This window comes from Streptosporangium amethystogenes (assembly GCF_000721075.1).
GTDB classification, from domain to species: Bacteria; Actinomycetota; Actinomycetes; order Streptosporangiales; family Streptosporangiaceae; genus Streptosporangium; species Streptosporangium amethystogenes.
Map to the genome: position 1 here is coordinate 1 of NZ_JOEQ01000047.1, position 43,172 is coordinate 43,172.

The 43,172-nt window shown below is 69.5% G+C and carries 40 protein-coding genes, 2 tRNA genes and 1 pseudogene; 10 read left to right on the forward strand and 33 right to left on the reverse strand.

All coding sequences use genetic code 11. The features are described 5' to 3' along the window. The 5 genes and pseudogenes from IG98_RS53935 to IG98_RS0139400 form a co-directional block, all read left to right on the forward strand. Positions 1-183, forward strand: a pseudogene (locus tag IG98_RS53935) (DNA primase); the annotation flags it as partial. Positions 184-228: 45 nt separating this feature from the next. Then, the gene (locus IG98_RS53940) at positions 229-369 is read left to right on the forward strand and encodes a hypothetical protein (RefSeq protein ID WP_245651908.1); all 141 of its coding nucleotides are present in this window, start codon (positions 229-231) and stop codon (positions 367-369) included. A gap of 469 nt (positions 370-838) precedes the next feature. Beyond that, entirely contained in the window at positions 839-2,221 is a 1,383-nt protein-coding gene (locus IG98_RS0139390; RefSeq protein ID WP_030924711.1) for a selenium-binding protein SBP56-related protein, read from the forward strand. Between the two features lie 10 nt (positions 2,222-2,231). Beyond that, positions 2,232-2,858: a hypothetical protein gene (locus IG98_RS0139395; protein ID WP_030924714.1), complete on the forward strand. Its 627-nt coding sequence runs from the start codon at positions 2,232-2,234 to the stop codon at positions 2,856-2,858. 40 nt (positions 2,859-2,898) lie between these two features. Continuing rightward, positions 2,899-4,158 (forward strand): serpin family protein, encoded by a 1,260-nt coding sequence (locus IG98_RS0139400; RefSeq protein ID WP_084195986.1) that lies wholly within the window; start codon positions 2,899-2,901, stop codon positions 4,156-4,158. Between the two features lie 33 nt (positions 4,159-4,191). Here the strand turns inward: IG98_RS0139400 and IG98_RS0139405 are convergent, their stop codons facing one another. The 3 genes from IG98_RS0139405 to IG98_RS0139415 all read right to left on the reverse strand — a co-directional run bounded on the left by IG98_RS0139405 (position 4,192) and on the right by IG98_RS0139415 (position 6,878). Continuing rightward, positions 4,192-4,983 (reverse strand): SDR family oxidoreductase, encoded by a 792-nt coding sequence (locus IG98_RS0139405; RefSeq protein WP_030924721.1) that lies wholly within the window; start codon positions 4,981-4,983, stop codon positions 4,192-4,194. A gap of 61 nt (positions 4,984-5,044) precedes the next feature. Further along, positions 5,045-5,785 carry an SAM-dependent methyltransferase gene (locus IG98_RS0139410; RefSeq protein ID WP_030924724.1) on the reverse strand — a complete coding sequence of 247 codons (741 nt, stop codon included), beginning with the start codon at positions 5,783-5,785 and terminating at the stop codon, positions 5,045-5,047. Between the two features lie 175 nt (positions 5,786-5,960). Then, a complete protein-coding gene (locus IG98_RS0139415) occupies positions 5,961-6,878 on the reverse strand; it encodes a diacylglycerol/lipid kinase family protein (protein WP_030924726.1) in 918 nt (305 codons plus the stop codon). Positions 6,879-7,044: 166 nt separating this feature from the next. Between IG98_RS0139415 and IG98_RS0139420 the strand changes: the two genes are divergently transcribed. Next, the gene (locus IG98_RS0139420) at positions 7,045-7,542 is read left to right on the forward strand and encodes a hypothetical protein (RefSeq protein WP_030924730.1); all 498 of its coding nucleotides are present in this window, start codon (positions 7,045-7,047) and stop codon (positions 7,540-7,542) included. Between the two features lie 323 nt (positions 7,543-7,865). Here the strand turns inward: IG98_RS0139420 and IG98_RS0139425 are convergent. The 6 genes from IG98_RS0139425 to IG98_RS0139450 form a co-directional block, all read right to left on the reverse strand. Then, positions 7,866-7,938: transfer RNA gene (locus tag IG98_RS0139425), tRNA-Ala, on the reverse strand. Between the two features lie 19 nt (positions 7,939-7,957). Further along, positions 7,958-9,388: an MFS transporter gene (locus IG98_RS0139430; RefSeq protein WP_030924733.1), complete on the reverse strand. Its 1,431-nt coding sequence runs from the start codon at positions 9,386-9,388 to the stop codon at positions 7,958-7,960. A gap of 310 nt (positions 9,389-9,698) precedes the next feature. Next, positions 9,699-10,928 carry a CynX/NimT family MFS transporter gene (locus tag IG98_RS0139435; protein WP_030924735.1) on the reverse strand — a complete coding sequence of 410 codons (1,230 nt, stop codon included), beginning with the start codon at positions 10,926-10,928 and terminating at the stop codon, positions 9,699-9,701. Between the two features lie 318 nt (positions 10,929-11,246). After that, positions 11,247-11,894 (reverse strand): SRPBCC family protein, encoded by a 648-nt coding sequence (locus IG98_RS0139440; protein ID WP_030924738.1) that lies wholly within the window; start codon positions 11,892-11,894, stop codon positions 11,247-11,249. 66 nt (positions 11,895-11,960) lie between these two features. Beyond that, positions 11,961-12,341: a hypothetical protein gene (locus tag IG98_RS0139445; protein ID WP_030924741.1), complete on the reverse strand. Its 381-nt coding sequence runs from the start codon at positions 12,339-12,341 to the stop codon at positions 11,961-11,963. Further along, positions 12,338-12,700 (reverse strand): hypothetical protein, encoded by a 363-nt coding sequence (locus IG98_RS0139450; RefSeq protein WP_030924744.1) that lies wholly within the window; start codon positions 12,698-12,700, stop codon positions 12,338-12,340. Before IG98_RS0139450 ends, IG98_RS0139445 begins: the two co-directional genes overlap by 4 nt. A gap of 86 nt (positions 12,701-12,786) precedes the next feature. Here IG98_RS0139450 and IG98_RS0139455 point away from each other — a divergent pair, with 86 nt between their 5' ends. Next, positions 12,787-13,284, forward strand: coding sequence for a 2-thiouracil desulfurase family protein (locus tag IG98_RS0139455; RefSeq protein WP_030924747.1), 498 nt, complete (start codon positions 12,787-12,789; stop codon positions 13,282-13,284). On the opposite strand, the gene IG98_RS0139460 is transcribed toward IG98_RS0139455, so the two are convergent. Continuing rightward, on the reverse strand, positions 13,281-13,931 hold the full coding sequence (locus IG98_RS0139460; RefSeq protein WP_030924751.1) for a hypothetical protein: 651 nt from the start codon (positions 13,929-13,931) through the stop codon (positions 13,281-13,283). The two genes, IG98_RS0139455 and IG98_RS0139460, sit on opposite strands and share 4 nt — an antisense overlap. A gap of 50 nt (positions 13,932-13,981) precedes the next feature. On the opposite strand from IG98_RS0139460, the gene IG98_RS0139465 reads away from it, so the two are divergent. After that, positions 13,982-14,659 (forward strand): response regulator transcription factor, encoded by a 678-nt coding sequence (locus IG98_RS0139465; RefSeq protein WP_030924752.1) that lies wholly within the window; start codon positions 13,982-13,984, stop codon positions 14,657-14,659. Beyond that, entirely contained in the window at positions 14,656-15,996 is a 1,341-nt protein-coding gene (locus tag IG98_RS0139470; protein ID WP_030924754.1) for a sensor histidine kinase, read from the forward strand. Before IG98_RS0139465 ends, IG98_RS0139470 begins: the two co-directional genes overlap by 4 nt. 425 nt (positions 15,997-16,421) lie before the next feature. Here the strand turns inward: IG98_RS0139470 and IG98_RS0139475 are convergent. The 4 genes from IG98_RS0139475 to nadD all read right to left on the reverse strand — a co-directional run bounded on the left by IG98_RS0139475 (position 16,422) and on the right by nadD (position 18,639). Beyond that, positions 16,422-16,494, reverse strand: a tRNA-Ala gene (locus IG98_RS0139475). Positions 16,495-16,618: 124 nt separating this feature from the next. Beyond that, a complete protein-coding gene (locus IG98_RS0139480; protein WP_030924757.1) occupies positions 16,619-17,251 on the reverse strand; it encodes a histidine phosphatase family protein in 633 nt (210 codons plus the stop codon). Further along, entirely contained in the window at positions 17,248-17,655 is a 408-nt protein-coding gene (gene rsfS, locus IG98_RS0139485) for a ribosome silencing factor (RefSeq protein WP_030924760.1), read from the reverse strand. Before rsfS ends, IG98_RS0139480 begins: the two co-directional genes overlap by 4 nt. Before the next feature lie 312 nt (positions 17,656-17,967). Further along, a complete protein-coding gene (gene nadD / locus IG98_RS0139490) occupies positions 17,968-18,639 on the reverse strand; it encodes a nicotinate-nucleotide adenylyltransferase (RefSeq protein ID WP_211264306.1) in 672 nt (223 codons plus the stop codon). A 74-nt stretch (positions 18,640-18,713) separates the two neighbouring features. Between nadD and IG98_RS0139495 the strand changes: the two genes are divergently transcribed. Continuing rightward, positions 18,714-19,739 carry a M48 family metallopeptidase gene (locus IG98_RS0139495; protein WP_030924766.1) on the forward strand — a complete coding sequence of 342 codons (1,026 nt, stop codon included), beginning with the start codon at positions 18,714-18,716 and terminating at the stop codon, positions 19,737-19,739. Between the two features lie 88 nt (positions 19,740-19,827). Here IG98_RS0139495 and IG98_RS0139500 read toward each other — a convergent pair whose 3' ends face one another. The 19 genes from IG98_RS0139500 to IG98_RS0139590 all read right to left on the reverse strand — a co-directional run bounded on the left by IG98_RS0139500 (position 19,828) and on the right by IG98_RS0139590 (position 42,811). Beyond that, the gene (locus tag IG98_RS0139500; RefSeq protein ID WP_030924768.1) at positions 19,828-21,636 is read right to left on the reverse strand and encodes a serine/threonine-protein kinase; all 1,809 of its coding nucleotides are present in this window, start codon (positions 21,634-21,636) and stop codon (positions 19,828-19,830) included. A gap of 221 nt (positions 21,637-21,857) precedes the next feature. Next, positions 21,858-22,049, reverse strand: coding sequence for a hypothetical protein (locus IG98_RS0139505; protein WP_030924770.1), 192 nt, complete (start codon positions 22,047-22,049; stop codon positions 21,858-21,860). Positions 22,050-22,231: 182 nt separating this feature from the next. Further along, positions 22,232-23,515 carry a glutamate-5-semialdehyde dehydrogenase gene (locus IG98_RS0139510; protein WP_030924772.1) on the reverse strand — a complete coding sequence of 428 codons (1,284 nt, stop codon included), beginning with the start codon at positions 23,513-23,515 and terminating at the stop codon, positions 22,232-22,234. Positions 23,516-23,533: 18 nt separating this feature from the next. Then, positions 23,534-24,658: a glutamate 5-kinase gene (gene proB, locus IG98_RS0139515; RefSeq protein WP_030924774.1), complete on the reverse strand. Its 1,125-nt coding sequence runs from the start codon at positions 24,656-24,658 to the stop codon at positions 23,534-23,536. Positions 24,659-24,706: 48 nt separating this feature from the next. Next, the gene (obgE, locus tag IG98_RS0139520) at positions 24,707-26,059 is read right to left on the reverse strand and encodes a GTPase ObgE (RefSeq protein WP_030924777.1); all 1,353 of its coding nucleotides are present in this window, start codon (positions 26,057-26,059) and stop codon (positions 24,707-24,709) included. A 105-nt stretch (positions 26,060-26,164) separates the two neighbouring features. Next, positions 26,165-26,422, reverse strand: coding sequence for a 50S ribosomal protein L27 (rpmA, locus tag IG98_RS0139525; protein ID WP_030924780.1), 258 nt, complete (start codon positions 26,420-26,422; stop codon positions 26,165-26,167). 19 nt (positions 26,423-26,441) lie between these two features. Continuing rightward, entirely contained in the window at positions 26,442-26,744 is a 303-nt protein-coding gene (rplU, locus tag IG98_RS0139530; protein ID WP_030924785.1) for a 50S ribosomal protein L21, read from the reverse strand. Positions 26,745-27,078: 334 nt separating this feature from the next. Continuing rightward, a complete protein-coding gene (locus IG98_RS0139535) occupies positions 27,079-29,814 on the reverse strand; it encodes an Rne/Rng family ribonuclease (RefSeq protein WP_030924788.1) in 2,736 nt (911 codons plus the stop codon). 97 nt (positions 29,815-29,911) lie between these two features. Next, a complete protein-coding gene (locus IG98_RS0139540; protein ID WP_030924790.1) occupies positions 29,912-30,691 on the reverse strand; it encodes a TIGR03936 family radical SAM-associated protein in 780 nt (259 codons plus the stop codon). Between the two features lie 104 nt (positions 30,692-30,795). Further along, a complete protein-coding gene (locus tag IG98_RS0139545) occupies positions 30,796-32,706 on the reverse strand; it encodes a TIGR03960 family B12-binding radical SAM protein (RefSeq protein ID WP_030924792.1) in 1,911 nt (636 codons plus the stop codon). A gap of 55 nt (positions 32,707-32,761) precedes the next feature. Then, positions 32,762-33,925 carry a rod shape-determining protein RodA gene (gene rodA, locus IG98_RS0139550; protein WP_030924795.1) on the reverse strand — a complete coding sequence of 388 codons (1,164 nt, stop codon included), beginning with the start codon at positions 33,923-33,925 and terminating at the stop codon, positions 32,762-32,764. A gap of 79 nt (positions 33,926-34,004) precedes the next feature. Then, positions 34,005-36,068 (reverse strand): penicillin-binding protein 2, encoded by a 2,064-nt coding sequence (gene mrdA, locus IG98_RS0139555; protein ID WP_051753520.1) that lies wholly within the window; start codon positions 36,066-36,068, stop codon positions 34,005-34,007. A gap of 47 nt (positions 36,069-36,115) precedes the next feature. After that, positions 36,116-36,643, reverse strand: a complete 528-nt coding sequence (gene mreD / locus IG98_RS0139560; protein ID WP_030924800.1) for a rod shape-determining protein MreD — start codon at positions 36,641-36,643, stop codon at positions 36,116-36,118. Positions 36,644-36,647: 4 nt separating this feature from the next. Next, the gene (mreC, locus tag IG98_RS0139565) at positions 36,648-37,556 is read right to left on the reverse strand and encodes a rod shape-determining protein MreC (RefSeq protein WP_037972517.1); all 909 of its coding nucleotides are present in this window, start codon (positions 37,554-37,556) and stop codon (positions 36,648-36,650) included. Continuing rightward, complete coding sequence (mreB, locus tag IG98_RS0139570; RefSeq protein WP_030924806.1) at positions 37,556-38,587, reverse strand: rod shape-determining protein; 1,032 nt, start codon at positions 38,585-38,587, stop codon at positions 37,556-37,558. The genes mreC and mreB overlap by 1 nt, the downstream gene beginning before the upstream one ends. 191 nt (positions 38,588-38,778) lie before the next feature. Then, on the reverse strand, positions 38,779-39,189 hold the full coding sequence (gene ndk / locus IG98_RS0139575) for a nucleoside-diphosphate kinase (protein WP_030924808.1): 411 nt from the start codon (positions 39,187-39,189) through the stop codon (positions 38,779-38,781). Between the two features lie 91 nt (positions 39,190-39,280). After that, positions 39,281-41,119 carry a hypothetical protein gene (locus IG98_RS0139580; protein ID WP_030924811.1) on the reverse strand — a complete coding sequence of 613 codons (1,839 nt, stop codon included), beginning with the start codon at positions 41,117-41,119 and terminating at the stop codon, positions 39,281-39,283. A gap of 11 nt (positions 41,120-41,130) precedes the next feature. Beyond that, the gene (locus tag IG98_RS0139585; RefSeq protein ID WP_030924813.1) at positions 41,131-41,469 is read right to left on the reverse strand and encodes a DUF4233 domain-containing protein; all 339 of its coding nucleotides are present in this window, start codon (positions 41,467-41,469) and stop codon (positions 41,131-41,133) included. A 49-nt stretch (positions 41,470-41,518) separates the two neighbouring features. After that, positions 41,519-42,811, reverse strand: a complete 1,293-nt coding sequence (locus IG98_RS0139590) for a bifunctional folylpolyglutamate synthase/dihydrofolate synthase (protein WP_051753521.1) — start codon at positions 42,809-42,811, stop codon at positions 41,519-41,521. Positions 42,812-43,172: the final 361 nt, after the last annotated feature.

The window sequence follows — 43,172 nt, forward strand, 5'->3', positions numbered from 1 at the left end:
AAGGACCTGAAGGACCGGCAGGACCCGCAGGCGCCGACGGCGCCCCCGGACCCGAAGGACCCGCAGGACCGGCAGGACCTGAAGGACCGGCAGGACCCGCAGGCGCCGACGGCGCCCCCGGACCCGAAGGACCCGCAGGACCGGCAGGACCCGCAGGCGCCGACGGCGCCCCCGGACCGGTAGGCGCCGACGGCGCCCCCGGACCGGAAGGACCCGCAGGACCGGCAGGTGCCGACGGCGCACCCGGACCCGAAGGACCCGCAGGACCGCAAGGACCTGAAGGCCCACAAGGACCACCCGGACCTGAAGGCCCGCAAGGACCGGAAGGCCCGCAAGGACCGCCCGGACCGCCCGGACCGGGAACTTTGAGCACCACGACGACCAGGCCACCGGTTATCAGGACGCCGATTATCACTGGCCCGGTCATCTGGACTCCCGTGCATGTCTGCACTCCTACGAAAATCTGCTGAGGTTCTCCAGGGATCTCGTGGAACAGGTCGATTGACACCTCCCGGCCCAGTGGTTCGCTCCGAAGGTCTCTAGGACCAAGAAAGCGGCGTTCGGGAACGGTTGCGCAGGACAGGTGGCCGTCGACTGACAGATAGAACCGACAGACGGAGAGGTACGGGGCGATGATGCCCCGTACCTCTCCGTCTGTCCGCCCCTACCGGAAGTTCTCACGCCCGATGGGTCACCTCCTCTTCCACAGGCCCGCGAATCGACACCGCCGGGCGTCGCAGCCTTCCGCTCCGATTACGCGATACGCCCCTGGACAGCGAGAAGTTTTCCTACAAGATTGGTTGGATATCGGTTCCGGCTACGAGTCCAGGAGTTCGCTGTGCCGCTCATCCAGCCTGACCCCACCTTCTACCCGTCCGCCCGCGAGGCCATGCTGGCCCCTCCGGAGGAGCTCGCCTACGTCGCCCTCCTCGACCCGGCCGGCGGCCGGCCCGATGGGCTCGCCACGATCGACCTCTCGGACGGATCGATCATCGATGTGCACGACATGTCCGTCCCCGGCGACGAGCTCCATCACTTCGGCTGGAACGTGTGCAGCGCGGCCCTGTGCCCGTACGCGCCACACCCGCACGTGGAAAGGCGCTACCTGGTCCTCCCCGGCCTGAGGTCCAGCCGGATCTACATCTTCGACGTCAAGGACGACCCCCGGCATCCCAAGCTCGTCAAGACGATCGAACCGGAGACGGTCTTCAAGAAGACCGGCTACAGCCGCCCGCACACCGTCCACTGCGGCACGGACGCCATCTATGTCAGCGCGCTCGGCAACGTGAACGGCGACGCGCCCGGCGGGGTGTTCACTCTCGACCACGACACCTTTGAGCCGAAGGGCCGCTGGGAGTCCGACCGGGGGTCACAGCGGCTGCACTACGACTTCTGGTGGCACCTCGGGCACGACACGATGATCACCAGTGAGTGGGGGACGCCCAACCAGATCGAGCCGGGCCCCTCGCTGGAGCTGCTGGTCGGCCGGCAGTACGGTCACCGGCTGCACGTCTGGGACCTGGCCAAGCGCAGGCATCTCCAGGAGATCGACCTGGGTGACCAGCATCAGATGGCCCTGGAACTCCGGCCCGCCCATGACCCCACCAAGACCCACGGCTTCGTCAACACGGTGATCAACGTCGAGGACCTGTCGGCCAACATCTTCACGTGGTACCTGGAGGACGACCTCTGGAAGGCCCGCAAGACGATCACAATTCCAGCCGAACCCGCCGACCCCGACCTGCTGCCCGAACCACTCAAGCAGTTCGGCGCGGTACCGCCGCTGGTCAGTGACATCTCGCTGACCCTCGACGACCGGATCCTGCTCGTCTCGGCCTGGGGCACCGGCGAGCTCAAGGCGTACGACGTCTCCGACCCGTTCGCCCCGCGCGAGACCGGATCGATCCGGATCGGCGGGATCGCCCGGCGCGACGCCCACCCTGCCGCTCCGGGCCGGGCGCTGAACGGCGGGCCGCAGATGGTCGAGGCCAGCAGGGACGGGCGGCGGGTCTATTTCACCAACTCGCTCTACCGGTCCTGGGACGACGTCTTCTACCCCGACGGCATCTCCAGTTGGATGGCGAAGGTGGACATCGCCGATGACGGTTCGATCGCGCTCGACCCCGGCTTCTTCGTCGACTTCGCCGCCGACGGCCGCCGTGCGCACCAGATCCGCCTGCAGGGCGGCGACTCCTCCTCCGACTCCTACTGCTTCCCCTAAAGGCCCGCCGATGGATCTGACCTCCCTGCTCGTCCTGGCCGGGTTCGGCGCCTTCCACGGCCTGAACCCGGCCATGGGCTGGCTCTTCGCGGTCGCGCTCGGCCTGCAGGAGCGCTCACGCGACGGAGTCCTCCGAGCGCTGCCACCCATCGTGTTCGGCCACGCGGGCTCGGTGCTGATCACGCTTGGGCTGGTGTCCGCGGCACGGCTCGCCGCCCCGCCGAAAGCGGTCTCGTACGGCGTGGCGGCCGTGGTGTGCGCCTTCGGCCTCTGGCGACTGCTGAAGCGACGCCATCCCCGCTGGGTCGGCATGAAGGTGACGAGGTGGCAACTGGCCGGGTGGTCGTTCCTGATGGCCACCGCGCACGGAGCGGGACTGATGGTGCTCCCGGTCACCCTGCTCGGCGGACACGAAGGCCATGGAGGTCACGGAGGCCATGACGCCGCCGCACTGGCCTCGCAGAGCCTACTGGCGACCGGGGTGCACACGGTGGCCATGCTGGTGACGACCACCGTCCTGGCCCTGGTCGTCTACGAACGGCTGGGGGTGTCGGTGCTCCGCAAGGCGTGGTTCAACCTCGACCTCGCCTGGGCCGTCGCCCTCATCGGGGCGGGCGCCTTCGCCGCGCTCACCTGACGTCACCCGCCACACCGAAGGTGAACCATCGTGCGGCGGCATGCGTGTTAGAAACATGCGCCGACTGTTTCCCGCACTGCTGGCCGTCGCCGTCCTGTCATCGTGCGCCATGGCCGGGCCCAACGTGATCACCGCTGAGGGGGTACAGCGGGAGGTCCCGGAGAACCCTCCGGTCGCGGAGACCGTGCATGGCCTGACGTCCTTCGGACATGCCCTGTTCACCGCGACCGCGATCCCCGGGGCCAACGCCGTCCTGTCGCCTCTGAGCATCGGCTACGCCTTCGGCCTGGCGAGGGCGGGGGCGGTCGCGGACACCGCGACCGAACTCGACAGAGTCTTCGGTTTCCCCTCGGCAGGACCGCATACCTCACTCAACGTGCTCACCAGGCAGATCATCACGACCGAGGACCCACCACCCCATCCTGCCCCGGACGCGGAGCGAGATGCCCGGGATACCCCCGCCCCCGCGGTCGTGGGCATGGCCAACGGGCTGTTCACCCAGGAAGGGCTGAGTGTCAGGGCGGAGTTCCTGCGCACGCTCGCGGCACAGTACGGCGCGGGTGTGCACCAGGTGGACTTCACCCGGGACGGCGCCAAGGTCATCGACGCCTGGGCCGAGGAGCGGACAGCCGGGCGGATCAGGAAGGTGTTCGACAACCTGAGCCCGCAGACCAGGCTGGTCATCGCCAACGCCGTATACCTCAGGGCCGAGTGGACGACACCGTTCGTCGAACCGCCCGAGGAAGGCGCCTCCTTCAGCCGCGCGGACGGCACGGCCGTGCGTACGGCCCTGATGCGCCGCGACGGAGTCCTCCCGTACGCGGCGGGGCCCGGCTGGCAGGCCGTGGAGTTGCGGTACGCCGGCGGTGACCTGGCCATGTGGGTTCTCGTCCCGCGAGCGGGCGGTTCTCCCGGCGATCTGCTCTCCCCCGCCGTGATGGCACGGGTGGCCGCCGGGCTCGGGGAACGGCCGGTGAGGCTCGCCATGCCACGCTGGGACTTCTCCACGAGCCTGGACCTGGCGGAGCCGCTCGGGAAGCTGGGACTGCGGGGAACCGACTACTCGGGCATCACCGACGGCGCCTCTCTTGAGCAGGCCGTCCACCGCGCCAACATCACGGTGAACGAGTGGGGCACCGAGGCCGCCGCCGTCACCGGCCTCGCCTTCCCCGTATCGGCCCCGGCCACGCCCGAGGCCGAAGTCCGCGCCGACCACCCGTTCGCCTTCGCGATCGTCCACCGGCCGACGCTGACCCCGCTGTTCATCGGCCAGGTCGGCGATCCGGCCGCCGGAAGCTGAGCCGAACCGGACGGTCAGGCCGGACGTCGGCCATCACGCCCGCAACGAGTCGACGAAATACGCCATTCCGGTCAGCCAGCGGTCGGGGTCTTCGGCCTTACGTCGGACGAAACCGGCGACCTCGGGGTGCGGGAAGATATGGAACCGCTCGGCGGCGAGGCCCTCGACCACCGCGTCGGCCACGGCCTCGGGGTCGAGGACGGGTCCCGACGCGCCCGCCGCCCTCGCGCTGAGATGGTCCGCGGCGACGCCGCGCTCGAACATGGCGGTGCGCACGCTCTGCGGGCAGAGCACGCTGACCCTGACGCCCCTGGTCGCGTAGTGGATGGACACCCACTCGGCGAAGGAGATCGCCGCCGACTTGGTCACGGCGTAGGGGGCGTCTCCGGGGCAGCTCACCAGCCCGGCCGCCGAACAGGTGTTGAGCAGGTAACCCTCACCGCGCTCGACCATCCCGGGCACGACCGCGCGTGCCGCGTAGACGTGGGCGAGGATGTTCACCGCTATCGTCCGGGTCCAGTCCGGACTCGTGGCGTCGAGCCCGCGGCCGGTGGTGACGCCGGCGTTGGAACAGAACAGGCCGACCGGGCCGAAGGCACTCTCGGCGGTGGTGACCAGGCCGCGCACGTCCTCCTCGACCGACACATCAGCCCGTACCGCGACCGCCCGGTCACCGATCTCCCTGGCCACCGCGGTCGCGCCCGCCGCGTCGATGTCGGCCACGACCACGCCTGCCGCCCCCTCGGCGGCGAACCTGCGGGCCATCGCCCGGCCGATCCCGCTCGAGGCCCCGGTCACCACCACGACCTTGTCCCGCACCCGCATGCAAGCTCCCTCGAACCGACCAGCCGGTCTCTGGGAACCTATTCCTACCCGTCAGTAGCCGTCAACGACGGCGCAGCACGAAGACACCCCAGCCGAGGTGTCGCCTGCCGTACTCGACATGCGAGCGGCGGCAGCGCTCCAGGAAGCCGCGCACTCCCTCGACGTCGGGATCGTCGGGATTGTCACGCAGCCAGTCGCTCAGCGTCCACCACTGGCTCGCCACGTAACGGTCCCAGCTGTCCTGGTCGGCGAGGACCATCTCCAGCACCTCGACCCCCGCCGCCTCGAATCTGTCGAAGGTCCCCGCCAACGAGGTGAAGTCGTCCGGCCCGAAGCCGAACGACTCGTATGCCGCCGCGGGCGGCTCGGAGTTCCAGTACGGCTCGCCGACGAGCAGGATCCCGTCCTCCTTCAGCGGGGGAAGCATCAGCTCGACCGTCCCCTCCAGCCCGTTGCCGATCCAGGTCGCCCCCAGGCAGGACACGACGTCGAACGTCCCCGGCTCCGCCGGGTAGGCCCCGGCGTCGCCCTTCACCAGGCGTACGCGATCGGCCACCCCGAGCTCCCCTGCCCTGGCACGCGCCGCGTCGAGGAAGACGTCGCTGATGTCGACCCCGACCCCCTCGATACCGTGGGCGAGAGACCATTGGCAGAGCATCTCCGCCTTGCCGCAGCACAGGTCGAGCAGGCGGGTTCCCCGCCGGAGCCTGGCGACCTCGCCGAGCAGCGCCAGCTTGTCGTTCGTGAACGGGTTGAGGATGCGGTGACCGTCCTCGGCGATCTCGTGAAAACGCAGTGACATGACCGCCATGTTTCCCGGGCGGGTAACAGCCGGACAACCGAGTTTCAGATGACGGTCACGCGCGCGATGACCAGATCGCTCGCCATGGTGGTCACGCCCGCACGCCATCGGGGATCTTGGCGGCAACCTGGCATCTGTCCCCGGTCCTTGGTCCGCGGTGGCCGGGGATCGGGGGTCACAGCTGCTCGGAGCCGGTGGACTCGGGGACACGGATGGTGACGCCGCCGGGCACGACCTTGGCCTTGAGCTTGGTGACGGCTCCCTTGGCACCACCGTCCAGCTCGTAGGTCATGGGGGAGCCGAACCTGGCGGTGATCTTGCGCGCCCGGGTCATCCGGACGAACGGCGACTCCTCGGACCGCCCCGTGCTCATCCGGCCGAGCACGCGGGCCCACTGGATCGGCCCATTCGCGGTGGTCACGCCGACCTCCAGCCATCCGTCATCGGGACGCGCGTCGTCGAACGCCTCGATGCCGCCGGTGATGGTGCCGATGTTGCCCAGCAGCAGGCAGCTGGCCTCGCCCTCGAACCACGTCACCCCGTCGATCCTGACCTCCATCGGCACCAGCTCCCCGCGGACGTGACGCAGGCCCGTCCAGACGTACGCCGCACGCCCCAGGCGGTCCTTCAAACCCCGGTCGGCCTCCTCCATCATCGCCGCGTCGAAGCCGACCCCGGCCATGACGGCGAAGTGCTCCCCGTTGACCTTCCCCAGGTCCAGTTTCCGGTTCTCGCCGTGGAACGCGACGTGTACGGCCTTGGGCAGGTCCTCGGGGATGCCCAGGTTCCGCGCGAAGAGGTTGCCCGTTCCCGCGGGGAGGATGCCGACCGTGACACTCGAGCCCGCGATCGCGTCCACGCAGCGCTGCACCATACCGTCACCGCCCCACACCAGGATCAGGTCGGCGCCCTCCTTCAGCGCCTTCCGCGCCTTCTTCGGCGCCTTCTTGCTCTTGGGCACCTCGTACCAGAGCAGCTCACCGACTCCCTCGTCTGCGAGGAGCCTGCGCAGCTCGTCCAACCCTCCGCCGAATGACTTCCGCTGGTGAGCGATCACCGCGACCGTGCCGACCTTCTGCTTCCGGGGCAGCATCTGACCTCCTGTAGCACCGTGCCGGATACGCTGACGGCTGCCCTCGCTCCGGAGCGGCAAACGTCACGCACCCCCAGCTCGTACCTGGTTTCCTCGTTTCCCGGCTGCTCGGCCGGTTCGGTCAATCGGTGATCAACCAGTCCCAGAAGTCACTATCGTCACAACCATGGAGCAACTGGCGTTCACCTCGACCACCCTGGTCAACTTCAAGGACAGGACCTACCGCTGGGTGGACGTGAAGCACTTCCGTATCGCTCCCGGACAGGGCGACGAACCGCTGCTCACCGCGCTGCTCTCACACCGGCTGTACCGGGACGACTACCTGGGCTCCGACTCCTGGAAGGGCGACGGATCGGTGCACGGCCCCTACCGCCTCGACGCGCTCTCGACCGCCTCCTTCGAGGACGTCGACGCGGAAACCGCCTCCGCCACGATCCGCATCTGGGCCGACAGGTACACCGATCTTCCCGAGACCGTCGCCCACGACCTGGAGAGCGAGGTCTACCGACTGATCCGCGCGGCCACCTCGCTCTACCGCCTCCGCGACCTCGACGAGGCGGCCCGCGACGACGACCTGGGATGGATCCTCGGCGAGTTCCACGAACTGGTCCTGATCGACCGGAACGAGGACTCCCTGGCCGTCATCGTCGCCTCCGACGACTGACCCCGCCCCCACCATCACCGAAGCAGGCCGTCGAGCCTCGATCGGCAGTCATCCGCCCCCCACCAGCGGAGCGTCGGCCACTGAACACGGATACCGATTCCCGGGCTTCGCCTTCTCGCCCTGCGACGAGCCTGGCCCCACCAGCCACGCCCACGGCCCACCGACAATGCGGAGACCGCACAACGCACGGCACTTCCCCGAGCGAAGCGAAAGGCCCGGGGGCGAAGCCCTCGCACCGTGGGGTTCGTCCCCCCGTGTGAACGACGAAGGGGCCCGCCGGAAGCAGACTTTCGTCTGCGAACAGCGAACCCCAGCCACCGAAGTGGAGCTATGGGGATTCGAACCCCAGACCTCCTCCATGCCATGGAGGCGCGCTACCAGCTGCGCCATAGCCCCTTGCGATGCAGATGAAATCTTAACCGACTTCGGACACCCCTCGCGCCATCAATCCGGACACGAGCGCGATGGCCGCCGACCCCAGAGCGCTCGCGGTGATGATCCCGAAGGAGATCACATAGGCGTCCCGGGACGGGACGGCGGTACCGGCGATGGTGATGGAGGTGAGGAGCGCGGCGGTCGCGGCGCCGGAGAGGCTGCCACCGATGGAGCGGACCAGGGAGTTGATACCGCTGGCGATGCCGCTCTGGTCCCTGGGCACGTGCTGCACGGCGAGCGCGCCCAGCGCCGCGTAGGCGACGCCGAAGCCCAGCCCCTGCACCGCGTTGGCACCGACCAGCTGGAGTACCGAGTCGTTGAAGAGGGTGAACCAGCCGAATCCGATCGCGCACAGGCCGGCGCCGAGGGCGAGGGAGTAGGCGGGGCCGAACCAGGCAGAGAGACGACCGGCCATGAAGGAGGAGAGCAGCATGGTCACAGTGCTGGGCAGGGCGTAGAGACCAACGTCGAGGACAGATCCCCCGAAACCATAACCGGCGGACGGGGGCGTCTGAATGAAGCTGGAGATCAGGGCGAAGGAGCCGAACATGGCGAAGCCCAGGAGCAGCGAGGCCAGGTTGGCCGGGAGGGAACGGCGGCCGACGAGCAGGTGGAGCCGTACCATCGGCGCCCGGAGCCGCAGCTGGCTGAAGACCCAGACGGCACCGAATCCGCCCGCGCCCGCGAACAGCCACAGGACGGCCCCCGAACCCCAGCCCCAGTCGTTGCCCTTGGAGATCGCCAGCAGCAGGCAGACGAGCCAGGCGGACAGCAGTGCCGCGCCGATGAGGTCGGGGCGGCCTCCCGCACCGGTTCCGCCGCCGGGGGCACTCAGCGCGATGAGGACGATCGCGATCACGCCGAGCCCAGCGGTGATCCAGAAGACCGGGTGGTGGCTGGGGGTACGGTCGGCGATCAGGCCGGTGACGATCATGCCGAGGCTGCCGCCGACGCCCATGGTGGCGCTGACCACCCCGATGGCCGTCATGACCCTGTCGGACGGGAAAGTGTCCTTGATCATGCCGATGGCCAGCGGCACCAGCGCCACCGACGCGCCCTGCAGGGCCCGTCCGGCGATCAGTACGGGAAAGGAACCGGACAGGGCACAGACCAGCGAACCCAGGACGAGCAGGCCGACCGTGAACAGGATCATCCGCTTCTTGCCGTACATGTCGCCGAGGCGCGACAGCAGCGGCGTGGCCACCGCGGCGGCGAGCAGCGAGGCGGTGAAGACCCAGGTGACCTCGGCCACCGACACGCCGAAGGTGGCCATCAGCCGGGGCAGCAGCGGGATGACCACGGTCTGCTGGACGGAGACGACCATTCCCGCCGCGGAGAGCGCCACCAGGGTCAACCAGAGATGTCTGCTCTGTTGCGCGGCACCCGCTTCGGCGACGATCGTTCCCGTCACTGCACACTCCTTCACTGCCGACTTCTGCTCTCGCATGGTAAGGCGAGGCAGTAAACAGCCGTTTACCGGGCCATGTCACACCGGAGGGCCGTGATACGTCTATGCCCCTATGCGCCGTACATCGCCAACCACGGCTCCCTGCCTTCCCCGTCTCCGACCTGGACGAGGGCGGCTTCATGGAGCAGTACGGTCTGGCGGCCCCCTCCTGATCACGGCGGAATCCGCCCTGCGGGCCACCCGGAACTGACGACTGCGCCGACACGGCCTGTGCCGCCCCCGAGAGGGCACAGGCCGTGCCGGCGAGGGAGGGTCAGCGCGCCAGAGCCCGCTCATCCTCCAGGTAACCCGGCCGCCCGGCGTACCAGCCGGCCACGAACTGCAGCGCGACCACCCCGAGCAGCAGCAGGAACGGCAGCGTCCAGCCGCCGGTCGACTCGTGCGCGAAGCCGATGACCAGGGGCCCGGCGCCCGCGATGAGATATCCGGTGCTCTGCCCGAAGGCCGACAACGCGGCTGTCGCCTCGGGGGTGCGGGTGCGCATGGCGAGCATGGTGAGCGCGAGCGGGAAGGACCCCATCCCGATGCCGACCAGGCTCGCGAAGAGCCACGCCAGGCCGACGGGCGCGAGCCAGAGACCGAGGAAGCCGGCGACGTAGAAGACCACGAAGGCGACGACCACGGGCCGCTGGTCGGAGAACTTCGACGCCGTCCAGGGCACGAGGAGCGAGATCGGGATACCGATTGCGGTGAAGACACCCAGCACCAGACCCGCCTGCCCGCTGCTGTAGCCACCATCGATGAGGATCTTCGGCAGGAAGCCGAACATGATGTAGGCGACCATGCTCTGGGTGCCGAAGTAGGCGGCGACCGCCCAGGCCAGCCTGCTGCGGAGCAGGGCACGGGCACTCGTTCCCTCGCCCGCGCCGCGCCGCTCCGGCTCACTGCGCGCGAGCGCAAGCCACGGAATGGCGGCGACGGCGGCGAGCGCCCCCCACACCCCGAGGGCAACGTGCCAGTTGCCGTCGGTGGCCTGCTGGATGGGCACGGTCGCGGCGGCCGCGAGCATCGTGCCCACCGCGAGGGCCGTGGTGTAGACGGTGGTCATGGTCCCGGCCCTGCCGGGGAAGTGGCGCTTGATCAGGCTGGGGATGAGCACGTTGCCCACCGCTCCGCCCGACAGCGCCAGGGCACTGCTGTAGAGGAACACCTCGGCCGAGCCCACCATCGAGCGGATGAGCAGGCCGGCGCCCAGGACGATGAGGGCGAGGAGCAGGAGGCGGTGCTCGCCGACCTTCCTGGCCAGCGCCGGGGTCAACGCTCCGACCGAGGCGAAGATGAGCACGGGAAGCGTGGTGAGCAGCCCGACTCCGAGGGCGGTCATGCCGAGGCCGGAGGTTATCTGGTCGAGAACCGGCCCGACGCTCGTGACGGCGGTGCGCAGGTTCAGCGCCGCGAGAACGATTCCCAGCACGAGCAACCAGGCGAGAGATCCTGTCGTTCCACCGGTGCGGCCCCTGGTCTGATGGGTTAGCACGCTCATGCTGGTTTCAGTCCTCCTCAGTGGTTTCATCCAATCGTAGGATGATTGGCTGACCACAACTTTAACAGGACTGAAACATCCGTTTGTTCCTGACCAACGTGCCGGGTCGGAGGTGATCGAAAATTGCTGACAATATGAAAGCCGGGTCACGCATCCCTTTACAGGGCGTGACCCGGCTCTCTCGCGCACCGGCGTGTCCCCGGCTCCGATGCCAGAGAGCCCGGACGGTCAGAACACCGGACACCTGAGGCCACACCGGGCGAGCCTGCGAGCCGGGCGAACCTCAGACATCAGGTGATCGTCCCGGACTCACGAGCGTCAGATGCGCGGCCCCGGGGTGAGCGGCGGCTCCTCGCCGAGCCGGCGGCCGACCGGCGGCAGCGGTTCACCGCCGGGAGGCGGAAGCGCGGACTCCGGCGGGTAACCCTGGCCCACGGTGCGCGGAGGTGCGGGCTCGTCAGAACCGTAGCCACCTGTCGTGCCGGTGCCGCCGACACGGGCGCCGTGCTCGTGCGGTCCCGGCACATCCCCGCGCCAGGCGCCGGTCTCGCCGCCGCGCGACTCGATGAAGGTCTTGAAACGCTCCAGATCACCGCGGACCCGCAGGCGGACGATCTGCAGCCAGTCGCCGACGGTCTCGACGAACCCCTCGGGGTCGTACTCCATCTGGAGCGTGACCCGGGTGGTGTCCGGACCGAGGTGATGGAAGGTCACCACACCGGCCTGGTGCGGCCGCTCGACCGATCTCCAGGCCACCCGCTCGTCGGGGTGCTGCTCGGTTATCTCCGCCTGGAACTCACGGCGGACCCCCGCGATCTCGACGACCCACGCGGTACGCGTGTCGCTGAGCTGCTTGATCGACTCCACGCCTTCCATGAATTCGGGAAAGCTCTCGAACTGGGTCCACTGGTTGTACGCGGTCTGGATCGGTACGTTGACGTCGACTGACTGTTCAATCGAACTCATGACCGTGCCTCCCTTGTGGTTTGGTCGGTTCGGGAGGCAGACCTGCCCGGTACGGGCCGGACCTAACTAACGGCGCCGCAGAAGCCAGTAAAGCCCCAGGACCGGCAGCACAAACGGGATGAAGAGATATCCGCTTCCGTAACCCGACCAGACTGTGGCACGCGGGAACGCCTCTGGATAGACCATGCTGAGCGTGCCGACGATGAGCACCCCGGCCAGCTCGATCCCGCAGGCGACCAGCGCCAGGGTCCGGTCTCCCCTGGCCAGCGCGACGGTGAGCACGATGTAGACGGCGGCGGCGAACGCCGACAGCCAGTAGGCCAGCGGGGCCTCCTGCAGACGCGTCGCGATCTGCACCGCCGCGCGGGCCCCCGCGGCCAGGGCGAACACCCCGTAGACCGCCACCAGCGCGCGGCCGGGTCCGCTGCCGATCGCCGGCTCGCTCACGGCATCCCCTGCCAGACCTGGAGCAGCCGCCCGACCATGCCGGGAATCGCGAAGCCCGCCACCGCGATCACCGCGGGACCCCAGCGTGAGCGCTCGCCGATCCCCCAGAAGGCCGCCGCCGGCGGAATCACCACACTGCCCGCCAGGTAGCCGATGAGCGTGGCCGAGCTCGCCGGCCCCTCGCCCCGCACCATCGCGGCGATCACGAACCCGGCCTGGACCAGCAGCCCCACCTCCAGCACCCCGAGCGCGACGAGAAGCACGGTGCCCATCGCTCTGTTCCGCATGGTGGTCAGGAGGCCGACCAGACCGATCGCCAGAGAGAACAGGATCAGGCCGGTCGCGAGCGGGCCGATCATCGAGACCGCAGGGGATCGAAAGGCATGAGCAGTAGGGTACTGCCCGCCCCCCTCGCCCCCTCCCGCACGGCGCCTATTCTGAGACCGTGGAAAAGATCCTGGTCAGCGCCTGCCTGATGGGGCGGAAGGTCCGTTACGACGGGTCCGCCAAGACGAGCGGCGACGCCCTGCTGACCGCGTGGCGGCGCCAGGGGCGGCTCGTCCCGTTCTGCCCGGAGGTCGGGGGCGGCCTGCCCGTCCCACGCCCCGCCGCGGAGATCGAGGGCGGTGCCGGGGGCGCGGCGGTGCTCTCCGGGGCGGCCCGGGTGCTGACCGCCGGGGGTACCGACGTCACGGCCGCCTTCCTCGCCGGCGCTCAGGCGGCGCTCGCCGTCGCCAGGTCCTTCGAGGTGAAGGTGGCGATCCTGAAGGAGGGCAGCCCCTCCTGCGGCAGCCTGACCGTCTACGACGGCACCTTCACCGGTCGGCGGGCCCCCGGCCACGGAGTCACCTCGGCCCTGCTCGAACTGCACGGCATCATGGTCTTCGGCGAGGATCGCATCGCCGAGGCCGCCGCACGACTGCGCGAGATCGGCGAATCCTAGTATTCCCACAGGTCCGTACGGCTCTCCCCGCCGATGCAGAAGACCGCCGAGCCGTGCTCTCCCCTGACCAGGTCGACCCGGATCCACCCGGTGGCCGAGGCGACCTTGGCCTCGTAGCCCGCGTTGGGGGCCGCGGCGATCAGACGGCACACACCGTTCTCGATGGCGAACGAGACCGAACCGCCCTTGACGTTCACCACGCGCAGGTTTTCGGTCGAGATCGACCTGGTCCTGGTGACCGTCGGCTTGGGCGCGGTGGGCGACGGCGCGCCGGATCCGGACGGCGAGAGGGACGGCACCGACCGGGAGAGTCCGGCGTCCCGCGTGCGCACCGGCGCGGCCGTCCTCGACGGTGAACGGGCCGGCTGCGATCCGGTGGTGTCCCGCGTGGGCTGAACGAGACGAGGCGCCGGGGTACGGACGGGTTCCGAGGAGGCCGTCGGCACGCCGATGACCTGCGGTCCCGTCGGCGCCCCCGCGGGAAGCCGCGAGTCTCCGGTACGGCCGACGGCGGCGTTGAGGGGCTCGATGCTCGCGTCCTCGAAGACCTCGCTGCGGAGCACGTCGCGGACGCCGAACCAGGCGACCGAGACCGCCAGGACGGTGGCCCCACACCACACCGCTATGAACCCCAGCGTTTGCCGCATGTCACGGATTATTACGTCATATGCCCCATGACTCACTACCGTTACAAGACATGGCGATAGTTCTGGTGGTCGAAGACGACGAGTACGTACGATCCGCGATCATTCAGGAACTCAGCAGGCGCCAGCATGCCGTGCGCAGCGCGGGACGTGCCCTCGACGCCCTGAGGGAGATCACCCAGAACCCCCCGGACGCGGTGGTCCTCGACCTCGGGCTACCCGACCTGGACGGGGCGGAGGCTCTCAAGATGGTCCGCAGCGTGTCCAGCGTCCCCGTCATCATCGCCACGGCCAGGGACAACGAAGCGGAGATCGTCCGTCTGCTCCAGGCGGGGGCCGACGACTATCTGGTGAAGCCGTTCTCCGGCGACCACCTGAACGCCCGTCTGGACGCCGTGTTGCGCCGGGCGCGGAGCGCGACCCCACCGCCGCTGCTGTGCGTCGGCGCGCTGTCGGTGGACCTGAACCGGCGCGAGGCCCAACTGGACGGTGCCCCTCTCACCCTCACCAGGCGCGAGTTCGACCTCCTCGCCTACCTCGCCGCCCGCGCCGACCGGGTGGTCTCCCGCAAGGAGTTGCTCACCGAGGTGTGGCAGCAGTCCTACGGCGACGACCAGACGATCGACGTCCACCTGTCGTGGCTGCGGCGCAAACTCGGCGAGAGCGCGTCCTCCCCCCGCTACCTGCACACCGTACGCGGCGTGGGGGTCATGTTGATCACACCGCCGTGAGACGGACCCTGGCCCTGCTCACTGTCGCCGGGACCTCGATGGTCGCCCTGGCCTTCCTGATCCCGCTCGGGCTCATCGTCAGGGAGATCGCCCACGGCCGGGCCATGGCCGAGGCGGAACGGCAGGCGTCGGCTCTGGTCCCGGTGCTGGCCATCACCGTCGAGGAGAGCCGGCTCACCCACGCGCTGCTCAACACGGGTGCGCAGGACCGGATCGCGGTCCACCTGCCCGGTGGCGGCTCAGTCGGCACCGTCAGGGCCCCCGCCGAGACCGTGGCCGCCGCCTCCCGGCTGACCAGGGCCATCACCGCGGAGATGGACACCGGCTACCTTCTGCTGCGCCCGGTCGCCCTGGAGGGCGGGCGGACCGTGGTCATTGAGATCTTCATCCCCTCGGACGACCTCACCCGGGGCGTCGCCGCGTCGTGGGCCGTGCTGAGCGGGGTGGCGGCGGTGCTCGTCGCCGGCTCTCTGCTGGTCGGCGACCGGCTGGGCGTCCGGGTGGTGCGTTCGGCCCGGCGCCTGGGCAGGGCGGCGAGCGCGCTGGGCGCCGGAGATCTCAGCGTCCGCATCGAGCCGGAGGGCCCACCCGAGCTGGTCGCGGCCGGTGAGGCGTTCAACAGCATGGCCGACCGCGTGGTCCAGCTCCTGGCCGCAGAGCGGGAGATGGCCGCCGACCTGTCGCACCGCCTGCGCACACCTCTCACCGCGCTCCGGCTCAGCCTGGACCACCTGGGACCCGAGGCCGAACAGAGCAGGAGCGCGCTGGGCCGCCTGGAGGTGGAGGTGGACCAGATCATCTCGGCGGCCAGGCAACCCTCCCTGGCACCGGAGCTCGTCCACTGTGACGCCGCCGAGGTACTGCGCGAGCGGCTGACCTTCTGGTCCGCCCTGGCCGAGGACCAGCAACGCGCCTGGGAGTGGATCGGCGCCTCGACCCCCACCCGGGTCCCGGTCGCGGCAGGAGAGCTCAACGCCGTGCTGGACGCCCTGCTCGGCAACATCTTCCGGCACACCCCCGAGGGCACGGCGTTCACGGTGACCCTGCACCAGGGCTCGGGCACCGTCGGCATACTGATCGCCGACGCCGGCCCCGGGATCCCCGACCCGGAGGCGGCGCTGCGGCGCGGGAGCAGCGGCGCGGGATCCACCGGGCTGGGCCTGGACATCGCCCGCCGGCTCGCCGAGTCCACCGGCGGCACGCTGCGGATCGACGCCTCCTCCCTCGGCGGCGCCAGGGTCCAGCTCTGGTTCCGCACCGACCGGCACGATCGGCCCCCGCGCATCACCCGACGCCTGGTCCGCGGCCGCTGGTTCCGCGGGAACGCAGCGCGTTGAACAGCCCGCTGAAGGTCACCGTCATGCTCGGCGAGGGACTGCCGGAGTTCGCGTGACAGGCCTGTCTCTTCCCTTTTGCGGTTCCGGCCCTGGAAACGGGCAGGACCTCGCCTCGTTCAGGGGAGGCGAGAAGCCGCCTCCATCGGGGAGCGGAGAAATCAGGCATTGGTTAGATCACACGTAAGCACGCCTTAAAAGCGGTTAAAGCCTGCTGCTTCGCCATTCCGGCTGCACGATCATGAGGGAGCGCGGCAGGGATCGCGTACGGCACCCGCGTCCGTGATCCCCCGCTCGTCTCACCGGGTCGGCCTCACGTTCAGACGGAGGGCGCGCGGCCGGCCCGGCAAGACGCGCCGGGATCCGCGACCAGAAACGAAAACCGCCTCTGGCCTGCACAAAAGTGCAGGCCAGAGGCGGTTTAGCGGTGGAGCTATGGGGATTCGAACCCCAGACCTCCTCCATGCCATGGAGGCGCGCTACCAGCTGCGCCATAGCCCCTGGTCACCGCTTCGAGTGCTCTCGTCGCGGCGCTTGGGAAGCATATAAGGACACCGACATGTTCACCTAATCGACGGCCACACGGCCCGCGCCCGCCACCGGGGCGCAAGCCGCACCGGCGAGGTCACTCCTGGGTGGCCTCGGGGCTGTCGTCGCTGCTGACCGGCTCGGGGAGGGTCCCGGCGTTGTGCTCCAGCAGGCGCCATCCCTTGCGCGACTCCTCCAGCACCGACCACGAACAGTTTCCCAGGCCCCCCAGGGCGGGCCAGAGCTCCTGCGGCAGGTTCATGAGTTTGGCGATGCCGAGCCGGATCGCCGCCCCGTGGGAGGCGACGACGAGCAGGCCGTCGGAGTCGACCTGCGCGGCCCAGCGGCGTACCGCCGACGCCACCCTGTCGGCGACGTCGCCGACCTCCTCGCCGCCCGGCGCCTCCCAGGCCGCGAACTCCCTGGGCCAACCCGTGGAGATCTCCTCCCGGGTGAGCCCTTCCCACTGCCCGCCGCCCCGCTCCCGCAGATCCTTGTCGACCATGACATTCAGGCCGGTGACGCGGGCCAGTGCCGAGGCCGTGTCGAAGGCCCGTTGGAGATCGGAGGACACGATCATGCTCGGGCGGAGCGCGGCGAGCAGCGAGGCCGCACGGGCCGCCTGCGCGATGCCGGTCTCGTCAAGCGGGATGTCGCTGTGGCCCTGGAAGCGGTGCTCGACATTCCACAGCGTCTGACCATGTCTGAGGCAGACGACGCGACGGCTCACTCAGCTACCGCCCCGCGGGCACGCTGAGCGGCGACCTGGGTCACGCTGTCCGGCAGCGCGATGGAGGGGCAGTCCTTCCACAGGCGTTCGAGCGCGTAGAAGGTGCGGTCTTCCTCGTGCTGGACGTGCACGACGATGTCGATGTAGTCCAGCAGGACCCAGCGGCCCTCGCGCTCGCCTTCGCGGCGGACGGGCTTGGCGTCGGCCTCGATCCGCAGCCGATCCTCGATCTCGTCGACGATGGCGCGGACCTGGCGGTCGTTGGTGGCGGAGCAGAGCACGAACGCGTCGGTGATGACGAGCTGGTCGCTCACGTCATAGGCGAGGATGTCATCGGCCAGCTTGTCCGCCGCCGCCTCGGCGGCGAGCCTGACGAGCTGGATGGATCTGTCGGTTGCTGTCACGGTGTGGGTCAGTCCTCCTACTAGTCGGCGCTGTCACCTATCAGGGTGCCCGATTCGGCGCTCATTGAAGAGCCACCGTTTGAACAACGCCTATCGTGGGCCGCCCGATTCCGTACCGCAAACGGATTGGCGGTCTGATCGGGGGCTTGGCGCGCGGTCGGGGCCGCGCTTGCCGATCTCGGGTGGGACGGGCAGGTGCCCGGGTCATTCGGCGATCAAACCGGCTGAGCTGTGGATACCCGCCCCACGCAAACTTCTCGAATCATAGCGAAACGTGTTCTAACTTGCGCCATTTCTGCAGATCATCGCGATTCACCGAATCTCTTCCGGCCTGCCCTGTCCCACCCGCCGGGGCCGCTCCCCCTCAGATGACGCCCTGCCGTAGAGGCCACGCTTGTTGATGTACTGGACGATGCCGTCGGGCACGAGGTACCAGATGGGCTCCCCTGCGGCCACCCGCTCGCGGCACTCCGACGACGAGATGGCCAGCGCCGGGATCTCCACCAGGCTGACCTTGCCCTCGGGAAGGCCAGGGTCGTGCAGGACGTGGCCGGGCCTGGTGGCGCCCACGAAATGCGCGATGGTGAACAGCTCGTCGACGTCGCGCCAGCTCAGGATCTGGGCCAGGGCATCGGCGCCGGTGATGAAGTAGAGATCGACGTCGGGCCCCCAGGCAGAGGAGATCTCCCGGAGCGTGTCGATGGTGAAGGTCGGCCCCGGGCGGTCGATGTCGACGCGGCTCACCGAGAAGCGAGGGTTGGACGCGGTCGCGATGACCGTCATGAGATAGCGGTCCTCCGCGGCGGAGACGGTCCTGTCGGCTTTCTGCCAGGGCCGTCCCGTCGGCACGAAGACCACCTCGTCGAGGTCGAAATGGTGGGCGACCTCACTGGCCGCGACCAGGTGACCATGGTGGATCGGATCAAAGGTCCCGCCCATGACGCCCAGGCGCCGCTTCCCCCGACCGGTAGGCGCGTTCATCATGAAACGGACCATACGCGCAAGCCGTACAGAGCTTTTAATCACCCCCCGCGCGTGGCAGGCAGACCCGACGTAGCATGCCGGACATGACCACCACCCCGGATCGCAACCGCGTGCAGCTTCCCGGCATCAGCTCACGCGCCTACGAACATCCCACTGACCGGTCCGCGCTGGTCGCCCTCCGATCGCTCAGCGGATTCGACACGGTGCTCAAGCAGATGTCCGGCCTGGTCAGCGAGCGCCGCCTGCGCCTGATCTACCTCGCCTCGGCCGTACGCACCGGTGACACGCAGTTCCGAGCGCTGCACGACATGGGCCGCGACGCGGCCTACACGCTCGACCTCCACCGCATTCCCGAGGTCTACGTGCAGCAGAGCCCGCTGGTGCAGGCGAAGGCGATCGGCTTCGACGACCCGTTCATCGTCGTCACGACCGGCCTGCTGGACCTGATGGATTCGGAGGAGCAGCGCTTCGTCATCGGCCACGAGACCGCCCACATCCTGTCGGGCCACGCGGTCTACCGCACCATGCTCGACATCCTGACCCGTCTGGCCGCGCGCGTGGCCTGGATTCCGCTCGGCTACATCGGCCTGCGCGCGATCGTGGCCGGTCTGGAGGAGTGGCAGCGCAAGTCCGAGCTCTCCGCCGACCGCGGCGGCCTGCTCTGCGGCCAGGACCCCGATGCGGCGCTGCGCGCCCTGATGAAGCTCGCCGGCGGCTCGCGCCTGCACGAGATGAACATCGAGGCCTTCCTCGACCAGGCACGGGAGTACGACACCGCGGGCGACGTCCGGGACGGCCTGCTCAAGGTCCTCAACCTGCTGGGCACCACCCATCCGTTCGCCGTCTCCCGCGTCGCCGAGCTCGACAAGTGGCGCCGTGGCGGCGAGTACGACACGATCATCGCCAGCGACTACCCCCGCCGCGCCGACGACGCCAACGCGAAGATCTCCGAGGAGGTCCGGGCTGCCGCCCGCTCCTACCGCGAGTCCTGGTCGCAGTCCCAGGACCCGTTCATCGGTGTCCTGCGCGACGTAGCGGAAGGTGCTGTCAACGCCGGGGAGCGCATCTTCAATCGCTTCTCCCGCCGCGATGGAAATTAACCAAGAGTTCCACCGAAAGGGCCCGGACACCCGCCGGGCCCTTTTTCATGCGACCTGAGCCGGGGGCCTCCCTGACGCAGGACGCCCCCTACACGAGGAGGGCGATCGCGCGTACGGCCGCCGAACACAGGGCGACGAAACCGCCCAGCACCGCGAGCGCGCGCAGCCCCTCCTTGCGGAGCTCGACGAGCTCGGCGCCGATCCGCTCGATCTCCCGACCGAGGAGGCCCCCACAGACGACGCCGAACACGACACCGGAGACGGCGATCGGGGCCGAGTGCAGCCACCACTCCGGTGGCAGTGAGCCACCGAGGGTCAGCCAGAGTGCGAGACCCGCCAGGGCGGCCGCCGGCAGCCCCGGCCAGGCCAGGACGGTCAGCAGCGAGACGGCGAGGATCACCGGGAAGCCCAGCACCCGCAGGGCCACCCGGACCCTGGCCGACTTGCGCTTCCTGACCAGCCAGTGCCCGCCCCAGAGCGCGCGGGCCAGCGCGGCGAACAGGACGGTGACGGCGAAGGTGGCCGGCGGCCAGATGACCGTGGCCACGACGCACGGCACGGCCAGCACCGCCAGCAGGAGCAGCGCCGCGTTACCCGTGGGCAGCGGCCCCGCCCGGCCGGTGGCCTGAGCTTCCCCTGCCGCGCCGCCGGACCGTCTGCCCGCCCGGCGCCGGATCGCCCTGCCGTCCGCGGCGGAGGAACGCCCGCCCCGCGACGCCTCAACCGCCGCGAGAGCCGCACGCCCACCACTGGACACCTCAGCGGCCGGGGAAGCCTGACGCCCGCCCCGCGACGTCTCCCCCGCCGCGGGAAGCGCTCGCCCCGCGCGAGACGCCTCTCCGGAGGCGAGCGCCGCCCGTCCGCCGCGTGACGTGCCCTCCGCGGCGGCAGAAGGGCGTACCGCCCGCGCGGGCCCCGCAGAGCCTTCCGCCGCCGGAGTGGGCGGCCTTCCCCTGCCCGTCTCCGCCCTGGCCGATCGGCCGCTCCTCGCGGATTCGTCGCCCTTGGCGCGGGGCTTGGGACGGCTCTCCTGCTTCCTGGTTCCGCCGGGCTTCTCCCGTGCGGAACCGGCCGCCTTCCGGGAGATTTCCGCCTCGGGCGAGGCCACCCGGGCGAGGCGGCCGAGGCGGCCGGCCAGGAGGGCCGCGGTGGGGCGCTTGGCCGGCTCACGGTGCAGGGCCGCGCGGATCAGGGGCAGCAGGGCCGCCGGAACACCCTCAAGATCGGCCTGACCGTTGAGGATCGCGTACATCTGTGCCTCGACCGTGCCCCTGCCGAAGGTGGGCCTGCCGGTCGCCGCGAAGGCCACGGTGGCCGCCCAGGCATGCACGTCCGCGGGTTCGCCCACGGGCTCGTCGGCGAACAACTCGGGGGCGGCGTAACCGGGGGTGCCGAGGAAGGTGCCGGTCAGGGTGAGTCTGGTGGCGTCCAGGACGTGGGCGATGCCGAAGTCGATGAGGACGGGCTCGTCGTCCTCGTTGACCAGCACGTTGGCGGGCTTGAGGTCGCGGTGGACGACCCCGGCCGCGTGGATGATCGACAGGGCGGTGGCCAGCCCCTGTGCGAGGGTGAGCAGGCCGCCTTCCAGGGGACCGCCGCGCCGCACCCGCTCCAGAAGGGTTTCTCCCTCGATGTGCTCCATGACCAGGTAGGGCCGATCACCGTTGAGGTCGGCGTCGACGACACGGGCCACGTAGGGGCTCTCGACCCGGCGAAGGGCACGTACCTCCCGCTCCAGACGTATCCGGGCCTCGGAGTCGGTGTCGACCATGTCGTGGAGGACCTTGAGCGCGACGTTGTCACCCCGGCGGCCGGTGGCGAGGTAGACCTCGCCCATGCCTCCCCGGCCGAGACGCTCCAGCAACGTGTAGGGACCGACCCGCCCGAGACGACCCATATGACCTCCTGCGTCGGCCACATGGGTCAGGGACCGCTGCGCCTATCGGGTCGCTCGCTTCCGCTCGCTTCCCTGCTGTCCAGCCGTAGGAGACCACACCATAGCGGGCGAGTGTGACGTTTTCCCGATGGCACGCCGGACTCCCGGAAAGATCGGCCTGACGGGACGCGCGTCTCCTCATGCGCCTCGTCAGGCTCGGGTCAGACCACGCGCGGAGCGTCTCAGGGCCGGCGAGCAGGCCCGCGGACCGGGTCTTCCAGCAGGCTGTCGAGCTTCGCGGTGGGTTCCGCCGACAGGTCACGGCGCCGGGTGCGGCGCCAGTTGACGTGCCCGCGGCTCTCCATGAGCAGCAGCAACCGGTCCACAGCAAAAACGACAAAAGCTATGAAGAGGAGTGCAACCACGATTTCCATGAAGTCCAGTCAAACCACAAGCGACCGCGATCACATGGAGCGACACACCATAACGCTCGGCTACGAGCAGGGGCATCGCACGAAATCCCCGGTGGATCACACCCGTACCGCGCGGTTCGCGGAGTGTTCCCGATGCCGTTGATCCTCGTCGTCGGGAGCACTCCGCGGCCCACGCCCCTACCTCAGGCCGGCTTCGCCGAGGCGAGGACCGTGCCCTCGCTGGTGCGCAGGTGACCCTCGCCGGTGTAGACCCACTTGGTCGAGGTCAGCTCCGGCAGGCCCATGGGGCCGCGCGCGTGCAGCTTCTGGGTGGAGATGCCGATCTCCGCGCCGAAGCCGAACTCCGCGCCGTCGGTGAACCGGGTCGAGGCGTTGACCGCCACGGCCGCGGAGTCGACCAGGGCGACGAACCTGCGGGAGGCGCTGACCGAGCGCGTGACGATCGCGTCGGTGTGGGCTGAGCCGTACTTCCTGATGTGCGCGACCGCGTCCTCCAGCGAGTCGACCACGGCGGCCGCGATGTCCAGCGAGAGGTACTCCATCCGGAAGTCCTCCTCCTCGGCGGGTACCACGTCACCGTACGCCGCGACGCGGGCGTCACCGTGCACCGTGACGCCCTCCGCCGCCAGCGCGGCCAGCGCGCGCGGCACGAAGGTGTCCGCCACGGCCGCGTGCACCAGGAGCGTCTCCGCGGAGTTGCAGACCGAGGGGCGCTGGACCTTGGCGTTGATCAGGATCTGGATCGCCAGGTCGAGGTCGGCATCGGCGTCGACATAGACGTGACAGTTGCCCACGCCGGTCTCGATCACCGGGACCGTGGACTCCTCCACCACCGAATTGATCAGCGAGGCCCCGCCACGCGGGATCAGCACGTCGACCAGGCCGCGAGCCCGCATGAGCTGCTTGACCGAGTCGCGGGTCAGCCCGGGAACCAGCTGGACGGCCCCCGCGGGCACCCCGGTGTCCGCCAGCGCCTCCTGCATGATCCTGACAAGGACCCTGTTGGACTCGTACGCGCTGGAGGAGCCGCGCAGCAGGGTGGCGTTGCCGCTCTTGAGGCAGAGCGCCGCGGCGTCCACGGTCACATTGGGCCGGCCCTCGTAGATGATGCCGATCACCCCGAGCGGGACCCGGAGCTGGCGCAGTTCCAGTCCGTTGGGCAGCGTGCTGCCCCGGATCACCTCACCCACCGGGTCGGGAAGGTCTGCGACCTGACGGACCGCCTCGGCGATCGCCTCGATCCTGGTCTCGTCGAGAGCGAGACGGTCGATCATGTACTCGGAGGTCCCGCTCCCCCTGGCCTTCTCGACGTCGAGCGCGTTGGCCGCGACGATCTCGGCGGCCCCGGCCACGAGCGCGTCCGCGATCACCCGGAGCGCGGCGTCCTTCGGTGCCCTCGGCAGCGGGGCCAGCTCGGCGGCGGCCTCTTTAGCCGCCAGGGCTACCTTCAGGAAGTCCTCGGACATCTCGCGCTCCAAAAAGAACTAGTGGTGGGATTCCAGTATGACGATGTCGTCACGGTGGATGAGCTCTCGTTCGTACTCGGGTCCCAGGGTGGCCGCCAGTTCCCTGGTGGAACGACCGAGCAGTTCGGGGATCTCCCCCGCGTCGAAGTTGACCAGGCCGCGCGCGACCACCTGGCCACGCGGCTCGCACAGATCCACCGGATCGCCCGCCGCGAAGTCGCCCTCGACCGCCGTGACCCCCGCGGGAAGCAGTGACTTGCGGCGGCTCACCACGGCCTCGACGGCGCCGGAGTCCAGGTGGAGCCGACCCCGGCCGGTGGTGGCGTGGGCCAGCCAGAGCAGGCGGGTGCCCGGGTGGCGGCCCTCCGGGTGGAAGTAGGTGCCGACATCGGTTCCCGCGAGGGCCTGGGCCGCGTGCGCGGCGGCGGTCAGCACCACGGGAACGCCCGCCCCAGTAGCGATCTTGGCGGCCTGAACCTTGGTGATCATGCCACCGGTGCCGACCGCACCGCCCTTGCCGAGCTCGACCCCGACGAGGTCGGCGGGCCCGCGCACCTCGGTGAGCCGGCGGGCGCCGGGGCGGCGGGGGTCGTCGTCGTAGAGGGCGTCCACATCGGAGAGCAGCACCAGCGCGTCGGCCCTGGTCAGGTGGGCGACCAGGGCCGCGAGGCGGTCGTTGTCGCCGAACCGGATCTCGTCGGTGGCCACGGTGTCGTTCTCGTTGACCACCGGGACGATGCCCAGTTCGAGCAGGCGCGCCAGCGTGCGCTCGGCATTGACGTGGTGCGAGCGGCGCATCATGTCGTCGGCGGTCAGCAGCACCTGACCGACCCGCAGGCCGTACCTGGCGAAGGAGGAGGTGTAGCGGGCCACCAGCACGCCCTGGCCGACCGAGGCCGCGGCCTGCTGGGTGGCGAGGTCGCGTGGCCTGGCCGCCAGGCCCAGCGGGCCGAGGCCCGCCGCGATCGCGCCCGAGGAGACCAGCACGATCTGGGTACCGGACTTCCGCCGGGCACCGAGCACATCGACCAGGGCGTCCACCCGGTCGACGTCGATCATTCCCTGCGGAGTGGTGAGCGAGGACGAACCCACCTTCACGACGAGGCGTGAGGCCTTACGGATCCGTTCGCGCGCAGCGTCCACGACACGCACCTTTCAAAAATGATCATTGGAAGAACAGCCGGAGGCGTACTAACCGAGCCGGTTGTCCGACCCGCGCGGCCCCTGGTGCACTGCCTCGGCGTTGAGCGTCGGCTGCCAGTCGAAGATGTAGCCGTTCTCCATGGAACCGATGATCACTTCGGCCCCGGCCTTGGCCCCGGCCTTGGTCAGCTCCTCCTCGACTCCCAGCCGCTCCAGCCGGTCGGCCAGATAGCCCACGGCCTCGTCGTTGGTGAAGTCGGTCTGGCGGATCCACCGCTCCGGCTTGGCCCCGGTGACCTGGAAGGTGTCCTCGTCGACCCGGCGGACGGCGAATCCGGTGTCGCCGTGCTGCTTGGGCCTGATGACCAGTCGGGTCGGCTCGGGGACCGGGGCGGCGGCCCTGGCCGCGGCGACCATCTCCCCCATGGCGTAGGTCAGTTCCTTGAGCCCCTCGTGGGTGGCCGCGGAGATCGAGAAGACCCGTAGCCCCCGCTCCTCGAGCATCGGTCCGACGATGTCGGCCAGGTCACGGGCGTCGGGCACGTCGGACTTGTTGAGCACCGCCAGGCGCGGCCGGTCCTCCAGCTTGCCGTACGCCGCGAGCTCGGCCTCGATCGCCTCGTAGTCGCTGATGGGGTCGCGGCCCGGCTCCATGGTGGCGCAGTCGATCACGTGCACCAGCGTGTTGCAGCGCTCGACGTGGCGCAGGAACTCGTGCCCCAGGCCCTTGCCCTGCGAGGCGCCGGGGATCAGGCCTGGCACGTCCGCGACCGTGAAGACGGTCGCGCCCGCGGTGACCACCCCGAGGTTGGGGACCAGCGTGGTGAACGGGTAGTCGGCGATCTTCGGCCGGGCGGCGGACAGGGCCGCGATGAGGGAGGACTTGCCCGCGCTGGGGAAGCCGACCAGCGCCACGTCGGCGACGCTCTTCATCTCCAGCATCACGTCGAGCTCGTCACCGGGCTCGCCGAGCAGCGCGAAACCGGGGGCCTTGCGCTTGGTGGAGGCCAGCGCGGCGTTGCCGAGCCCGCCGTGCCCACCCTCGGCGATCACATAGCGGGTGCCCGCGCCGACCAGGTCGATGAGGACCTCACCGGTGCCGGCGTCCTTGACCACGGTGCCGTCCGGTACCGGGATGACGATGTCGGGACCGTTGGCGCCGTCGCGGTTGGACCCCTGCCCCTGCTTGCCGTTGTCGGCCTTGCGGTGCGGGCGGCGATGGTACTCCAGGAGCGTCGCCGTGCTGGCGTCCACCTCCAGGATCACGTCGCCGCCGCGGCCGCCGTTGCCCCCGTCCGGGCCCCCCAGCGGCTTGAACTTCTCCCGATGGACAGAGGCGCAGCCGTTTCCCCCGTCACCGGCCTTGATGTGCAGGACCACCTGGTCCACAAAGTCCGGCATCTCTACTTTCCTACCTCTATCTACGGGAACTTCTGCGGAAAACGCGAGCAGGGGTGGACCGCCGAATGCGATCCACCCCTGCCCTCAACGTCTGTCGGTGCGAATCTACTCCGCGACCGGAACGATGCTCACCGCGCGGCGCCCGCGCTTGACACCGAACAGAACGTGGCCTGCGGCCAGCGCGAACAGCGTGTCGTCACTGCCACGGCCGACGTTGTCGCCGGGGTGGAAGTGGGTGCCACGCTGACGAACGATGATCTCGCCGGCGTTGACCAGCTGACCACCGAAGCGCTTCACACCGAGCCGCTGGGCGTTGGAGTCGCGGCCGTTCCGAGTGGACGACGCGCCCTTCTTGTGTGCCATCTCGCAAAACTCCCGAAACTCAGGCCTGGTCGATGCCGGTGATCTTCACCTGGGTGTACCGCTGGCGGTGACCCTGGCGCTTCTTGTACCCCGACTTGTTCTTGTACTTCAGAATCCGGATCTTCGGACCCTTGGTCTCACCGAGAATCTCGGCGGCAACCGTGAACTTGCCCGCCTCGGTGGTCACGTCGCCATCGTTGACGACGAGGACCGTCGGCAGCGAAACCGTGGAACCGACCTCGCCGGCGACCTTGTCCACTTCAAGGACGTCACCGACGGAGACCTTCTGCTGCCTGCCGCCGCAACGAACGATCGCGTACACCGCGGAACCCTTCTTCTGACTGCTTGCTCGCTGGATGCTGCGCCCCGCATCCGGCTGTGGTCATTGATGACGTACCGGGTAGGCGCGCGAACAGGGCGCGCCATGAGCGCACCGGTTCACCAGAATACCGGATTGACGGTGTCCTGGTCGAACCGGGCGGAACGTCGGGGGTGCCGACCTCAGGTCCTGCTCCTTGGATCTTCTGCCTGCCTTGGTCACCCGGACGGGGCCTCGCGACGGTCTCCGTCACCCATAGCACGCTATGAGCTCCTTTTCCGCCCTACGAGGCACCGTCCGACAGACCCACGCCACGGCAAAATCTGCGGGACAGGACCTACTCGGCCGGCCTGGCCTTGCGGGAGCGTCTCCGCCCCCGGCCAGAAGCCTGTGCTGCCTGACCGTCCTCGTTCTGGACGCCATCAAGCGCATCGGTCACCGTATCACGACCCGACTGGTCACCGGCCGCCACAGCGTGGCTACCGTCCTTGCCGAGCTTCTCCGCGACGACCTTCTCGACCGCCATCTTGCCCTGCGTACCACGCGGCTCCGGCCTGCCCTCGACCGGCTCGGCCGAGACGTGCAGGCCGCGGCCGTTGCAGCACTCACAGACCGTGGAGAACGCCTCCAGGAGGCCCTGACCGACCCGCTTACGCGTCATCTGGACCAGCCCCAGAGAGGTGACCTCGGCGACCTGGTGCTTGGTACGGTCGCGGGCCAGGCACTCCAGCAGCCGCCTCAGCACCAGGTCCCGGTTGTTCTCCAGCACCATGTCGATGAAGTCGATGACGATGATGCCGCCGATGTCGCGCAGCCTGAGCTGGCGGACGATCTCCTCGGCCGCCTCCAGGTTGTTGCGGGTGACGGTCTCCTCAAGGTTGCCGCCCTGACCGGTGAACTTGCCGGTGTTGACGTCGACCACGGTCATGGCCTCGGTCCGGTCGATCACCAGCGAGCCGCCGCTGGGCAGCCAGACCTTGCGCTCCATCGCCTTGGCGATCTGCTCGTCGATCCGGTAGGCGGCGAAGACGTCGCCGTCCTCTTCCCACCTGCTGAGGCGGTCGGCCAGGTGCGGGGCAACGTAACGGACGTATTCGTCGACCGTCTCCCACACCTCGTCTCCCGCGACGACCAGCGAGGAGAAGTCCTCGTTGAACACGTCTCGGACCACCCGGACCGTCAGGTCCGGCTCGGAGGAGAGCAACTCCGGCGCGCTGGCCGACTTGGCCTTGCGCTGGATGTTCTCCCACTGCGCCGACAGCCTGGCCACGTCGCGGCTCAGCTCGTCCTCCGACGCGCCTTCGGCGGCCGTGCGGACGATGACCCCGGCGCTCTCCGGCATGACCTTCTTGAGGATGCTCTTGAGGCGGGTGCGCTCCTTGTCGGGGAGCTTGCGGCTGATCCCGGTCATCGAGCCGTCGGGCACGTAGACCAGGTAGCGCCCGGGCAGGCTGATCTGGCTCGTCAGGCGGGCACCCTTGTGCCCCATCGGGTCCTTGGTGACCTGCACCAGCACCGACTGGCCCGACTTCAGCGCCACCTCGATCCGCTTGGGCTGTCCCTCCAGCCCGGCGGTGTCGAAGTTCACCTCTCCGGCGTACAGCACCGCGTTACGGCCCTTGCCGATGTCGACGAACGCGGCTTCCATGCTCGGCAGGACGTTCTGCACCTTGCCGAGATAGACGTTGCCCACATACGACTGGCTCGCCTCGCGGTTGACATAGTGCTCAACGAGGACCCCGTCCTCCAGTACCGCGATCTGGGTGCGCCCGCCGGTACGGCGGACCACCATCATGCGCTCGACGGACTCCCTGCGGGCCAGGAACTCCGACTCGGTGATGATCGGCGGACGCCTGCGGCCGAGTTCGCGCCCCTCGCGACGGCGCTGCTTCTTGGCCTCCAGACGGGTCGAGCCTCGCACGCTCTGCACCTCGTCCACCGAGGTGCTGCGCCCGGCACGGGGCGCGCGGATGCGCACCACGGTGTTCGGCGGATCGTTGTGAACCTCGCCCGCCTCGTCGGTGCCCCTGCGCCGCCTACGGCGACGCCTGCGCGAGCTGCCGCTCTCCGAGTCCTCGTCCTGCTCGGCCTCGGACCTGTCCTCTTCGTCCTGCTCGCCCTCGGTCTCCTCGCTCTCGTCGAGGTCTCGAGTCTTGCCACGGCCCCGACCGCCCCTGCGGCGCCGACGCCGACGGCCACCGGCGTCCTCGTCTCCGTCCGTGTCCTCGTCCTCGGGCTCCTCCGCGATCTCGGCCTTCGCCTCGACGGGCTCGGGCTCCGGCTGCGGCGCGGGAGGCTGGACCGGCGCGGGCCGGGCGGCGGGCTGTGTGGCCCGCTGCGGGTCGGGTGCCTGGAACAGCGGCTGGAACACCGCCGCGGGTGCCTGGAAGGTCACCGAGGGCACCTCGGAACGTTCTTGGGCGACCAGCCCGAAGGGGTCGGCGAACAGTCCCGGCCGCCGTTCCTCGACGACTTCCTCACCCGCGGGCTCGTCATCGAGCGGTTCGTCAACGGGCAGTTCGAGCAGCAGCTCCGCCTCGGCCGTGGGCACCTCGCCGGTGACCTCCTCGGCCGCGGCCGGCTCCTCCCGCACGACTGCCTTCTTGCGCGTACGGGTGCGCTTGACAGGGGCGGCGGGCGCCTCCTGCGGCGCGGGCTCCTGAACGGCGACGGGCGCCGCGGGCTCCGCCTCCGCGACCGCCGTCTCGGCAGGCTCGGCGACCGGTTCGGTCACCTTCTTCGCACGACTACGCCGCGTGGCGGTGACGGCACCTTCCGTCGCGGCGGTCTTGCGCCTGGTGGCGCGCTTGGGCGCCGCCTCCTTCGCCTCCTCGGCCTCGGCGGGCTCCGCCGTGGGCCCGGACGCACCGGCCTCCGATGGTTCCGGCGAGATGCCGGACGCCGCCCGGGGTGCGGGTGCCGTCACGACCTCGGGAACCGAATCCGGCACCTCTGGCGGAGGTCCCGCGGGTCGGCTCGCGGCCCTGCGCCGGGGCGCCGGTGGCCGCGTCTCTTCTGTTGTCGTATCCCCACCGAGGCTGTTGACCCCGGCATTGGGCTCGTTGTCGAGCATGCGGGCGCTCTCCCGTTCAGCTCCCGGGCACGTCTCCGCGCCGCGCGGGAGCTCTCGTCTCTCACTGTCCGCCAGGCTCATAGCCCGGCGCCAAGTCCTATATGTCGCCGCCGACGTGCCTGCCCACCGGTTCCGCTTCGCCGCCGCGCGTAATGTCGCGGTCCAGGCCGAACGGATCAGCGGGCTCACCGGTACGAACGTCCAGCGGGCCCTGCGCCAGCCTGGTCACCTCGGGGGGCACCGGCGGCGCGAAGTCAGCCACAAGACGCAGTCCAGTGAGAACGTCGTCGGGTCGAACGGCAGGAGTTGCGTGCCGTACAACCATGCGAAGTATGACACATGGCCGACTGGACGCCTGACCTGCTGTTGTCCCTTTGCCCTCAAATGCCGCGAGGCTCAGCACCGCTTCTCGCGCGTCGAAACGTCGCATCCCCTTCTTGGTAAGGCGTTCGACCTCGATATGATCGGTGGCGACGAATTTCTCAACCGCGACACCGGCGAGGGCGAGATCGGCTCCGGGCAGCCGCAGTTCCCACGCCGAGCACTCCATCTGGTCGGCCAGACTCGCGGGGCCGGCCTCCACGATGTCGAGCACGTCGAGACCGGGAGGCAACGAGGCGTCCAGAGCGGCTCGCAGCCGCTCCGGGTCACACTCGCGCGTCAGGCTGATCTCGAGGTATTCGGCCTCGCTGGCGACCCCGGTGGGTGCGGCCCCTCCCACATAGGAGATCTTCGGGTGGGGCGAGAAGCCCGCGCTGAACGCCACCGGGACGTCAGCTCGCCGGACCGCGCGTTCAAGCGCCCGGGAGATGTCGCGGTGGCTGGTGAAGCGCAGGCGGCCGCGCTTGGCGTAGCGCACACGGAGGCGCTGCACCACTGGCGCGGGCGGCGGCCCGTCGGGAGCGGGTTTCAGGGTGGTGTCGTCCTTCCAAAGTCGTGGTCGTCATCTCTTGGGTGGGCGGCGCTCACACACCGCCTACCTCAGACAACCGTCAGTGGCAGCAGCTTCTTCCCGGTGGGCCCGATCTGGATCTCCGTCCCCATCGTGGGGCAGACGCCGCAGTCGTAGCACGGGGTCCATCGGCAGTCTTCGACCTCGACGTCGTTGACCGCGTCCTGCCAGTCCTGCCAGAGCCATTCGCGGTCGAGACCGGCATCGAGATGGTCCCAGGGCAGGACCTCGTTCTCCTCGCGCTCGCGGGTGGTGTACCAGTCGACGTCGACGCCGACCTTGGCCGCGGCGTCCATCCAGCGCTGGTAGGAGAAGTGCTCGCTCCAGCCGTCGAACCGGCCGCCGGCCGCCCACACCGCGCGGATGACCTCCCCGACCCGGCGATCGCCCCGCGACAGCAGGCCCTCCACGATCGAGGGCTTGCCGTCGTGGTAGCGCAGGCCGATGGCCCGGCCGTACTCCCTGTCACCGCGCAGGGCCTCCTTCAAGGCCCTGAGCCTGCGGTCGACCGTCTCGTGGTCGGCCTGTCCGGCCCACTGGAACGGGGTGTGCGGCTTGGGAACGAAGCCGCCGATCGAGACCGTGCAGCGGACGTCGCGCGACCCGGTGGCCTCTCGACCGGCCTTGATGACCTTCTTGGCCAGGTCGGCGATGCCCTCGACGTCGACGTCCTCCTCGGTGGGCAGGCCGCACATGAAGTAGAGCTTCACCTGCCGCCAGCCCTGGGTGTACGCGGTGGTGACGGTCCTGATCAGGTCTTCCTCGGTGACCATCTTGTTGATCACCTTGCGCATCCGCTCGGAGCCGCCCTCAGGGGCGAACGTCAGACCGGAGCGTCGGCCGTTGCGGGAGAACTCGTTTGCCAGGTCGATGTTGAACGCGTCGACCCGGGTCGAGGGCAGCGAGAGCGAGGTGTTGGTGCCCTCGTAACGATCCGCCAGCCCCTTGGCGACCTCACCGATCTCGGAGTGGTCGGCCGAGGAGAGCGACAGCAGGCCGACCTCGTTGAAACCTGACGCCTTCACGCCCGCCTCGACCATGTCGCCGATCGTGGTGATCGAGCGCTCACGCACCGGACGGGTGATCATGCCGGCCTGGCAGAACCGGCATCCCCGGGTGCAGCCACGGAAGATCTCCACGCTGAACCGCTCGTGCACGGTCTCGGCCAGCGGGACCAGCGGCTTCTTCGGGTACGGCCACTCGTCCAGATCCATGACCGTGTGCTTGTGGATCCGCCACGGCACGCCCGACCTGTTGGGTGCGACGCGCTGGATACGGCCGTCGGGGTGGTAGTCGACGTCGTAGAACTTCGGCACGTAGACCCCACCGGACTCGGCCAGCCGCATCAGCAGCCCGTCGCGCCCGCCGGGCGAGCCCTCGGTCTTCCACTCGCGGATGACCTCGGTGATCGCGATGGCGATCTGCTCTCCGTCGCCCAGCACGGCGGCGTCGAGGAAGTCGGCGATCGGCTCGGGATTGAACGCCGCGTGACCGCCGGCCAGGACGATCGGATCATCGTCGCCCCGCTCCGACGCCTCCAGCGGGATACCCGCCAGATCCAGCGCGGTCAGCATGTTGGTGTAGCCGAGCTCGGTCGAGAAGGAGAGACCGAGCACGTCGAACGCCCGTACCGGACGGTGCGCGTCGACCGTGAACTGAGGCACGCCCTCGGCGCGCATGAGCGCCTCCAGGTCGGGCCAGACCGCGTAGGTCCGCTCGGCCAGCGTCTCCGGCAGCTCGTTGAGGATCTCGTAGAGAATCTGGACGCCCTGGTTGGGCAGACCGACCTCGTAGGCATCCGGATACATCAACGCCCAGCGGACCGTCGCCTCGTCCCAGTCCTTGACGGTCGAGTTGAGCTCACCTCCGACATACTGGATCGGCTTCTGCACTCTGGGCAGGAGCGCTTCCAGACGGGGAAACAACGACTCGACAGACATGCCATCAAGAATATCCGCCTGGAGAGAGTGCCATAGGCAGTCACCAATGCCGATGCTAGAAAGACTGCCGCCGCATGTGAATCGCCTGAAGTATCCCAAAAGCAATCATGTTGGCGAAGGTGGCGGTACCGCCGTAGGAGACGAACGGCAGGGGAAGACCGGTGATCGGCATGATCCCGACCGTCATCCCGATGTTGACGAACGACTGGAAGGCCAGCCAGCACACGATCGACCCGGCCGCCAACGCGCCGAACCGGTCCTCGCACTCCCGCGCGATCCGCACCCCCCGCAGCAGGATCACCCCGAGCAGCGCCACCACGGTGACCGAACCGAGGAAACCGAACTCCTCCCCCGCCACCGTGAAGATGAAGTCGGTGTGCTGCTCGGGCACGAAGCGACCGGTGGTCTGGCCACCTCCGAACAGCCCCTTGCCGAACACCTCTCCGGACCCGATCGCGATCAACGACTGGGTGCTGTTGTAGCCGACCCCGCGCGGATCGCTGGCCGGGTTGAGAAACGCGGTGAACCGGGCGATCTGGTACGGCTCCAGGATGTCGAGGAACCACACGGCCGCCCCCGCGCCGAGCACACCGAGGGTGAGCCCGCCGATCCAGCGCTTGCGGGCGCCGGCCACGACGATCGCACCAGCCGTGATCACCCCGATGACCATCGTGGTTCCCAGGTCGGGCTGGAGCATCACCAACCCCATGGTGAAGGCGGCCACCACCAGCGCGATCACGACGTCGAAACTCCTCGGCCGGTCGGTGCCGCGGGCGGGCTGGGCCAGCAGCATGGCGAGCATCAGCACCAGGCCGAGCTTGGCGAACTCCGAGGGCTGGAACGCGAAACCACCGCCCAGCATGATCCACGAGTGTGCGCCGTTCACCGTGCTGCCGAGGGGTGTGATCACCAGAAGCAGCCCGATCAGCGTCACGCCGTACACCAGCGGCGCGAAGGTTCTCAGCGTCCGGTGGTCCAGCATCGCGGCCGTACCGGCCAGCACGGCCCCGATGACGAGGTTGAGGACGTGCTTCTTGACCAGTCCGGTGGAGCCGGCCGCCCATGTCCTGGTCGAAGACCAGACCAGCATCGTGCCGATCACCCCCAGGGCCGCCACGGCGACCAGCATCACCCCGTCCATCCGGCCCACCGCGGCGGCCGCCGCCACCGTCCTGCCGGCCAGGGACGTCCTCGGCGGCACGGCCGCCACCCGGTTCACACCGCCCTCCTGGCGGACGTCACCGCCGACGCCGTCACGGATCGCATCGCGGACGGGGTCACCGATGCCCCAACGGACCTCATCGCGCCACCGTCCCGTCTTTCGCGATCACCGGAAGCGCTCTCACCGGACGCCCGCCCGGCAGGATCGGGGAGGCCGGCTTTCCGTCGGGCTTGAACCCGAAGATGCCCTCGTAGATCTTCCGCACCGCCGGAGCCGCGGTCTGGGCGCCCATCCCGCCCTGGGACACCATGGCGACGATCACGAACTGCGGCTTGTCCGTCGGGGCGAACGAGGCGAACCACGACGTGTCGGCCTTGCCGTAAACCTCGGCGGTGCCGGTCTTTCCGCCGACCTTGACCTTGTTCATGGGAAACCCGACAAAGGCCCCGGCCGCGGTGCCGTCGGAGGCGACCTCGCTCAACGCCCCCTTGATGTAGGCCCGCTCCCGCGGTGAGAGCGGCAGCCTGCCCACCACAGGCACCTCGATCTCCTTGACCTTGGTGCCGTCGGGACGCACCAGCGCCCAGCCCAGCCGGGGGCTGCGCAGCCTGCCGTCCCCGACCAGCGCCGCGTAGGCCGCCGCCAGCTGCAGCGGCGTCACCAGCACGTCGCCCTGCCCGATGGAGAAGTTGGCGGCGTCACCGGGCCGCCACTGGTACCCCTCCAGGCAGTTCTCGTACGCCAGCCGCTTGAGGAAGGCGGCCCTGCTGGGGCTGCTTCTGGCCACCTCCGGGTAGCCGGTCCTGGCCCGCTTGCAGTTGGTGTCCTTGGTCGCCGACCAGAGCGTCTTCTTCCACGCCCGGTCAGGGATCCGTCCCGCCGACTCACCCGGCAGGTCGATGCCGGTGGGGCGGCCGAAACCGTAGGCGCGCGCCATGGCCGCCATCGGTTCCTTGGTCCTCCCCTTGGGATTGAGCCCGCCGTCGCGCAGCCACTGCTCGTAGGCCGCCCGGTAGAAGATCGTGTCGCAGGATTTCACCAGCGCCATGTGCAGGGTGAGCGTTCCCAGCCCGATACCCCGGAAGTTGTTGAACGGCCGGTCGCCCACCATGAAGGAGCCCGGGCAGTCGTACTGGCCGTGCAGCGGGTAGCCGTCCTTGAGCATCGCCGCCACCGACGACACCTTGAAGGTCGAGCCAGGCGCGAACTCGCCTTTGATCGCCCGGGAGACCAACGGCTTGCCCGCCTTGCCCGACAGCAGGCGCTGGTACTGCGCCTCGGAGATTCCCCCGGTCCAGATCGCCGGATCGTACGTCGGCGCGCTGGCCAGAGCGATGACCCTGCTCGTCTTCACATCCAGCACCACCGCCGCCGCGCCGTCGGCCGTGGGCGCGCCCTTCATCGCCTCGGCCAACGCCTTCTCCGCCGTGGCCTGCACCCTGGAGTCGATGCTGGTGATGAGCGTGTCGCCCGGCACCGGAGACACGTGCTGCTCCACCCCGATGACCTTGCCAAGCCGGTCGACCTGCACCCGCCGCATCCCCGGCGTCCCCCGCAGCGACACGTCGTAGACCGACTCCAGGCCGTCCCTTCCCACCAGGTCGACCCCGGAGAACGCCGCCCTGAGCCCGTCGCGCCTGTTCAGCTCCTCCTGCGTGATCGGCTGCAGGTAGCCGAGCGCCTGCGCTCCCGCGCTCCGGCTCGGATACTCCCGTACCGCCTGCACCTCGGCCGTGACCCCGGGGAACTCCTCCTGCCGTTCCAGGATCTGCAGGGCCTCGCGCGTGGTGACATCCGCGTCGATGGGGATCGGCTGGTACGGGGAGCCCGGCCAGCAGGGACGGGTGACCCCTGGCCCGCATGCCCTGATGCGCTCCCGTAGCTCGGCGGGGCGACGGCCGAGCACGGCGGCCAGCTTTTCGAGCACCTCCTTGCCGTTGCCCTCCATCCGGTTCAAGCGGGTGCGGTCGACCGAGACCACCAGCGTGGTCCGGTTTCGGACCAGCGGACGTCCCGTCGAGTCAAGGATCTGCCCGCGTACCGCGGGAACGACGACATCGCGTGTGCGCGTCTCGGTGGCGGCCACCACGTACTCCGGGCCACGCACCACCTGTACCTGCCAGAGCCGGACGGTGAGCAACGCCAGCATCGACACCACCAGCAACTGCACCACGACCAGCCGCCCCCGCATCAGGCCCATGCTCGCTCCTCCCACCACCGCTCACGTGTTCCCCAGCACGAGATGCCTCACAGGCGGCTCCGCATGACGTATCCGAGCACCTGGACGGGGCGCGGCTCCGGCCCGCAGACGAGCCTTCGCACCACCCACACCACCGGCGACGCGGCAAGCAGGTTGTAGAGCACCGCCTGCGGCAGCGCGGTCGTGAGCATGGACACGCCGGTCCGCGGGTCTCCCAGCAGGGCGCCGGTCGCCACCGCGATCACCGGACCGGCGACCGCGCAGGCCAGCGCCGCGAGCGGCCCCGCCCCCGGGTGGCTCTCCACCGCGCGTCCCGCGATGAAACCGACGAGGCAGAGCACCAGCGCGTGGTGCCCGAACAGGTGCGCGGCCGGTGGCAGCACATCGCTCAGAAGCCCGGCGGCGAAACCCATGACCGCCCCCGCCGCTGCCCCACGGGCCAGCGCGTACCCCACCACGGCGAGCAGCACCAGATCCGGCGCGGCCTGCCCCGGCAGCGGCAGCCTGTTGACGATGGTCACCTGGAAAATCATGATTCCCAGGAGCAGCGCCACGAAGATCGCGTTACGCCCCATCCCGTCAGACCCCCTCTCGCTGGAAGCGCGGAGGGGCCGCCTTTCGCGGGCCGGAGGGGAGCACCGCGTCACGCGGGTCGCGGCGCGGCGCCTGCACCACCACGCCGACCACGTCCAGCGCGGTGAGGTCGGCGTACGGCCGCGCGTACGCGATGCGGGTCAGCTCACCCGGCGTGGCCTCCACCCGCTCCACCACTCCGATCGGCACCCCCGCCACGTACGGTGCACCGCGCTGGGAACCGAAACTCACGATGCGGTGGCCGGGGATGATGGGCGCGGTCGAGTCGAGCAACCGGAAGCGGACCAGGCGGCCGTTCTCCCCCACCCCGTGCACCACTCCGATCTCGTTGCTTCCCTCCAGCCGGGCTCCGGCCGCTGAGGCGGGGTCGCTGAGCAGGACCACGGTCGAGGTGGACGCGCCCACGTGGATCACCCTGCCGACCAGGCCGTCGGCGTTCAGCACCGTCATCTCGGTGCGCACCCCGTCGGCGCGCCCCACGTCAAGCTCGACGGCCTCCTCGAACCCGGGGGCCCCGCGCCGAGCGATCACCTGGGTGGGCAGGATCTTGTATCCGCCGGCGCCCGAGACTCCGAGCAGTTTGCGCAGCTCCTCCGAACGCCCCCGGTCGAGGCTCTGCGCCACCAGGTCCCTCTTGAGCCGCTGGTTCTCCGCGAGCAACTCCTCGATGCGTCCACGCGCGGAAGGAGCCTCGGTCATCGTCTCGAAGAACTCGCCGACCGGCCGCACGATCCCCGACCCCACACTCTCCGCGGTGCCGAACAGCGTCGTGCCGACCATGCGGAGCGGCCCGAACGGGGACTGCGCGGCCGAACGGTGGTCGATGGTCACGAGCACGAGCGCGGCGGCCAACAGCAGCCCCAGGTTGACCCGTGCCCGGCGGGTGTCCTTCATCAGTGCCGCGGCTCGGGAACCAGGACCTGCTGCAGGGCGTCGAAGTCCTCGACGCACTTGCCCGTGCCCAGCGCCACGGAGTCGAGGGCGTTGTCGACGAGGTGGATCGGCATGCCGGTCTCGGCCTTCAACCGCTCGTCCATGCCCTTGAGGAGCGCCCCGCCTCCGGTGAGGGCGATCCCCCGGTCCATGAGGTCTCCGGAGAGCTCCGGCGGGCACTTGTCAAGTGTGGTCTTGACCGCGTCGACGATCACGTTGAGCGGTTCCTCGATGGCCTTGCGGATCTCGGCCGCCGACACCACGATCGTCTTCGGCAGACCGCTGACCAGGTCACGTCCCCTGATCTCGGCATGGCTCTCCTCCGGGAGCATGCAGGCGGAGCCGATGGCCATCTTGATCTCCTCGGAGGTACGCTCGCCGAGCATCAGCGAGTACTCCTTCTTCGCGAAGGCGATGATCGCCTGATCGAGCTCGTCACCGCCCACCCTGATCGACTGGCTGGTGACCACGCCGCCCATCGAGATGATCGCCACTTCGGTGGTGCCACCGCCTATGTCGACCACCATGTTGCCGGTGGGCTCGTGCACGGGGAGCCCAGCGCCGATCGCGGCGGCCATCGGCTCCTCAACGATGTAGACCCTGCGGGCACCCGCCTGGTATCCGGCCTCCTTGACCGCCCGCTGCTCGACGCCGGTGATCCCACTCGGCACGGCGATGATGATGCGCGGCTTGGCGAAATGGCGGCGCTTGTGCACCCGCTGAATGAAGTAGCGCAGCATGCGCTCGGTGACGTCGAAGTCGGCGATGACGCCGTCCTTAAGCGGACGGATGGCGATGATATTGCTTGGAGTGCGGCCTATCATCCGCTTGGCCTCGATGCCAACGGCCACGATCTTCCCAGTGATGCTGTTGATCGCTACGACGGACGGCTCGTTGAGCACGATTCCGCGCCCTCTGACGTACACGAGGGTGTTCGCGGTGCCGAGGTCGACTGCCATGTCACGGCCCAAAAAAGCAAGATTGCTGCCCATGAGGAAGGCTGGCCTCCTTCCGTCAGGTCGTCGGCGAAAACTACGGAACGCACTCGAATCGTAACGTGACGCACCCACCCTTGAGCGCAATGAGCCGGCCTACCGCAGCAAAATCTTGGGTTAGCCAAACAGGTCGGGCCCCGCCGTCCAGAAGGACGGCGGGGCCCGACAAACACGATAAAAGCGGGCGTCTAGAAGCGATCCGGGAAGAAGATCTTGATCTCCCTTGCGGCGGACTCGGGGGAGTCCGAGCCGTGGACGACGTTCTCGCCGATCTCCAGAGCGTGGTCACCGCGGATGGTGCCGGGAGCGGACTTGACCGGGTCGGTCAGGCCGGCGAGGGAGCGGAAGGCCTCGATGGCGCGCGGCCCCTCCAGCACCAGCGCGACCAGCGGACCGGAGGTGATGAACTCCACCAGCTCACCGAAGAACGGCCGCTCGGAGTGCTCGGCGTAGTGCGTCTTGGCGGTGTCGACGTCCAGGGTGCGCAGCTCCAGCGCCACGACCTTCAGACCCTTGCGCTCGACACGGGCGATCACGTCGCCGATGAGACCACGCGCCACACCGTCGGGCTTGATCAGGACAAGGGTGCGCTCGGACACTGAGGTTCTCCTTCGAACACGTATGGGTCGCTGACTGCGGTAATCGCGCGAAGTTTACCGCCCTTCACGCGCTTTCCCGTGGTCGGCGAAGTCACCGCAGGGCCGGACCGCTCCCCGGGCCGTCCTCCGGGGAGGGCGCGGGCGGCGGCACCACCACCGGCGGCGCGACCACCTTCTCCGGCTCCGGCTCCGTGTCGGGGTCCCGCTCGGGAACACGGTCCGGCTCGTGACGAGGCCTGGACCTGTTGCCCTTGCCGGCTCCGGTACCTCCTCCGGCCGCGGCGACAGACCCGCGCTCGGGCCCGCGCTCGGGCCCGGTCTCCGGCTTCGAGCGGGCCGGCGTGTGGGAACCGGTCACCGCCTCGGAGCGTGGCCGCACCACCGTGGGCCCCGGCTGCCCTCGCGTGACGGCCTCCTGCCACGCACCGCCGGCGGGATCGATCTCCCCCGCGGGAGAGGGCACCAGCCCGGAGGCGGTGCCCGCCGCCGGCGAGGTGCCCGCCGTACCGGCATCCGGCGGGCTATCCGGACTCCCCGGTAGGAGACGGGCCAGCACGGCAGCGAGCACGATCACCACGAGCACCAGGCCGCCCCCGATCAGTGCCCACAGGTGCAGAGCGTCCACGAACCCGTCGACCAGCGCCTGCGGGGTCTTGGCCTCCCGCAGTTGGGCGACCTGGACACCGCTGCCCAGCAGGAATCCGGCCAGCACCGCGGGGAAGAACAGCGACAGCGCCAGGAGCGCGGCCTCCTCGGCACAGGAACGCAACGCGCCGGTGAGGGCCACCGAGGCGCCGCCCGCGAGCAGCGTGAACGGGAGGATCAGCGCGAGCCCGCCCGGAGCGGGCAGGAACAGCCGTACCGCACACAGGCCCGCGACCACCACCACCAGTCCACCGGCGGTGACCATGGGCATGGCCGTGGCGCCCAGCCGGTTCGTCAGCGCGGCGGCCAGGAGGGCCACCACGGTGGCGATCGCGAAAGCCGACCAGAGGCCGGACAGGCCCGGACCTCCCAGCCCGCCGAGTTCGACGTAGGTGACCTGGGCCGCGGTGGGCAGGACAACGACGCCGACCGCGACCATCGCGTAGGCCGGCGCGCGGCCGGCGGCCCCCAGTGAGGCTCCCGAGGAGGCCAGGGCGAGCAGCACGACGACGGACACCAGGGCCGCGCGGATCACGAGACTCGCCGACCAGTTGAACGTGCTGCCCAGGGCGAGGGCCGCGACGCCCGCGGCGGGCACGACCGCCCACAGTGTGCGCCCGCGTGCCGTGACGACCGCGCCCGGACCGGCAGTGCTCTCACCGTCCTTCAGCCACAGCACGAGGTAGAGCGCGGCCAGCACGAGCGCCACCCCGGTGAGCATCGGGTACGGCTGCAGGGTGACGCGCCAGGAGTCGACCTGGTCGAGGGGCCAGAGCGCGAGCGCCTGTGCGGCCAGGAGACTCGCCGCCAGCGTGGCCGCCCACAGCGCCCGCAGGAACGATGAGCGCCCCCAGACGGCCATCAGGGTGGCGGGGACCAGCAAGCCCGCGCCGACACCGTGCAGGACCCGCAGGACCCCTACCAGCATCGTGGACCCCGCATAGCCGCCGGCGGCGTCCGCGAAGGCGAGCAGGGCCAGCCCCGCGACCATCATCGGGGCCGCCCGCACCCGGCGTACGAGCACCGCGGCCACCGGCATGGTCAGGACCATCGCGGGGAGCGCCAGCCCATGCGCCCTGATCATCGCTATCTGCGAGACTTCCGGCGGCAGGAGGGCGGCGACCACCGAGATGGTGTTGGGGATCGCGACGATCGCCAACGGCAGCACTACCGCGACGAGCAGTCCGAGGACGACGTCGAGCATCAACGAGACACGGAGTGCGCGCACCAGGCCCGTGGGCCCGGCGCCCACTGCCCGGGTCGGCTGGATGGGAGGGACGGCCATGTTGGCCGACTTTAGCGAGAAGTCACGCCCTCGACACGGCGAGCGACGAATATCGCTGTGATCCACAGCGCGGCGAAGATCACTCCGAGGAGGAACATGGTCGGGACCATGAAGCCGGAGGCGATGGCGAGCACCTGGATCAGGCTTCCCGCGACGTAGGCGAAAGGCCGCTTGAGCAGGCCGATGACCAACACGCAGAGGAGCGCCAGACCCAGCCCGACGGTGGCCGCGACGGCCGGTTCGACGCCCTGGACGTTGATGGCCACCGGAGTGAACAGCCCGACGACTATGGCCTCCATGCCGAGCACGCTGGCACAGAGGCGCCTCATGCCCGGAGTGACCGTGATCATTTCTCGCTCCTCCTCAGTCGCCCGGCCGGCGGCCGCCGACACTCACCGCTCATCGCGTCTCATCTGCCTTGAGCAGGAGCCGCGCGTCGCCGGCGGTGACCACGGAACCCGTGATCAACACCCCGGCACCGCTGAACTCTCCCAGAGCGTCGACCATGCCGATCGCCTTGTCGATCGCACTGTCCAACCGCTCGACCTGGTGCACCCGGTCGAGACCGAAGATCTCCTCGGCCAGCGCGGCGAGATCGTCCACGTCCATGGACCTTGGCGAGGAGTTCCGGGTCACCACGATCTCGTCCATCATCGGCTCCAGCAGTTCCAGGATGCCCTCGACGTCCTTGTCCTCGAACACCGCCACCACTCCAATGAGCTTCGCGAAGTCGAAGGACTCGTGCACCGCGTCCAGAGTGGCCCGCATCCCCGCCGGGTTGTGCGCGGCGTCGACGATGACCGTGGGGCCTCGGCGCACCACCTCCAGCCTGCCGGGCGAACGCACCCCCAGGAACGCCTGCCGCACCAGCTCGGTGTCGAGAGGCTCGTCCCCGCCGGTCAGCGCCTCGACCGCGGCCAGGGCGCAGGCGGCGTTGCTCGCCTGGTGGGCGCCGTACAGGGGAAGCAGGATGTCGTCATAGGTCCCCTTGAGGCCCTTGAGCCGGAGCAGTTGCCCGCCGATGGCGAGCTCCCGGCCCAGCACTCCGAACTCCAGCCCCTCGCGTGCCACGGTGGCGCCCGTCTCGGCCGCCTGCCTCATCAGCACCTCTGCTGCGGGAAGCTCCTGCTGCGCGAGCACGGCGGTCGCCCCGGGCTTGATGATGCCGGCCTTCTCCCCCGCGATCGTCTCGACGTCGGGCCCGAGGTAGTCGACATGGTCGAGGGAGATGGGCGTGATGACCGCCACAGCGCCGTCCGCGACGTTGGTGGCGTCGGTGATGCCGCCCATTCCCGTCTCGATGACTGCGACGTCCACGGGGGCGTCGGCGAACGCGGCGAACGCCATCGCGGTGAGGGTCTCGAAGAAGGAGAGCCGTCGCCCTTGAGCGTCGACCATCTCCAGGTAGGGCGCGATGTCCTCGTAGACCTCGACGAAGCGCTCCTCACTCAGTGGAGCGCCGTCCACGCTGATGCGCTCGCGCATGGAGACCAGGTGCGGGCTGGTGAACCGGCCGACACGCAGATTACGCTCGCGCAGCAGCGCCTCGATCATCCGGGTCGTACTGGACTTACCATTCGTGCCGGCCACGTGCACGACGGGATAGGAGTGCTGCGGGGAACCGAGCAGATCCACAAGCGCGGCGATCCTGTCGAGGCTGGGCTCGAAGTTCCACTCGACTCCGCGCTGCATGATCGCTTGTTCAACCGCTCGATAGTCCACGCCTCCAGCCTACTGACGTCCCGGTCAGGTTCCGGACACGAGTACCCTCAACGCGAAAAAGGGCCCCAGCACCTGGTGTGGCGCTTTTCAATGGAAAGGCTCTCACCGGCCAGAGCCCCGGCCTTTCGGAACTCTCCTGGAAGGTAGGAGGATCATCGGCTGACGGCCCGGATTCCAGAGCAAGGGCTCCCACCAGCCGGTCGAGGCTTAAAAACCCCTCCCCGAAAGCTCTCCGGAAAACAGGAAGGCCCCACCGCGTGGTGAGGCCCCGGGAACGAAACTCCCCCGGGAAAGCACGAAGGCCCTCACCGAAAGGTGAGGGCCCTCATAT

What these genes read in the sequence shown, in the direction of transcription:
- IG98_RS0139395 (WP_030924714.1), top strand. Translation starts at nt 2,232, where the DNA reads ATGGATCTGACCTCCCTGCTCGTCCTGGCCGGGTTCGGCGCCTTCCAC.
- IG98_RS0139400 (WP_084195986.1), top strand. Translation starts at nt 2,899, where the DNA reads ATGCGTGTTAGAAACATGCGCCGACTGTTTCCCGCACTGCTGGCCGTC.
- IG98_RS0139405 (WP_030924721.1), bottom strand. Translation starts at nt 4,983, where the DNA reads ATGCGGGTGCGGGACAAGGTCGTGGTGGTGACCGGGGCCTCGAGCGGG.
- IG98_RS0139410 (WP_030924724.1), bottom strand. Translation starts at nt 5,785, where the DNA reads ATGTCACTGCGTTTTCACGAGATCGCCGAGGACGGTCACCGCATCCTC.
- IG98_RS0139415 (WP_030924726.1), bottom strand. Translation starts at nt 6,878, where the DNA reads ATGCTGCCCCGGAAGCAGAAGGTCGGCACGGTCGCGGTGATCGCTCAC.
- IG98_RS0139420 (WP_030924730.1), top strand. Translation starts at nt 7,045, where the DNA reads ATGGAGCAACTGGCGTTCACCTCGACCACCCTGGTCAACTTCAAGGAC.
- IG98_RS0139435 (WP_030924735.1), bottom strand. Translation starts at nt 10,928, where the DNA reads ATGAGCGTGCTAACCCATCAGACCAGGGGCCGCACCGGTGGAACGACA.
- IG98_RS0139440 (WP_030924738.1), bottom strand. Translation starts at nt 11,894, where the DNA reads ATGAGTTCGATTGAACAGTCAGTCGACGTCAACGTACCGATCCAGACC.
- IG98_RS0139450 (WP_030924744.1), bottom strand. Translation starts at nt 12,700, where the DNA reads ATGATCGGCCCGCTCGCGACCGGCCTGATCCTGTTCTCTCTGGCGATC.
- IG98_RS0139460 (WP_030924751.1), bottom strand. Translation starts at nt 13,931, where the DNA reads ATGCGGCAAACGCTGGGGTTCATAGCGGTGTGGTGTGGGGCCACCGTC.
- IG98_RS0139465 (WP_030924752.1), top strand. Translation starts at nt 13,982, where the DNA reads ATGGCGATAGTTCTGGTGGTCGAAGACGACGAGTACGTACGATCCGCG.
- nadD (WP_211264306.1), bottom strand. Translation starts at nt 18,639, where the DNA reads ATGATGAACGCGCCTACCGGTCGGGGGAAGCGGCGCCTGGGCGTCATG.
- IG98_RS0139495 (WP_030924766.1), top strand. Translation starts at nt 18,714, where the DNA reads ATGCCGGACATGACCACCACCCCGGATCGCAACCGCGTGCAGCTTCCC.
- IG98_RS0139500 (WP_030924768.1), bottom strand. Translation starts at nt 21,636, where the DNA reads ATGGGTCGTCTCGGGCGGGTCGGTCCCTACACGTTGCTGGAGCGTCTC.
- IG98_RS0139505 (WP_030924770.1), bottom strand. Translation starts at nt 22,049, where the DNA reads ATGGAAATCGTGGTTGCACTCCTCTTCATAGCTTTTGTCGTTTTTGCT.
- IG98_RS0139510 (WP_030924772.1), bottom strand. Translation starts at nt 23,515, where the DNA reads ATGTCCGAGGACTTCCTGAAGGTAGCCCTGGCGGCTAAAGAGGCCGCC.
- obgE (WP_030924777.1), bottom strand. Translation starts at nt 26,059, where the DNA reads ATGCCGGACTTTGTGGACCAGGTGGTCCTGCACATCAAGGCCGGTGAC.
- rpmA (WP_030924780.1), bottom strand. Translation starts at nt 26,422, where the DNA reads ATGGCACACAAGAAGGGCGCGTCGTCCACTCGGAACGGCCGCGACTCC.
- IG98_RS0139535 (WP_030924788.1), bottom strand. Translation starts at nt 29,814, where the DNA reads ATGCTCGACAACGAGCCCAATGCCGGGGTCAACAGCCTCGGTGGGGAT.
- IG98_RS0139545 (WP_030924792.1), bottom strand. Translation starts at nt 32,706, where the DNA reads ATGTCTGTCGAGTCGTTGTTTCCCCGTCTGGAAGCGCTCCTGCCCAGA.
- mrdA (WP_051753520.1), bottom strand. Translation starts at nt 36,068, where the DNA reads ATGGGCCTGATGCGGGGGCGGCTGGTCGTGGTGCAGTTGCTGGTGGTG.
- mreD (WP_030924800.1), bottom strand. Translation starts at nt 36,643, where the DNA reads ATGGGGCGTAACGCGATCTTCGTGGCGCTGCTCCTGGGAATCATGATT.
- mreC (WP_037972517.1), bottom strand. Translation starts at nt 37,556, where the DNA reads ATGAAGGACACCCGCCGGGCACGGGTCAACCTGGGGCTGCTGTTGGCC.
- mreB (WP_030924806.1), bottom strand. Translation starts at nt 38,587, where the DNA reads ATGGGCAGCAATCTTGCTTTTTTGGGCCGTGACATGGCAGTCGACCTC.
- IG98_RS0139580 (WP_030924811.1), bottom strand. Translation starts at nt 41,119, where the DNA reads ATGGCCGTCCCTCCCATCCAGCCGACCCGGGCAGTGGGCGCCGGGCCC.
- IG98_RS0139585 (WP_030924813.1), bottom strand. Translation starts at nt 41,469, where the DNA reads ATGATCACGGTCACTCCGGGCATGAGGCGCCTCTGTGCCAGCGTGCTC.
- IG98_RS0139590 (WP_051753521.1), bottom strand. Translation starts at nt 42,811, where the DNA reads ATGCAGCGCGGAGTCGAGTGGAACTTCGAGCCCAGCCTCGACAGGATC.